The following is a 55984-nucleotide window of genomic DNA, read 5'->3' on the forward strand; positions in this document are numbered from 1 at the left end:
CCGTTGCCGGAGCCGCCATTGCCGCCCCCGTTGCCAGGATTGCCGGGGTTGCCAGAGTTACCGCCGTTGCCGCCGCCGTTGCCGGAACCGCCATTGCCAGGGTTGCCGGGGTTGCCAGGGTTACCGCCGTTGCCGCCGCCGTTGCCGGAGCCGCCATCGCCGCCCCCGTTGCCAGGATTGCCGGGGTTGCCAGCGTTACCGCCGTTGCCGGGGTTGCCCGAACTGCCGTTGCCAGCGCCGCCGTTGGCGACCCCGCCGCCCGGACTGCCCGGATTGCCGTTGCCTGTTCCAACCGACCCATTGGCGCCCGAACCGGTCGCTACAGGCGGGGCCGATCCGTTGCCGCCTTGGGCAGAGCTTGCTCCGCTACCGGTGGATGTCGCCGCAGAATTCCCAGAGGAGGTGCTTGCCGTCTGGGCCGATGTTGTCGCCGTAACGGCTATAGGACTGCTGGATGTCGCGGTCGTCCCGCTCGTGGCCGCTGGCGCCGTCGCAGGCGGGTTCTGGACCAGACCATCGGTCAAGGCCTCGTAGTCCAGGTTCGGCGCCGCAACGGGAGCCGCTTCCGTCGGAACCGCAGCGGCCGGCGTGGAAACCTCGACGCTGGTCGGTTGCTGGCGCGGAACCAGGGCTGTGGCGCCCGCCGCCACGTCGCTGACGGCGTTGCCGTTATTGGCGCGGACTTCGACCAGACCTTCTGCGACATGCACGCGGTCGCCCATGGGATCGACGGTGACCGTAAATGTCGTCCCCTTCACCACGGCGGCAAGCAGGGGCGTTTCCACGCGGAAGTGCGGTTGCCGCTGCCGATCGACCTGGAAAAGGGCCGAGCCGAGGTCCTGCAAAACCCGTGTCATGCCGCCGACTTCGGGCGCCAGTGTGGTGCGACTGTTCGGCCCTACCACGACCCTCTGCTGACCGTTCGTGATCATCGCGCGGCCGTTTCCGCCTGTCGTGACGCTGGTTCCCGTCGGTAATACCTGCCCAACCGAGCCGTTGGCAGCGGGCCGCGCCGGTATGGCCACGCGAACAACGCCCGCGACTTCCCTGATGCGCCATTCATCCGCCAGAGCCTGGGTCGGGTAGCGCACGAAGAAGAAGAGGACCGCGAAGAATATTGCGTATCGATTGGCCAACACAGGCTCCACACATTCTGTTTGATGTTCTGGATATCAGGACGTGCCTGCCAAGCCCTTAACTGGCGATATTAACACGATTTTTAACCCAAACGCCGTAAGTGGCCTCCTGTGTCTGGAGAACAGCGTGCGTCATATTTTTTCGACTTCATGGTTAAGAACAATCACTGTCCTTTGGGGGATGGCGGCGGTGCTGACCATGGCTGTCGCGGGACCGGTTCGCGCGGACGCTGAGCCGGCCTCGACGCCGGACGCCGGATGCGCCGGATGTCTGATCCTGACCAGCATGCTGATCCAGGGGGTGAGCGCCTATCCGCTCGCCGATCTCGCCGACACCTATGACCAGCAGTTGGCGCGGCGCGTCTCGGTGGATGATCTGGTGCAGTCGGCCAATGCGATCACAGCCCGTTATCGCAACGACGGATATTTTCTGACCCGCGCCGTCGTCGCCGAGACCGACCCCGCCATCGGCGCCGCCCGCATCGTCGTGTTCGAGGGCTATATCTCGGAACTGAAACTGACCGGCGATGGCGCACGCGCCGTCGAACCGATCCTGAAGCCTTTGGTGAACCAGCGCCCCCTGACCGTCGGCGAACTGGATCGCCGCCTCTCCCTGGCGTCCGACGTGCCCGGGGTCAAACTGACCAGCCGCATTGAGCCGATCATCGGCGACCCGGCGCAACACCGCCTGGTGGTCGAGACGGAAATGACCTCGGGCAGCGCCGGCGTGTATGCCGACAATCGCGGTTCCGAAACCCAGGGTCCGTGGCAAGTCTACCTGTCCGGCGCCCGCAACTCGACATTCATAGCCGGCGACCAGATCACATTGGGCGTGCTGACGGTGCCGGATCGTCCTGACGAACTCACCTATATCGATGCGTCCTACTCTGTCGTCGCGCCCGGAGGCGGCCGCATCCGCTTTGGCGTATCGGGCTATGAGACGGATGCGCCGCTTCAGAACGCATCGGGCTGGGTCGGGGGGAGCAGCCGCATGGCCTCGGTCACGCTCTCGCATCCTTTGGTCCGTTCGCGCGACAAGAACCTCTGGCTCAATGCGGGACTGGATGTCCGTCGCGTCGAGCAAAACTACGTCGCCACGGGTCGCGCCGACGAGACCCTGACCGTGGCACGGGTATCTATGGCGGGACAGCGGCGTTACAGTCCCGGCTGGATGGCCGGCTCGGTTCAGCTGTCAAAAGGGATCGACGCCTTTGGCGCCACGACCGAGCGTTCGCCGCTGAATACGCGCTACGACGCGACGGGCGAGTTCTTCAAGGTCAACGCCCAGGTCAGCGCCTATCGCGATCTCAGCAAGTATGTCGGCGTCTATGTCGAGGCCTCAGGCCAATGGTCGGACGACGCCTTGCTCAGCTCCGAAGAGTTCTTCGTCGGCGGCCCGACCTACGGCCGGGCGTATGACTATGGCGAAGCCAGCGGCGACAAGGCCGTCGCCGGGATGATTGAGGCGCGGGTCGGATATGATCCCAAGGGCGACCTTATCACCTTCGCTCAGGCTTTCGCCTTCTTCGACACCGCCAAGGTGTGGAACAAGACGCCTGGTCGCGACTGGTCCGAACAGCTGACGTCTGCCGGCGTCGGTTCACGCATCACCTTCGACCGCAAGGCCACCCTGCGCATCGAGTTCGCCAAACCCCTGTCCCGTGCGCCCTACAACCAACCTGACAAAGGCTGGCGCACCTTCGTGTCGTTGTCGAAACAGTTCTAGGCGCGCACAGAAGCCCTCGCGATGCGCTGCAGCGGATCGCGAGGCGGCCCGCCTAAAATTGGCGTCACGTTTGCAGTCGTATTGTTTGGAAGAAGTGGCGCACCCGGAGCGATTCGAACGCCCGACCCTCAGATTCGTAGTCTGATGCTCTATCCAGCTGAGCTACGGGTGCGGCTGCCTTGCGGCGAGGGCGGGTCTTTAGCCGGTGGATCGGGCGGACGCAAGCGGGGGAATGCAGTTTCTGCGTCTGAAGCGGTTGGCGTGGCGGCTGCGACGGCTTAGGCCTGTGGGACGCTCCCCTGCTTTCGGATATTCCATGCGTTTCTTCCGTCGCCAGATCGCCGCTGTGCTGGTTCCCGTCCTCCTGGCGGGATGCCAGACCGCGACAGACATCCACGGCGCGCCCTCGCCGATGACAGCGTCGCCGCCGGCCGTGTCGGCCCCATCACCTGCTGCATCGCCCGCTCGGGGGCCGTTCGTGGCGGCGGCGAATCCGCTGGCGGTCGAGGCGGGGATGACCGTGCTCCGGCGCGGCGGATCGGCCGTGGATGCGGCGGTGGCGATCCAGGCGGTTCTGGGTCTGGTGGAGCCGCAGTCGTCGGGCCTGGGGGGCGGAGCCTTTCTGATGAGCTATGACGCCGAGACCGGGACCGTCACGGCCTATGACGGGCGCGAGACGGCGCCGGCCTCAGCGACGCCCGAACTGTTCTATGAGGACGGCAAACCCCTGCCCTTCATCGACGCAGTGCTGTCGGGCCGCTCGACCGGGGCGCCGGGGGCGGTGGCCATGCTGGCGATGGCGCAGAAGGATCATGGAAAGTTGGCCTGGCGCGATCTGTTCGGGGACGCCGAACGGCTGGCGCGCGACGGGTTCACCGTCAGCCCGCGTCTGGCCGGCATGATCAATGGACGCTATCCCCAAGCGCGGACGCGTTGGGCCAGCGCCTATTTCACCAAGCCGGACGGCATGCGGTATCAGGCGGGCGATACGTTAAAGAACCCCGCCTACGCCGACACCGTCGCGCGACTGGCGCAGCAGGGGCCGGGCGTCGTCTATGGCGGGCCGATCGGGCGCGACATCGCGGCGGCGGTTCGCGAAGGACCGCGTCCCGGCGGTCTGACCGAGGCGGACATCGCCGGCTATCGACCACTTCGCCGCGACGCCCTTTGCCGGCCCTATCAGGCCTATGTGATCTGCGTGCCGCCGCCGCCGTCCAGCGGGGTGGCGTTGCTGCAGTTCCTGGCCATGGCCGAGGCGACGCCCGATCTGGACAAGGGGGCCAGGAGCCCTGAGGCCTGGGTCGCGTTCGGGCGGTTGCAGCGGCTGATGTATGGCGACCGGGACCGATACATCGGCGACAACGACTTCGTCGGCGTGCCGATCGCCGGGCTTCTGGATCGCGACTATGTCGCGTCGCGCGCGGCCCTGGCCCCGCAGGTGAACGGCCCGGTCGAGGCCGGCGCCCCGACGGGATCGCCGCCGCGCGGGGTCGATCAGACGGCCGAGCCGGGCGGCACCTCGCACATGGTCGTGGTGGACGCCTGGGGGAATGCGGTCAGCATGACCACGACGGTCGAGAGCATCTTCGGCAATGGCCGGATGGTCGACGGCTTCTTCCTGAACAACCAGCTGACGGATTTCTCCTTCACGCCGCAGGAGGACGGACATCCGGCCGCCAATGCCGTGGCGGCGGGCAAGCGGCCGCGCTCGTCGATGACGCCGGTGCTGATCCTGGATCGTCAGGGGCGACTGGTCGGCGCAATCGGCTCGCCAGGCGGATCCAGCATCCTGGCCTATGTCGCAAAGGCCCTGGTCGGCACGATGGACTGGGGCCTGTCGATGCAGCAGGCGATCGCCCTGCCCAATCTGGTGGTGCGGGGCGAGATGGTCGGGGCCGACACCGACATGATCGCGCCGGATATCCGCGACGCCCTGGCGGCGGCGGGCATGGCCCTGAGGCCCAACGCCACCGAGACCTCGGGCCTGCATGGCGCGATCTGGCGCGACGGGCGCTGGGACGGAGGCGCCGACCCGCGTCGCGAGGGCGTGGCGCTCTCGGAGATTCGTTAAAGGCTCAGCGGCCGGGACGGATCGACAGCTGGAAGGCCAGCAGGCCTTCGCTGACGTCGGTGTCCAGACCGTTCATGCCGCGCAGACCCTTGCCGGCGTCGATCTCGCGATAGACGACGCCAAACGACGTCTGCATGTCGCCCTTGCGATAGGCCACGCCGATCGAGGCGTCGCCCAGGAAGCTGCCCTTGTCCTGGGTATAGCCGGAGCGCGCGTAGTCGCCGTCGCGGGTGCGGGCGAAGTTGTAGCCGACGGCTCTGCCGGATCCGGCGGCATACAGATACCAGCGCGGCCGCTCGCCGAACCGCTCGCGGCCGTTGGGGGCCAGACGATCCAGACCCTCGCCGATCTTGAGCGTGACGCCAGCCTCGGCCGAACGGCCTTCGCTGCCGACGCCCAGGCCCGCGTGGGGCGTCAGGCTGACCTCCAGGCCCGAGGCGGTATGACCGCGTGCGCCTCGGAAACCGCGCACATAGCGCAGGTCATAGGCGTCGGGGTCCAGTTCGGCCCGATCGACGGGCGTGACTGGCAGGGGCGAGCCGTCGGCACGGCGCAGACGACCGGCGGTCTCGAGCGTCACCCGGTCGGTGAAGTCGGTGCGATCAATCCAGACGTCGTTGCGCGTGCTGGCGGACAGGCCGGATCGGTCGTCGGAACGGAAGGCGGTCGGGATTTCGATCTGGGCGCCGAACCGGGCGTCAGGTGCTACGCGGAAACTCGTCTGTTCAGTCAGGCGCGCCTCGACATCAGGCGAGGCGTCGAAGGCGTTGGGGGCCCAGGTCTGTGCGCAGGCGGCGCTCGCGCCGGCCATAGCCAACACGCCCCCAAAGCCGACAATGCAGGCCTTTAATCGCATCCGGTCTCCCCACCGATCCGCTGGACACACACTGCAACCCTCAGGCGCAAGAGTCCAACGGCTTTTGGTCATGGTTTCGTCGCTTTTGAACGAGGACGACCAGCAGCGGTTCCCAAACGAAAAAGGGCCCCGCTGTCGCGGAGCCCTTCGGGTCGTTTGGTGCAGATGGCCTTATTGGCAGGCCAGGCACTCGTCGTAGTCGGTCTTGGGTAGGGAGAAGAGATCCGGCTGATTGGGATCGATCACCTCTTCCGCCTTGTCCTCGGCGCCTGCGAAGGCGGCGCGCTGCACCGACTTAGAGCGTAGATAGTAGAGCGATTTCACGCCGCGTTCCCAGGCGGACCAGTGCAGCATGTGCAAGTCCCATTTGTTCACGTCGCCGGGGATGAACAGGTTCAGCGACTGGGCCTGGCAGATTTCCGGCGCGCGGTCGGCGGCCAGTTCGATCACCCAGCGCTGGTCCAGTTCGAAGGCGGTCTTGAACACGCCCTTCTCGTCCTCGTTCAGGGCGTCGAGGTGCTGAACCGAACCTTCGTTCTCCAGGATGGAGCTCCACACCGCCTCGGTGTTGATGCCCTTTTCGTCGAGCAGGCGCTCCAGATAGGGGTTCTTGACCGCGAACGAGCCCGACAGGGTCTTGTGGGTGTAGATGTTGGCCGGGATCGGCTCGATGCCGGCGGACGTGCCGCCGCAGATGATCGAGATCGAGGCGGTCGGGGCGATGGCCAGCTTGTGGCTGAACCGCTCCATCACGCCGCGTTCCTCAGCGTCCAGGCACGGGCCCTTCTCTTCGGCCAGCAGGCGGCTAGCCTTGTCGGCCTCGCGACGCAGATGCTTGAACAGACGCATGTTCCACGACTTGGCCATGGCGCTTTCGAAGGCCACGCCCTGCCCCTGCAGGAAGGAGTGGAAGCCCATCAGGCCCAGACCCACCGAACGCTCGCGCTTGGCCGAATAGACGGCGGCGGCCATGGCGGACGGGGCGCGGCGGATGAAGTCCTCCAGCACATTGTCCAGGAACCGCATCAAATCCTCGACGAAGCGCGGCTCCTCGCGCCATTCCAAGAAGGTCTCGGCGTTGACCGACGACAGGCAGCAGACGGCGGTCCGGTCCACGCCGAGGTGGTCGCGGCCGGTGTGCAGCATGATCTCGGCGCACAGGTTCGACTGTTTGACCTTCAGGCCCAGGTCGCGCTGGTGCGGCGCCATCTGGCGGTTCACCGTGTCCGAGAAGATCAGATAGGGCTCGCCGGTCTGCATGCGGATGTCGAGCAGCTTGGTCCACAGCGAACGGGCGTCGACGGTCTTCATGACCGCGCCGTCCTTGGGCGACTTCAGATCGAAGGTTCCGCCGACCTTGACGGCCTCCATGAATTCGTCGGTGACGTTGATGCCGTGGTGCAGGTTCAGGGACTTGCGATTGAAGTCGCCCGACGGTTTGCGGATCTCCAGGAACTCTTCAATTTCCGGGTGGTGGATGTCCAGATAGACGGCGGCCGAACCGCGGCGCAGCGAACCCTGGCTGATCGCCAGCGTCAGGCTGTCCATCACGCGGATGAAGGGGATGATGCCCGAGGTCTTGCCCGCGCCCTTCACCTTTTCGCCGATGGAGCGTACGCCGCCCCAATAGGTGCCGATGCCGCCGCCGTTCGAGGCCAGGGCCACGTTCTCGTTCCAGACGTTCTGGATGCCGTCCAGGCTGTCGCCCACCGCGTTCAGGAAGCAGGAGATGGGCAGGCCGCGATCCGCGCCGCCATTCGACAGGACCGGGGTCGCCGGCATGAACCACAGGCGGCTCATATAGTCATACAGGCGCTGGGCGTGTTCGGCGTCGTCCGAGAAGGCGGTCGAGACCCGCGCGAACATGTCCTGATAGCTTTCGCCCGGCAGCAGATAGCGATCTTCCAGCGTCTTCTTGCCGAAGTCGGTCAGCAGATCGTCGCGCGAGCGGTCAACCTGGACCGATTTGACCACGGTCAGGTGGGGGCGCTCCGGCGTCGGCGTCGCCGCAACGCCTTGGAATTCCGTCGTCTTCAATGCCTCGCCGCCAGCCATGGTCATCTGCGTCCTGAACAAAAAATCGTTTGAGCCGCCCGCGCCGCGACCACATCATCTTGTGGCCTCTGCGCTCCCCGAGCCCACATATAGGGCGCATATGCCTAATGACCCGTCAACGGGTTGACGCCGACCATTGTGGGCGAATCGGTTGGACAAGTCCCAGCCGTCTGGGGAAAAGCCCGCGTGCAAGCCAGCACGTCCGTTTTGCGCGCCTGCGACAGCGTGATCACGAACGCGTGATCGGAACGACTGCCCAGCTTGGCCGTTGGCTCGCCCATGACGCTTTCTGACTTACGCGCCTTTTTGATACGCGCCCTGACGGTCGCCCGCACGGAGATCGCCGCGCTTCTGGCCCTGCTGGTCGTCGCCGGCGGCGTTCTGACCTTCGCCGGGCTTGCCGATGAGATGACTGAGGGCGAGGGCCAGGCCTTCGATCTTCATGTCCTGGCGCTGATGCGGCCCTATGCCGACGATCCCCGCCGGCCGTGGGGGCCGTGGTGGCTAAAGGAGGCGGCGGCGGACATCACCTCGCTGGGCGGCATCTCTGTGCTAAGTCTGTTCGCCCTGATCGTGATCGTCTTCCTGCTGAGCCAGCGGAAATGGCTGTCGTCCCTGCTGCTGGTCATTGGCCTGGCCGGCGGCGTCGCGCTGTCGGAAGGCCTGAAGGCGGTGTTCGAACGCGCCCGCCCCCCTGCCGCCGCTCAGGCGGTGGAGACGATCAACGCCAGCTTCCCCTCCGGCCACGCCCTCTTGTCCACCGTCTTCTATCTCAGCGTCGCCGTCATGCTGACCCGCGCCTTCCCGCGCGAGCGGTTCAAGGTCTTCGTGCTGGGCGTCGGCATTCTGCTGGCCCTGCTGGTCGGGCTGACGCGCATCTATCTGGGCGCCCACTGGGCCACCGACGTCTTCGCCGGCTGGGCGGTCGGCGCGGCCTGGGCCATGGCCCTGTGGCTGGTCGCCTATGGGGTGGCGCGCTGGCAGAAGCGTCACCGCGCGGCGCTGCAGGACGAAGCCTCCCCGATCGAAGCCGCGCCCGACCCGACCAAAGTCTAGGCCCGCGATCAGCCTCGCGGCAGGCTAGTTTGGCGACATGACGGAGACGCACGCCATGGACCACGCCGCCCTCTACGCCGAACGCCTGAAGACCCCCGGCCAGGCCGCCGCCCTGATCGTCTCGGGCGCCAAGGTCGCCATGGGGCTCGGCGTGTCCCAGCCGCCCGCCCTGCTCAAAGCCTTGGCCGAACGGGCCGAGCGCGGCGAGGTCGAGGATGTGAACCTCTACTATCTGCTCTCGACCGCCATCGCGGGGGACACGGTGCTGCGCTATGAGCTGATGGACCGAATCCGCCCCTGGAGCCTGTTCCACAGCGCCATCGAACGCCGGCTGGAACAGCGCGCGCACGAGGAGGGCCGCCCCAACCCCGTGCAGTTCATCCCCACAGGCTTTCAGCAGTCGCCCCGCCTGTTGTGCGACGAGGTCAAGGTGGACACGCTGATCTGCACCGTCTCGCCGATGGATGCGGAGGGCTTCTTCTCGTTCGGGACCAACACCGACTACGCCAAGCCGGTGTCGCAGACGGCCCGGACGGTGATCGTCGAGGTCAATCCGCACATGCCGCGCGTGTTCGGCGACTGCACCATCCATGTGTCCCAGGTCGCCGGCATCCTCGAACATGCCGCGCCCCTGCTGGTCGTGCCGCGCGCCGAGCCTCAGCCGGCGGACCTGGCCATCGGCCGCATCATCGCCGGCCTGGTCGAGGACGGGGCGACGCTTCAGATGGGGATCGGCGCCCTGCCCAACGCCGTGTGCGACGCCCTGATGGACCACCGCGATCTGGGCGTTCACACCGAGATGCTGACGCCCGGCCTGGTCGAGCTGATGCAGGCCGGCGTGGCCAACCACGCCCGCAAGACCCTGCATCCGGGCGTGGGCGTCTTCGCCTTCTCGATGGGCGACCTCAACACCTATGAATTCCTGGACGGCAATCGCGGCATGGTGGCCCATCCGGTCTCCTATGTGAACGACCCGGCCGTGATCGCGCGCAATGCGAAGATGATCTCGGTCAACGCGACGCTTCAGATCGACCTGACCGGCGCCTGCTGCTCGGAGTTTCTGAACGGGCGCCAGTTCACGGCCGCCGGGGGCCAGCTTGACTTCGTGCGCGGCGCCTATGGATCGGAGGGCGGCAAGTCGATCATCGCCTGTCATTCCACGGCGGCGAAGGGGACTGCCTCTCGCATCGTCGCCCGTCTGGACGGGCCGGTCACCACGCCACGCAACGACACCCACATCGTCGCCACCGAACACGGTTGGACCAATCTGAAGGGCAAGTCATCCAGCGAACGCGCCCGCGCCCTGATCGCCCTGGCCGCGCCCGAGTTTCGCGACGGCCTGACGGCGGCGGCGCGCGAGCAGGGTCTGATCTGACACCGCTCTTGATCTCGGGCCGTCTGTCGGGGCTTCTGGCGTCATGAAGACCGTCCGCCTTCTGGCCCTGCTGTCCCTGCTCGTCGCCGCGCCTGTCAGCGCGAGGGCGGCGCAAGGCGCCTATGCCACCGATGGCGACTGCGGCGGCCGCCCGATGACCACCGTGCGCATGGCGCCCGGCTATTGCCTGGGACTGGTCTGGCAGGGCGCGGGGGCCGAGGGACCGCGAATGCCGCGCGGCCTGCTGGCGCTATCGAACGGCGACTGGTTGGTGACGGATCTCGGCAACTGGTATCCGGGCAATGGCGCGATCTGGCGGCTGTCGTTCGGCCCCGACGGTGCGCCGCGCTGGAGACGACTGGCCCAGGGGCTGAACATGCCGCACACGGCGGCGCGCGGGCCGGACGGGCGCATCTATGTGTCCGAGATGAACCGCATCCTGATGCTGGACCCCGACGCGGCCGATCCGGCGGCGACGGTGCGCACCGTGATCGGAGACTTGCCCGATAACCGGCTGCACGCCAATCGCCACCCGCTGTCCAGCTTCGTCTTCGACGCGAACGGCGACCTGCTGGTCAATGTCGGCGCGCCCAGCGACCGCTGTGTGGATGCGCGGGGCAGAGCGCGCGCCAATGCGGCGGGGGCCTGCATCGACAGCGCGACGACAGCCCAGGTGCGGCGCCACGCCTATCTGGGAAACGGCCGCTGGGCCGAGGACAGCACCGTCTTCGCCTCGGGCCTGCGCAACTCCATCGCCCTCGTGCGGCACCCGTCGGGCACGATCCTGCAAGGCGAGAACTCGGTCGACCTGACCACGCCCGACCATCCCTATGACGAGATCAATGTCCTGCGTCAGGGCGGCCATTACGGCTGGCCCTATTGCGTCGATCTGGCGACGCCGCTGCCGGGCTGGAGCGCGGCGCAGGCGCGATGCAGCCAGCGCGACCGCCCGGTCGCCCTGCTGCCGCCCCACGCCGCGCCGCTGGACCTGATCTATTACGATGGGGCGATGTTCCCCGGACTGCGCGGCCGGCTGCTGATGAGCTGGCACGGCTATCGTCGCGCGGGCGGCCGGATCGTGGCGGCGGAGACGGACGGCGAGGGCCGCCCCCTGACCGATATCGGCGGCCGCTACGCCATCTATCCGCGCGACGCCCTGTCCTATCCCGCCGGCGCGCCCAGCCTACGCGGCAAGGTGCTGACGCCGGGCTGGGACACGGTCGCAGGCCGTCAGCCGCGCGGCGCGCCGGTCGTGCTGGCCGTCGCCGCCGACGGATCGATCTGGGTCACGGACGACCGAAACCGGGCGATCCTCAGGATCGCCCGGTCGGACAAGACGCCCTAGCTCTTGCGCGCGTCGCGCTTAGCCAGGACGCGCAGGCGCAGGGCGTTCAGCTTGATGAAGCCGGCCGCGTCCTTATGGTCATAGGCCTGGACGCCTTCTTCGAAGGTCACCAGGTCCTGATCGTACAGGCTGTTGGGGCTTTCGCGGCCGATGACCGAGACATTGCCCTTGTACAGCTTGACCTTGACCGTGCCGGAGACGTTTTCCTGGCTCTTGTCGATGGCGGCCTGCAGCATCTCGCGCTCGGGCGAGAACCAGAAGCCGTTATAGATCAGCTCGGCGTATTTCGGCATCAGCTGGTCCTTCAGGTGCATGGAGCCGCCGTCCAGGGTGATGCTTTCGATGCCGCGGTGCGCCGCGATCAGGATGGTCCCGCCTGGGGTCTCATAGACGCCGCGCGACTTCATGCCGACGAAACGGTTCTCGACCAGGTCCAGGCGACCGATGCCGTTGTCGTGGCCATACTGGTTCAGGGCGGTCAGGATCGTGGCGGGCGACATGGCCTCGCCGTTGATCGAGACGGCGTCGCCCTTTTCGAAACCGATCTCGATGATGGTCGCCACGTCCGGCGCGTCCTCAGGCGCGATCGTGCGCTGGTGGACGAACTCGGGCGCCTCGACCGCCGGGTCTTCCAGAACCTTGCCCTCGGACGAGGAGTGCAGAAGGTTGGCGTCGACGCTGAAGGGCGCCTCGCCGCGCTTGTCCTTGGCGATGGGGATCTGGTTCTTTTCGGCGAAGTCCAGCAGGGCCTCGCGGCTGCGGAACTCCCACTCGCGCCACGGCGCGATGACGCGGATGTCGGGCTCAAGCGCATAGTAGCCCAGCTCGAACCGGACCTGATCGTTGCCCTTGCCGGTCGCGCCGTGACAAACGGCGTCGGCGCCGACCTGACGCGCGATCTCGATCTGGCGCTTGGAGATCAGGGGCCGGGCGATGGAGGTGCCCAGCAGGTAGTCGCCCTCATACTGGGCGTTGGCGCGGAACATGGGGAAGACGAAGTCGCGCACGAACTCTTCGCGCAGGTCGTCGATGAAGATGTTCTCGGGCTTGATGCCCAGCTTCAGCGCCTTCTCGCGCGCCGGGCCCAACTCTTCGCCCTGGCCCAGGTCGGCGGTGAAGGTCACCACCTCGGCGTTATATTCGGTCTGGAGCCACTTCAGGATGATCGAGGTGTCCAGCCCGCCCGAATAGGCGAGGACGACTTTCTTGACGGGCTTGTCGGCGAGGGCGGACATGGCGGCTCTTTCAGCAAGGGGCGGTCAGTCGGGGAGTTGACGCGCGCATAAGACCGGGGGTCCGGCGATGCAACCTTTTCCGGGTCGCGCGGGGGAGAACATGAACCTTTCGTCATGTTTCATTCCGTCGCGTTGCCAGACCGCAGACCGGCGTTATGGTCCCCTCCAACTGCAATCCCGAGGATATCGCATGCGCCGCACTGGCTCTCTCGTCGCCGCCGCCGCCCTTCTGGCGGTTTCAACGCCTGTCTGGGCCTCCGTGGCCGCCGCACCCGCTGCCCAGGCCGCCGGTCAGGCCGCCGCGCCCGCCGTCCAGGCCGCGCCGGTGTCGCAGCTGATCAACGAAGTCGACATCCCCTACACCAAGTTCACCCTCGACAACGGACTGACCGTCCTGGTCCACGAGGATCACAAGGCCCCCGTCGTCGCCGTCTCCGTCTGGTACAATGTCGGCTCCAAGGACGAGCCGGCCGGTTCGACCGGCTTCGCCCACCTGTTTGAACACCTGATGTTTGGCGGGTCGGAGAACGCGCCGGGCTCCTATCTGGGTCGGATGCGCAATCTGGGACCGTCGAACCTGAACGGCACGACCTGGTTCGACCGCACCAACTATTTCGAGACCGTCCCGACGCCGGCGCTGGAACAGGCGCTGTTCCTGGAAAGCGACCGGATGGGCTATCTGCTCGGCGCAGTCGATCAGAAGGTGCTCGATCTGCAGCGCGGCGTGGTCCAGAACGAGAAGCGCCAAGGCGACAACCAGCCCTACGGCCTGTTCCAGTACGCCCAGCTGGAAGGCCTGTTCCCGGAAGGTCACCCCTACCGCCACTCGACTATCGGCTCGATGGCCGATCTGGACGCCGCCAGCCTGGAGACGGTGCGCAACTGGTTCCGCGAGAACTACGGCCCGAACAACGCCATCGTCGTGCTGTCGGGCGACATCAACGAGGCCGAGGCCCGGCCGTTGATGGAGAAATATTTCGGCGCCATCCCGCGCGGTCCGGTCAACGCGCCGGCTCAGGCCGACGTCCCCACCCTGGCCGCTCCAGTCAAGGAAGTGATGCACGATCGCGTCGCCAACACCCGCCTGACGCGCAGCTGGGCGGTGCCCGGCCTGCTGAGCGACGACGCCGTGCCCCTGTCGGTCGGAGCCGCGGTGCTGGGCGGACTCGCATCGTCGCGCCTGGATAACATCCTGGTCCGTGATGAACAGACTGCGGTCAACGTGAGCGCCTCCAACTCCGACTTCCACCGCGTCGGAATGTTCACGATCACGGCGGATGTGAAGCCCGGCGAGAACGCCGATGCGGTCGGCCGCCGCCTGGACGAAATCGTCGCGGACTTCATCCGTACCGGCCCGACCGAGGAGGAGGTCGCCCGCGTCGCGACCCGTTACGTGTCGGGACGCATCCAGAGCCTGGAACAGGTCAACGGCAAGGCCAACGTGCTCGCCGAAGGCCAGCTTTATGCGGGCGATCCGGACCATTACAAGAAGGAGCTGTCCCAGTACGCCTCGGTCACCCCGGCCCAGGTCCGCGACGCCATGCAGCGCTGGCTGACGCGTCCCGTGCTGGACATCACCATCGCGCCCGGCGAGCGCGAGGCTTATGAGGAAGCCGCAGCTGCGCCGGCGGGGGCCGCCCAAGCCGCTCCGGCAGCCGAGATCCAGCGCGTGTCGCGTCCGCCCATGCCCGAGATCGGCCAGGTGCCGGATCTGGACTTCCCTGCCGTGCAGCGCGCCACCCTGTCGAACGGCATCCAGGTCGTCTACGCCAATGTTGATACTGTTCCGGTGACCCGCGTGGGCATCGACTTCGACGCCGGCTTCGCCGCTGACCGTCCCGATCGTCTGGGAACCCAGGCGATGATGATCGACTTGCTGGACGAAGGCACCACGACCCGGAACGCCAACCAGCTGGCCGAGGAGGAGGAGCGTCTGGGCGCGTCTGTCAACGTCTCGGCCTCGATGGACCGCACGTCCGCCGACCTTTCGACGGTGACCGCCAACCTGGCGCCGTCGTTGACGCTGCTGGCCGACGTGGTCCGCAACCCGGCCTTCGCCCCGTCCGAGGTCGAGCGCCTCCGCGCCGCGCGCCTGTCGGGCCTGGCCAGCGAGAAGACCAACCCCGGCGCCATCGCCGCCCGCGCCCTGCCGCCGCTGATCTACGGCGCGAACAGCCCCTATGGCCGCTCCTTCACCGGAACCGGCGACGAGGCGACGATCGGCGCCCTGACGCGCGAGGAGCTCGAGGCCGCCCACGACACCTGGATCCGGCCCGACAACGCCACGATCTTCGTCGTCTCCGACCTGCCGCTCAGCCAGGTGACGCCGCAGCTGGAAGCCGCCTTCGGCGACTGGCGCGCACCGTCGATGCCCAAGGGGACCAAGGACTTCTCGGCCCCGATCCCGGCGCCGACCAATCGCATCGTCCTGATCGACCGTCCGCAGTCGCCCCAGTCGCTGATCTACGGCGGCGCGGTCCTGCCGGCGTCGGGCACCGACGACCTCCTCGCGCTGAACGCGGCCAATGTGACCCTGGGTTCGGACTTCCTGTCGCGGATCAACTCGGACCTGCGCGAGACCAAGGGCTGGTCCTATGGGGTGCGCGGCAACGTCAACACCCTGCAGCACCGCGTCCCCTACATCGTCAACGCCCCGGTGCAGGCGAACCGGACCGGCGAATCGATCGCCGCCCTGATCGCCCAGTACGACCGCTTCCTGAAGAGCGAGGGCGTGCAGCCGAACGAGCTGGAACGGACGATCAACGGCAACACCCGTTCGCTGGCCGGCGGGTTCGAAACCTCGGGCCAGATCCTGGGCGCCCTTCGTTCGAACGCCCTCTACAACCGGCCGGACGACTATCAGGCGACCCTGGCCAGCCGCACCCGAGCCCTGACGGCGGAACAGATGGACCAGGCCGCCCGCCAAGTCATCAAGCCCGACCAGTTCGTCTGGGTCGTGGTCGGTGACGCCTCGGTGGTCAAGCCGCAACTGGACGCCCTAGGCATCCCCGTGGAGGTCCGCGCGGCGGCCCCCGCCGCCCAATAGGGCGAGGACAGACCAGAACGACGGAGGCCCGGAGAGCGATCTCCGGGCCTTTTTCGTTTGCGACATTTTTCCTTCGTCATCCTCCGGCGACCCCCGCGAAAGCGGGGCGAGACCGGGGGACCCAGCGGCGCCGAAAGCGATGTATCGTCAGCGCGGTTCTTGAAATTGCATTCGCGACAGGTTCGCGCTCACGCGCGCCGCTGGGTCCCCCGGTCTGCGCCGCGATGCGGCTTGCCGGAGGATGACGAAAGGAATGTCAGTCCAGCGTCGCGCCCGTCGTGCGCATGATCTCGGCGCGCAGTTCGGGCAGACCGAGACCCTTTTCCGACGAGGTCAGGGCCACCACCGGGAAGGCGGCGGGGCGTTTGGAGATCGCCTTCAGGGTCGCGGCCTGCACGGCCTCGCCCTCGCCCTTCTTCAGCTTGTCGGCCTTGGTCAGGACGATCTGATAGCTGACGGCGGCCAGGTCCAGCGCATCCAGCGCCTCCGTATCCACCGACTTCAGCCCGTGGCGGCTGTCGATCAGCAGATAGACCCGCTTCAGCGTCACCCGGCCGCGCAGATAGTCGCGGCCCAGATCCTGGAACTTCTTGACCGTGGTCTTGGACGCCTTGGCCCAGCCGTAGCCGGGCAGATCGACCAGACGCATCCGGCCGTCCAGATCGAAGAAGTTGACCTCGCGCGTGCGGCCCGGCTCGTTCGAGGCGCGGGCCAGCTTGTGCATGCCCACCAGCCCGTTGATCAGGCTGGACTTGCCCACGTTCGAACGCCCGGCGAAGGCGATCTCGGGCAGGTCGGGGTCGGGCAACTGCTCGATCTTGGCCGCGCCCATGATGAAGGTCGCAGGCCGCGCGAACAGGACGCGCGCCGCCTCGATGTCCTCGGGCGTGAACTCGGTCTCGTCGATCACGCCGGTGACTTCTTGAACCGGGCGAAGAAGGTATCGATCGGGTTCTCGGCCTTGTAGCGGTGCATGATCACATACTGCTGCAGGATGGTCAGGATGTTGGACCAGGCCCAGTAGATCAGCAGGCCCGCCGCGAACGGCGCCATGATGAAGGTGAACAGCAGCGGCATGAACTGGAAGATCTGGCGCTGGACCGGATCGGCCGCCGGCGGGTTCATCGCCGTCTGCAGCCACATCGTCAGACCATAAGCGATCGCCAGCAGACCCAGGTGCAGCGGGCCGGCCAACAGGCCGCCGATCAGCGGCGCCATCGCCGGATCCCACGGGATCAGGCCGAACAGGTTCCAGATCGACGACGGATCGCGCGCCGACAGGTCATGGATGAAGCCCAGGAACGGCTGGTGACGCATTTCGATGGTCACGGTCAGCACCTTGTACAGGGCGTAGAAGACCGGAATCTGAAGCACCAGCGGAAGGCATCCGGCGACCGGATTGATCTTCTCGCGCTGATATAGGGCCATCGTCTCCTGCTGCTGCTTCTGCGGGTCGTCTTTGAACTTCTTCTTGATCTCCTCCATCTTGGGCTGGAGGTTCCGCATCTTGGACATCGAGGCGTAGGCGTTGTTGGCCAGCGGGAACATGACCAGCTTGACGATGACGGTCAGGGCCAGAATGGCGACGCCGAAGCTGCCGACCAGGCCATAGACGTTCTCCAGGATCCAGAAGATCGGACGCGTCAGGAACCAGAACATGCCCCAGTCGATCGCATAGACGAAGCGCGGCAGGTTCAGGCTCTGCTCATAGGATTTCAGCACCTCGGCGCGCTTGACCCCGGCGAACAGGCGTTGGGTCTCGGTCGCGGTCGCGCCGGGCTGGATGGTGCGGGTGGTGCCCAGGACATTGGCTTCCAGCTGCTGGGCGCCGTTCAGGTCGCGGACGCGGAATTCGGTTTCGACCGCCTCGTTCTGCTGAGGCAGCAGGGCCGCTAGCCAGTATTTGTCGGTGATGCCCAGCCAGCCGCCGGTCGAGGCGTTCTCGATCCGCGGCTCCTTCAGCCAGTCCTTGTATTTCTTCTGTTCGGTCCGGTAGTCGCCCGGCTTGCCGAAAGTGCCGATCGCGCCCTCGTGGACGATGTGCGACGAGCCGGCTGCGGGCGGCACGCCCTGGCGCTGGACGCTGCCGTAGGGGGCGATGGTGATCGCCTGAGTGCCCAGGTTCTGGACCGTGTCCTGCACCGAGAAGACGTATTTGTCGTCGACCGAGATCACGCGGGTGAAGCGCAGGCCTTGGCCGTTGTCCCACGTCAGGGTGACCGGCGTCGTCGGCGTCAGGGTCGACCCATTGGTCAGGCGCCAGACGGTATTGGGTCCGGGCACGCCGCCGGCGACATTGGGGCCGGTCCAGCCGAACTGGGCGAAATAGGCGTTCTGCATTCCCTGCGGGCGGAACAGCTCCACCGGCTGGGGTTTGTCCTGAACCTCGCGGTAGTCGGTCAGGAACAGGTCGTCGATCCGGCCGCCCTGAAGTGACAGCGACCCCTTCAGCGTGCCGGACTGAATCGGCACCCGCGCGGCGGTGCTCAGCGCCTGGCTGCGGTCGGTGACGAAGGTCGGGCCCTGCGGGCTCAGCGCCGTGCGCGCGGCGTTGTCAGCGGTCTGCGACTGCTCGGCCTGGGCCTGCTGTTGCACGGCGCGACGCTCGGCCTGCGGACGCAGCACGGCGAAATAGTAGATCCCCATGATCAGGACCGAGCACACGATGAAGATGATCGTGTTGCGCGTGTTTTCGTTTTTCATGGATTCTGGCGGTCCTGGCCGGAGGGGGCGCGGGCGGGCGAGGGCTTGTGGGCCCCCCGATCATGTCGCGGTGTCGCCAGCCTTGTAAGCGTCGATTTCACGTCGTCAAGCAGACGGTCCCACGCACGCTCGGTCGTGCCCATGCGGGCGATGAAGACATAGTCGCTTCCGGGCACGCCATGCTGAGCCAGCATGGCCCGTGCAGCCTCGCGCAGACGGCGTTTGGCGCGGTTGCGCTGAACCGCCCCGCCGATCTTCTTGGTGGCCGTGAAGCCCAGGCCGATGTGCGGCGAACCGTCGCCGCGCTCCAGCCGCTGGATCACTACGGCGCCGCGCGCCTCGGAAACGCCTTTGGCGGCCGCCAGGAACTGGGGCCGCCGCAACAGACGCTTGATCTGTAAAAGGTCGCTCATGCGTCCAAAAGATCCGGACGCGTAAGCCGCTTACGCCGTCAGGCGCTTGCGACCCTTGGCGCGACGGCGCGCAACAATCTTCTGGCCGTTCTTGGTGGCCATCCGGCTGCGGAAGCCGTGACGGCGCTTGCGCACGAGTCGCGACGGCTGATAGGTCCGCTTCACGGTCGGCTCCTGACGTTAAAAGGTTGGGCGACGGGGCAAGAGGCGTCCGCCGCAGGAAGGGCGGGCGTATAAGTCGCATGTCCGCGTGAGTCAACGCTCGGACGGCATTTCGGGACGATGAAACGGATGGCGAAACGAACGGCGAAGGAATGGGCCCTGCGGCTGGCGCCCTTGGCGGCCATCGCCGGCCTGGTGATCGCCTTCTTCGCCCTGGGCTGGAACCGCTATCTGTCGATGGATCTGATCCGCGAGCACGGGCTGAACCTTCAGGCCTATGCGCAACAGAACTGGTGGATCGCGCTGGTCGCCTTCATCGCCGTCTACGCCGTGGCGACCGCCTCGACCATTCCAGGGCCCGTTTTCCTGACCCTGCTGGGCGGGATGATGTTCGGCCCCTATGTCGGGGCCCTGGCGCAGTCGACGGGGGCCACCATCGGTTCGGTCGTCATCTATTATGTCTATCGCACCTCGATCGGTTCGTGGCTGCGCGCCAAGTTCGAGGCCGACGCCGGCTTTATGGATCGGCTGGCCAAGGGCATCGACCGCAACGCCTTCACCACCCTGTTCACCCTGCGCGTGATCCCCAGCGTGCCCTTCGTCCTGGTCAATGCGACGGCGGGGATGATGGCGGTGCCGCTGAGACCCTACATCATCGCCACCTTCATCGGACTGCTGCCGTCCACCTTCATCTACACCTGGATCGGATCGCAGCTCGGCGACCTGCTGCGCGCGGGCGTGCGGCCGGACCTGCCGATGCTGCTGCAACAGTTCTTCTGGCCGTTGATGGGCGTGGTTTTCCTGTCGCTGCTGCTGCCCATCGGCATCAAGCTGTTCCAGATGATCCGTGCACGGCGGATCGGAGCGACAGCGGCATGAGCGCCCTGTTCGACCGGATCGCGGCGCGGCTGAACCTGACGCCGGACCAGGCCAATCTCTGGCGCGAGCGCCTGACCCCGCGCGCGCCCGACGGCCTGTCGGCGCGGCTGCTGCTGCTGACCGTCGCCTTCACCCTGGCGGTCGAGGCTCTGATCCTGGGCCCGAACCTGGCGGCCTTCCATGAGCGCTGGCTGCGCGACCGGCTCCAGGCCGCCGAACTGGCCTCGGTCGGGGTCGAAGCCCTGCCCTATAGCGCGGTCGAGGACGACACGGCCGCCGAGTTGATGCGGATCGGCGGGGTTCAGGCGGTCGCCCTGACAGAGCAAGGCGTGCGCCGCCTGCTGCTTCAGGCCCCCAACCTGCCCCGCGCGCCCGAACTGATCGACCTCAGGCGTCAGGACAGCTGGTCGCGCCTGACGGACCCGTGGCGCACCCTGTTCGGACATCCGGACCGCTCGCTGAGGGTTCAGGCCAAGCCGCGCTATCGCTCGGGCGACTTCATCGAGATCGTCACCCCTGCTCAACCGCTGAAGCTGGAACTGCGTGCCTTCCTGCTGAACAGCCTGCTGGTGTCCCTGCTGGTGTCGGTGACGGCGGGCGCGCTGCTGTATGGCGGTCTGGCCCTGCTGGTGCTGCGGCCGCTTCGTCGCGTCACCCGCTCGATGGAGCGTTTCGCCGCCGATCCCGAGAGCGAGGCCGAGGCGCCGTCCGATCGCCACGACGAGATCGGCCGCGTCGAGCGCGAACTCAGCCGGATGCAGGAGGAGGTGCGCCATTCCCTGCGCTCTCGCGCGCGTCTAGTCGCGCTGGGCGAGGCGGTGGCCAAGATCAACCACGACCTGCGCAACATGCTGACCTCGGCCCAGATGGCGTCCGAGCGGCTGGCGACCTCCGCCGACCCGCAGGTGGCCAAGGCTCTGCCCCGGCTGGAGCGCGCGCTCAGCCGCGCCGCCGGCCTGTCCCGCAATGTGTTGGAGTACGGAAAGAGCGAGGAGCCTGCCCCCCAGAAGACCCGCGTCGTACTGACCAAGGCTCTGACCCTGGCGGCCGAGGACGCCGGACTGGACCCCGACGGCGTGCGCCTGGTCAAACAGCTGCCGCCCCGGTTCGCCGTCGAGGCCGACCCGGATCAGCTGTATCGCATCCTGGTCAATCTGATGCGCAACGCCCGCCAGGCTATCGAGGCCGATCCCACGCGTCCGCCCGAGCGGCGCGGCAAGGGCGCCATCACCGTCAGCGCCTTTGGTCAGGACGGCTTCTGCGTCGTGCGCATCGCCGACGACGGCCCCGGCATTCCGCCGCGTCTTGCCGAACGCCTGTTCGAACCCTTCGTCAGCTCAAAGAGCTCGGACGGCTCGGGCCTGGGCCTGACCATCTCGCGCGAACTGGCCGCCCTTCACGGCGGTGACCTGCGTCTGGTCGAAACCGACGGAACAGGCGCAGCCTTCGAACTGCGCCTGCCCGGATAGGCGATCAGGCCGCCTTCAGGGTCGCCATGTCGATGACGTAGCGGTAGCGCGCCTCGCCGTTCTCGATCTTCACATAGGCGTCGTTGATCTCGGCGATGTCGATCATTTCGACCTCGGGGGCCACGCCGTTGGCGGCGCAGAAGTCCAGCACGTCCTGGGTTTCCTGAAGATTGCCGATCAAGGAGCCGCCGACCGTCTGGCGTTTGAAAGCCAGTTTGGAGTTATCGACCCCGTCCACGACATCGAGATTGCCCACGACGATGAAGGCCGCATCGCGCTTCATCAGGTCCAGCAGGGCGCCGATCTCGTGCTTCTCGGGCACGGTGGACAGGATGAAGTCGAACGTCCCCGCTAGGGGCGCCAGGGCCGTCTTGTCCGTCTCGATATGGGCCGCGTCGGCCCCCAACCGCTTGGCGTCCTCGATCTTTTCGGGCGTCGAAGTCAGGACGGTCACTTCCGCCCCCAGAGCCTTGGCCAGCTTGGCCGCCATATGGCCCAGACCGCCAAAGCCCAGGACGGCGACCTTGTCCCCCGCCTTGACGCCCCAGTGTTTCAGCGGCGACCAGGTGGTCACGCCGGCGCACAGGATGGGCGCGGCCGCCTTGGGGTCCAGGCCTTCGGGGATGCGCAACACGAAATCCTCGGGCACGACCACCACGTCGGAGTAGCCGCCGTAGGTATTGTCCCGGCCGTACATGTTGGCGCCGTCTTCGGTCTCGGTCGCAGGCGTCATGGGACCGTTATAGGTCGCCAACCAGCTGTTTGGACCCTCGCAGTAGTTTTGATCGCCGGCGCTGCAGGCCTCGCATTGGCGGCAGCTGTCGATCATGCAGCCGACGCCGACCAGATCGCCTTCCTTGAAGCGCGAGGTCTCGGCGCCCGCCTGTTTGACCCGCCCGACGATCTCGTGGCCCGGCACGCACGGATAGACCGTGTTGGCCCATTCGTTTTTGACCTGGTGGATGTCGGAGTGGCAGACGCCGGCGTAAAGAACCTCGATCACCAGCTCGTTGGGCTTGGGATCGTCGCGCTCGAACGTCATGGGCTCGAGCTTCGACCGGGCGGTCTTTGCGCCGTAACCGATTGATTGGAACATGAAAGTCTCCGGGGGCAAGGGGATGTTGCCGCAATCCCCCGCGCTCGAAGACGTTCCAGCGTCGCCCTATTCCAGACCGTCGTCGGACACGACGAAGGGCCGGTTCTCCGCCTTGGCCTCGGCCGCCAGCTCCTCCTGGACCAGATGCCAGCGCCGCAGCCGCTCATAGTCGATGGCGTGCTCGGGCGAGGCGTCCAGCCAGTGACGGAAGTCCTCGACCTGAAGCCTGGCGTCTGCGGCGGTCGTATCGGGCAGGGCCGGCACGTTCGGCAACTGGCGTGCGACCTCCGCGGGAATAGGGAAGTCGCCGGACGCGGTGCTCAGGATCATCGGTCTTCTCGGATAGGCTGCGGTCGGGAGAGGACGACAATGACGCGAAGCCAAGCCTTTCGCCACCTTTTCATCGCTGCGGCGTTGTGCAGCAGGATCACAATGGCCAAGCTGCGGGTAACGCCACGGCCTCGGGAGAGACAGTCATGATCGTTCGCACCGCCGCCGCCGCTACCCTGCTGGTCGCCGCCCTGACCGCACCCGTCACCGCCCAGACGACGACGGCGCCGGCGACCGCCGACCCCTATCGCGATCAGCGCGCCCTGCCCGACCCGGCCGATCTCGCCAGCCGCGACGCCCTGCTGAAGGCGCGGGGCGAGGCCTATCATCGCGCAAGCGACGCCCAGCAGACCGAAGAGGAACTGCGCACCACCCGCGCTCTGAACGACGAGATCGCCGCCCAGAACGCCCTGGCCGACAAGACCGACGCCGCTAACCGGCTGGACTACGACGCCGCCCTGGCCCGTCACCAGATCGAGGTCAGTCAGGCCGAGGAACAGGCGCGCGCCGCCGCCGAGACCGCCCGCTTGGCCCAGGAGAAATACGACCGCGACTACGCCGCCTGGCAGGAACAGGTGCGACTGTGCCGCACGGGCTTCCGCCCCGCCTGCACCGCCCGACCGGCGTGGGTCGCGCCGGCGCAATAAGGCGCCATCAGTCCGCCCTGGTTTTCGCCTCGGCGATCAGCGCGTCGTCGATTTCGCGGGCGCGCACAGCGGCCGGGCGTGTCGTGATCCGTTCGGCATAAGCCGTGAAGGCCGGCCGTTCAGGCAGGCTCTTGAACATCAGCCCCCAGGCGATCTGACTGCCGACATAGACATCGGCGGCGCTGAACCGCTTGCCAAGGATCCACGGACTGCGATCCAGCGCATGTTCCAGCCCGTCGATCACCTGATCGAACGAGCCGTAGCCGACCATGGCCGACTTCTCGGGCGGCGGCAGTTGACCCAGCGACTTGGCGGTCACCGCCGCCTCGACCGGTCCGGCGGCGAAGAACATCCAGCGATAATAAAGGCCGCGCAGCGGATCGTCCGTCGCCGGCGCCAAGCCGGCGTCAGGAAAGGCGTCGGCCAAATAGGCGCAGATGGCGGCGCATTCGGTGACCACGATCCCGCGATGGGCGACGGCCGGCACCTTTCCCATCGGATTGATCGCCAGATAGTCCGGCGACTTCATCGCCGCATAGTCGACCACGACGGTGCGATAGGGCTGGCCCACCTCCTCCAGCATCCAGCGGACGATGCGTCCGCGCGACATGGGGTTGGTGTAGAAGACGATCTCTTCGCTCATGGGGTGCTCTCCCTTTCGAGAGAGCCTACGCCCGAAATGGGAGATGTGTCAGCCCGCGGCCAGGCTCATGTCGCGCCGCGCCACCATGCGATCGAACGCGCCCCAGACGCCCTCGACACCGCGCCAGCCCGGAGCAATATGATCGCGACTACGCCCCTTGGCAGGAACAGGCGCGGCTATGCCGGTCGGGCCTCCGTAAGGCCTCATCGCGCGACCGGCCTGGATCCGGCCAGCGCAATAAACCGTGCCGGCTGAAACCATAGAGGGATCGGGCGGTTGTCTCTATCGAACCCCAAGCGAAAGAGACCCTCCATGGCCGATGCCACCGCCAATATCGCCGCAACCAAACGCTTCGGCGAGATCGTCAACACGGGCGCTCTGGACGCCTTTCCCGAGGTCGTGGCGGAGGCTTGCGTCGACAACGATCCCGCACCGGGTCAGGGACCGGGGCCCGAAGGCTTCAAGGCCTTCTTCACCGAGATGCGGACCGCCTTCCCCGACCTGAAGGTCAAACCTCAGACCATGCTCAGCGAAGGCGATCAGGTGGCCTTCGCCTACACCCTGACCGGCACGCACAAGGGCGACTTCCAGGGCGTAGCCGCTACGGGCAAGTCCATCGAGGTTCGCGGGATGCAGATCGGCCGGTTCGAGGAGGGCAAGATGGTCGAACGTTGGGGCAGCTCCGACGAGCTGGGCATCCTCAAACAGATCGGCGCGGCCCCCGTCTGAGGCCGCGCCCCTGGTCGCGGGTTCAGCCCGCGACCAAGCTCATGTCGCGGCGCGCCATCATGCGGTCGAACTCGGTCCAGACGCCGTCGGCGCCGTGCCAGTTTCCTTGCGTCGCCGCCTTGGAATATTCGGTGGCGCGGGCCTCGAAGAAGTTGGCGTGTTCGACGCCGCTGAGCAGCGACTGCAGCCAGGGCAGCGGGTTTTCCGTCACCCCATAGACTTCCGGCAGCTTCAACTGACGCAGGCGCCAGTCGGCGATGAAGCGGATGTATTGTTTGATGTCGTCCGGTGTCATGCCCTGGACCGAGCCCATCTCGAAGGCCAGGTCGATGAACTTGTCCTCCATGTTCACCACCGTCTTGCAGCAGTCGACGATGTCGTCCGCGACCGACTTGGTGACGGCGCCCGTCTCCTTGTTGAAGGCGTGGTACAGCTTGATGATGCCTTCGCAGTGCAGGCTCTCGTCGCGCACCGACCAGGACACGATCTGGCCCATGCCCTTCATCTTGTTCTGGCGCGGGAAGTTCATCAGCATGGCGAAGGACGCGAACAGCTGAACGCCTTCCGAGAAGCCGCCGAACATGGCCAGGGTCCGGCAGATGTCGGCGTCGGAATCCACGCCGAACTGGCCCATGTAGTCGTGCTTGTCCCGCATGGCCTCGTATTCCATGAAGGCGCCGAACTCGCTCTCGGGCATGCCGATGGTCTCGAGCAGCAGGGCGTAGGCCGCGATATGGATCGTCTCCATATTGCCGAAGGCGGCCAGCATCATCTTCACCTCGGTCGGTTTGAACACCCGACCGTAGCGTTCCATGTAGTTGTCCTGAACCTCGATGTCCGCCTGGGTGAAGAAGCGGAAGATCTGGGTCAGCAGGTTGCGTTCGCCGTCGTTCAGGGTCGAGGCCCAGTCCTTCACGTCCTCGCCCAGCGGCACCTCCTCGGGCATCCAGTGGACCTGCTGCTGCTTCTTCCACATGTCGAACGCCCACGGATAGCGGAACGGCTTGTAGGCGGCCGACGGGGTCAGAAGACCGGCGCGCTCGGGGAGGATGATCGGAGTGATGGCGTTCATCGAACTGGACCTGAGGGCGATTCTGAAGACGCGTTCACCATGCGATTTGAAGACGTCGGCGCCAAGTCAAAATAGGTCTATGTTGCGATCACAATTTATCGCGACCGCTAGATGTTGTGTCCGTGCCGCACATTCCTGGGGACGGGCCTGGGGATGAAGCCGCGCCCGACGGCTCAGGCGGCTTGGGCGTGCAGTCGCGACGCAGCGGCGCTCAGCGTCTCGTCGATGGCGGCATAAAGCTTGGCCTGGGTCACCGGTTTGGCCAGATGACCGTCCATGCCGGCGGACAGGCACCGTGCGGCGTCTTCGGGCATGGCCTCGGCGGTAACCGCCAGGATCGGCGTCCGGCTGGCGGGATCGGCCAGGGCGCGGATCGCGCGAGTGGCGGCTAAGCCATCCATCACCGGCATGCGCACATCCATCAGGATCAGGTCGAAAGCTTCGGCCGAGGCGGCGTTCACCGCCTCGCGCCCGTCGCAGGCCTCGGCGGTGTCGCAGTCGGCGGCCTGCAGCATGATGCGCAGCAGATCGCGATTGGCAGGGTGGTCGTCGACGATCAGAACCTTCATGCGACGGCTGTCCAGCGGCGCGCCGCTCTCCGTCTCCACCGGAATCACGACCGGCGCCTCGATCTCCACGGTGAAGGTCGAGCCCTGCCACTGCACACTTTCAACGGCGATCGTTCCGTTCAGCCGCTCGGCGTGGCTCTTGGCCAGGGCCAGGCCAACGCCCGCCCCCTCATGCGCGCGGCTGGTGGAGGCGTCCGCCTGTTCGAACAGGCGGAACACGCCCGCCAGGGTCTCGGCGTCCATGCCGCAGCCGGTGTCCGACACGGCGATCCGCAGCCGGTCATCGGTCCGATCGACCATGACGCCCACGCCCCCGTGCGAGGTGAATTTCGAGGCGTTCAGAGTCAGATGATGCAGAATCTGGCGAAGCCGCCGCATGTCGGTCAGCACCCAGCCGTCGGCCTCCGGCGCAATGTGCAGATCGAACGTCAGGTCGCGGATCTCAGCCCACTCGCGCGCCGGCGCCACGGCTTCCTGGATCAAGGCGCGCAGATCGGCGGGCTTCAGCACGACCTCGTCGCCTCCGCGCGAAATCTCCAGCAAGTCCTCGACCAGACGCAGCATGGATTCGCCGCACTGGCGCACCGCATTGACCTGGCGATGGCCCTCGGCGTCCAGACTGGTGGAGCGCGACAACAGGTCGGCATAGCCGGTCACCCCCGTCAGGGGCGTGCGCATCTCATGGCTCATCAAGGCCAGGAAGCGCGACTTCGCCTCGTCGGCGCGCTTGGCCCGCGCCAGGGCGTCCAGCGCCGCCGCCGTCCGCGCCCGCAGACGCGCCGTCAGCCGTCGACGCTCGGTCGACAGGGTGGTGATGGGCAAGACAGACCCGACGACGCACAGCAGGAACAGATGAAACACGTTCATCTGGCGCATCACCTCAGGCAAGGCGGCGAGAACCGGATCGGGCGGCAGGCGGGTCAGCACGACCGGCCCATGGCCGCCCAGCGTGGCGGCGCCGCCGATGGCCGCGACTAGCACCACCGCGCAGGCGGTGCTCGGCGGACCGAGCCGGAAGGCCAGAAGAATCAGCGGCGGAAGCACCGCGAACATCACCGGCGCCGACGACTGGGCAAACACCCACAGCGTGACGCCGCCGACCAGAACCAGCAGGGCGGCCGCCTCCGTCATCGTGGCCTGGGCGTCGTCCCTGAAACGATGGTTGCGCGCCAGCAGCAACAGGGACGGCGTGACGATCATCATCGCCAGCAGCTCCATGTCGAACAGGTGGTGCATCCGGAACACCAGCGTGCCCGGCACCTTCCAACTCATCAGCACCGCGACCGCGCCCGCCAGCAGGGTGCTGATCAAGACCGCCGGCACGGCGGCGAAGACGGCGAAACGGAACAGACGCCAGGGCCGGCGCATATCCAGCGCGGCCCCGCAAAAACGGCGCGCCAGCACGGCGGCGACGCAAACCTGGGTCAGGTTCAGGGCGACATTGGTGAACATCATCACGCCGGGGTCACCGCGCACGATGTTGCTGGCGAGGTTGATCGCGGCGCAGGCGAGCATGACGCCGATGGCCTGGCGACGATGAAGCTGAAGGACGGCGGCCAGAAGCACCGCATTGGCCGGCCACAGAACCGTGGCGCCGAAGGCATGCATGCTCCACTGGGCGACCGACAGGCACAGGGCGAACAAGGCCACATAGGCGTAGGGCGACGGCCCAGCCGCGCGGCCGGCCTCGTGACGGAAAAACCGCCAGCGCCCGCCTTCTGCGTTCACCCACTTCAGTCCCATGACGTAACGATGACACGCAGGGGTTAAGGATCCCGTAGCGGCCCACCTAAGTAGGATTGCGGAACCGCCGTTCAGCGTCGCCGTTTACTCGCCCTTGCCAGCGAAGGGCCCCAGCCAATGTCAGACGTGATCGCCGAACCGACCTTCGAGCCGCCGGCGGACGCCCTGGCCTTCTATGAAGAGAGCCTGCGCCTGCTCAAGGAAAGCGGCATTCCCTTCCTGTTGTCGGGCACCTATGCGGTCACGGCCTATACCGGCATCCGGCGTCCGACCAAGGATCTGGACGTCTTCTGCAAGCCCGGCGACTACCCCCGCATCCTGGCCTTCTTCCAGAAGCACGGCTACCGCACCGACGTCGAGGACGAGCGCTGGATCGCCAAGGTCTGGAAGGACGAGAAACACTTCTTCGACGTCATCTTCGCCATGTCCAACGGCACCATCGCCGTGTCCGACAGCTGGTTCAGCGAGGACCGGATCACCGTCTATGGCCATCAGGTCCAGATCACCCCGCCCACGGCGCTGATCCTGTCCAAGGTCTTCATTCAGGACCGCTACCGCTATGACGGGGCCGATGTGAACCACGTCATCCTGAAGCAGTCGGACGCCATCGACTGGAAGAGCCTGCTGGACCAGATGGACCTGTATTGGGAGGTGCTGGCGGCGCATCTGCTGAACTTCCGCTTCGCCTATCCGACCGAGCGCGACCGGATTCCGCGCTGGCTGATGGAAGAACTGGTCCAGCGACTGACGGCCCAGATCGATCTGCCGGCGCCGCGCGTGAAGGTCTGTCGCGGCCGGCTGTTCAGCCCGCGCGACTATCTCGCCGACGTCGCCGAATGGGGCTTTGGCGATGTCGTCGGCAAGGGGCTGGAGGAACGCCACGACCCCGTCAACTTGGGCCACTGAAAGGTAAGCCGCCATGACCGACGCCGTCCCCGATCCCCAGACGACCCACCCCGGCCTGGAGCCCGCCCCCGCCAAGGCGCTGCGCGTCGCCGCCGTCGGCGACCTTCATGTCGGCGAGACCACCGAGCATCGCTATCGCGACCTGTTCGAGCGGGTGTCGGACGACGCCGATGTCCTTTGCCTGTGCGGCGACCTGACCAATTACGGCAAGACGCCCGAGGTCGAGCGGCTGCTTGAGGATCTCAAGCTCTGCAAGATTCCGATGGTCGGCGTGCTGGGCAATCACGAGCACGAGTGCGGCCAGCCCGAGGTCGTCACCAAGATGCTGACCGACGCCGGGGTCAAGATGCTGACCGGCGAGGCCTATGAGATCGAGGGCGTCGGCTTTGCGGGCGGCAAGGGGTTCGTCGGCGGCTTCGGCCGCTATATGCTTTCCTCGTTCGGCGAGGCCTCGATCAAGCGTTTCGTGCAGGAGGCGGTCGAGGACGCCAATCTCATCGAGAACTCGATCCGCATGCTGCGCACCGAACGCTCCGTCGTGCTGCTGCACTATGCGCCCGTGGTCGAGACGGTGATGGGCGAGCCGCCCGAAATCCACGCCTTCCTGGGTTCGTCGCGTCTGGCCGAGACCATCGACCGCTATGACAATGTTCGCCTGGTCGTGCACGGTCACGCCCATCGCGGCGGGCCGGAGGGACGCACCACCAGGGGCACGCCTGTCTATAATGTCGCCCTGCCGGTGCTGAAGACCCTGGGCGACAAGCCTTATCGGGTCTTTGAAATCTGATCGGACTGTAGGAGGGTGCGGCCGGGGCTGGGATGCAGCCTCGTTCGGGGCCGCAAGGCGGCCCGTCGTGGAGTTTCCGATGCGCCTTTTGTCTTCCGTCGCGGCCGTCGCCGTCCTGGCCCTGACCACCCCCGCCTTCGCCGCCGGTCAGGCCGCCGCCCCTGCGCCTGCGCCGCAGGCCGCTCCGGCGCCTGAACCGGCCGAAGAGGCGGACAGTCCCGAGGAAGCCGCCTTCGAGGCCAAGGCGGAAGCCTTCGGCCAGGTGATGGAAACGATGGCCAGTGAGATGCAGGCCGCCGCAGCCCAGGCCGACAAGACCAAGGCCAAGGCGGACCTGGACGCCATCCAAGCCAAATATCAGCCCCAGGTCGACGCCTTCGCCGAAGATGTCCAGACGTTCGCCGTCAGCAGCGGCCAGGCGACGCCCGAACAACTCGCGCCTGCGATCCAGCAGATCAAGGGCATCCCTGCCGATGTCCGAGGCAAGATCGACGCCGCCGCTGCGCCCGCCGCCGCAGCCTCGGCCGAACCGCAGTAAGCCGAGCCTTACCGCGATTTCACTTGAGACGGGGCGGCGGAGGGCGGAGTTTGCGCGGGTCATTCAACGGGAGCCGTCCCATGATCCGCCTGCTCAGCCTGACCGCCGCCCTGGCGCTCGCGCCCCTCTCCTCAGCCCTGGCGCAGACCCCCGCGCCTGCGCCCACGCCGGCTCCGGCTTCCGCTGAAGCCGCCGAAGCCCGCATGGAAGCCGCCGCCGAGGCCTTCGAAGCGCGCATGGAGACCTTTGGCGAACGCGCCGAGGCGATTTCCGAAGACGAGAGCCTGAGCGAGGCCGAACGCGGTCGTCGCATCGCCGCCCTGTGGTCGGACTATGCGCCCGATGTCGCCGCCTTCACCGCCGAGACCACGAAACACGCCACCGAAATGGCGGCCCAGGCGCTCAAGGATATCGATGTCGACGCCATCGTCGCCGACGCCCTGAACGACCCCGAGGTCAAACAGGCGATGGAAGAGGGGATGCAGAAGGGCGTCGTCACCGCAGAAGGCATCGCCCGCAACAGCGCCTGGACCAATCCGACGCCCGAGCAGATGGAGACCTACAGCCTGGTCGCCCAATACGCCCTGGACCAGGCCGCCGACGCCGTCGTCGAGGACGAAGCGGCCGCCGAGGTTCCCGAGGCGCCCGAGGCCCCGGAAGCCCCCGAACCGCCGGCGCCGCCCGCGCGCCCGGCCACCTAACATCCGCGTCTCCTCCCCATGAAATGGGGAGGGGGACCGCGCTGCGGTGGAGGGGCTCTTTGATCCCTACGGACGCCGATGAATGGATGAAGAACCCCTCTGTCACGGCGCAAGATGCGCCGCGCCACCTCCCCGCGACGCGGGCAGGAGACAGAGCGCCTTGACCGCGCCCGACTAAGCAGCGACATCGCGCCGCATGCCCGCCCTGCCCGTCGATCCGCACCTCTATTCGACCTTCCTCGGCGTCATGGCGGTGATGGCGATCACGCCCGGCCCCGCCAATCTGTTCGCCGTCGCCACCGGCGTTGAAAAGGGCCGCGCCTCGGCCCTGATCGGCGTCTTGGGCATGAACGCCGCGACCCTGGTGTGGTTCGGCGCGGCGGCCCTGGGTCTGGGCGCCCTGGTCAAGGCCTTCCCCGCCGCCTTCAAGGTCATCGCCGTGCTGGGCGCCCTCTACGTCTCCTGGCTGGGGATCAAGGCGCTGCGCGGCGCCTTCGCCACCGCCGCCGATCCCGACGAGGTCGTCGTCAAGAAAGGCCGCAGCGCCCTGATCGACGGGTTCGCCGTCCAGATCGCAAACCCCAAGGCTATCCTCTTCTTCACCGCCGTCCTGCCGCCCTTCATCGACGTGAACCGGCCGGTCGCGCCGCAGATGGCGATGTTCGCCGTGGCGGCCATCGGCATGGATATGGTGTCGATGAGCACCTATGCCCTGTCCGGCGCCGCCTTGTCGCAACGCATGCAGCAACCACGCTTTCGAAAGGGCTTCGGCGTCTTCGTCGGCCTGCTGCTGATGGTCGCCGCCGTACTGATCGTAATGAGGCTCTAGACGCCGCGACGCTTCGTCATACAGTGGTCGGGAACGCCTTCGTTCATGCTCCGTTCAGCCGTCAGAGCGCCCGAATGGGCGATCAAGGAGTTTGATGTCATGAAAACCCTCCCCCTGAAGACCCTGGCGGTGACCGTCGCCGCCGGTCTGGCTCTGGCGGCCTGCGCCACCGCCACCCCGTATCAACCCGCAGGCTTCAACGGCCAGCGTGGCGGCTATGCCGAGCAGCGCCTGGAGAACAATCGTTTCCGGGTCAGCTTCTCGGGCAATTCGCTGACGTCGCGCGAACAGGTCGAACAGTCGCTGCTGCTGCGTTCGGCCGAACTGACGGTCGAGAGCGGCTACGACTGGTTCTCCACCGTCAACCGCGCCACCGACCGCGACACCCGCTTCGTCGGCACGCCCGATCCGTTCTATTCGGGCTATAACCGCTTCTACAGCCCCTACTGGGGTCCGTCGTGGCGCTACTATCGCAGCGGCTTCTGGAGCCCGTGGGACCGTTACGGCCCGTGGGGCGTCAACGACTTCGACGTCCGCCAGGTCGACCGCTTCGAGGCCAATGCCGAAATCGTCCTGGGTCGTGGCCCCAAACCCGCCAACGACCCCAACGCCTTCGACGCCCGCGAGGTGATTCAGAACCTGGGTCCGCAGGTCACCCGCCCGGCGGCCTGATGCTGAAAGCCCCTCTCCACGGCGTGGAGAGGGGCTTTTTCTTTCATCCCACCCGCGGCGACTTCAGCCGGCGCTTGTTGGAGTGGGTCGCCGGCGCCGTGCCGAGATCTTCCGGCACCTCGCCCTTGAAATAGTAGCGCTGCCAAGCCTCCTTGGCCGCATCCGGATCGCCGCCGGCCAGACGCTGGTTGAAGTCGGTGCGGGCGCGGTTCCAGGCCTCGAACTGACCCTTCATCACCGGGTTGGATTCCAGCGTGCGGATGATCGGCTGGAACTGTTCGACCTTCTTGTGCTCGATCAGATTGATGAAGCAGAAGGGTTCGCCCTTCTCAAACGTGATCCGTCCCGGCCGGGTGAATATCCAGTTCATCGTGAAGGGGAAGGGCAGCCAGTCCGTCTCGATCAGCCCGACCAACGGTTGGATGCCGTCCTTCACATGGTTGGGCGACCCAGAGCACATCATCCCCCAGCCGGGCGGCGTGCGGAACAGATATTGCGGATGCATGGTCAGCACCCCGCGCGAGAAGTGCGAGGTGACGAAATGGGCCAGATCGTGCTGGGGCCGATCCGGCGTGATGACGATGTCTTCCTGGCGCGGCCCGCCGTTCCACTCGGCCGAGAAGCCGAACGGGCACAGGATCTCCCATCCCGTCGTGTTGGCCATGTTCAGCGGCAGGCAGCGATAGGGGTGGCGGCTGATGAAGGCGTCCATCCAGTTGCGCGACTGGCGGCCGGGCACCAGGTCCGGCGGCCGGGCCGTCATCGGATAGCATTCCAGTTCCAGCGGGCGCGTGTTGACGGTATCGACCATGACCATTTCCTAACGCCCGAAACCCGACGGCTCAACCATGACTGACGCACCCGCTTTCGACCGCGAGACCCTGACCGTCTGGCTGAAGGCGAACGGCGTGGATCACGCGACCCACGACCACCCGGCCGTCTTTCGGGTCGAGGAAGGGCTGGACCTCAAGGCCGACCTGCCCGGCGCCCACACCAAGAACCTGTTCCTCAAGGACCACAAAGGCCGGCTGTGGCTGATCTCGGCGCGTCAGGACACGGTGATCGACCTGAAGCGCGCCGCCGCCGTCATGGGGTCGGGCCGCTTGTCGTTCGGCAACGAGACGCTGATGTGGGAAACGCTGGGCGTCCGCCCCGGCTCGGTCACGGCGCTGGGCCTGATCAACGACATCGACCGCCGCGTGACCTTCGTGCTGGACCAGCGCCTGTGGGGGGCCGACATCGTCAACTTCCACCCCCTGACCAATACGGCGACCACCGCGCTGGATCAGACGGCGTTCCGGCGAGTGCTGGCGCTGCTGGGGCGGGAGCCGGTCGTGGTGGATTTCGAAGCGATGGTCTGACTAAGAGACCGCTTTTCAATCTGAATTTGGACTTCCTAATTCAGTCTCGTCGCAGAACTTATGGCTTGGGGTTCGATCCTTTTCCGCCTTCGATCGACAGGCGTCATGTCCATAAAATCGAAGCGAGCGGTTCGTCCCGATTTCGTGGAAAGCACTGCCTTAAGTGTCATCGGGTCTACTGTGATAAAAACCCCTTCGTGCGTCATCTGTCGCAGCACATCCAAACGCGCCGGATCACGCAGATCACATTGCGCTTGCGGCGACTTGCCAAAAGGATCTAGCGCGTCGCTGATCAAAACACTGCGGCTCTGATCGAGGCGTCCCCAGTCTTCACAACCGATGGACAGTCTATACGTCGAGGCTTTCATGGTATCCGAGTTCAAATCCGGCAGCCTCATCTCTACACGAGACCCGATTGCTGGCGCGCCATCGACCTCAACAGCATACCAGTAACCGATCAAAGAAGGACGACGGTCATCGGATTGGCACCCCGTGAGCCAGAGCACTCCGAGCAGACCTAAGCCTAGTCTGCTCGCCGCAATCCGACTGATTTTGGCCACGACGCCCTCAAGGTTTTGCCTGCGGAAAACAATAGCATCCCGATATCCACTTTCTATCCTCACAGACACTACCAACGCTCGCTTGACGATCTGCGCCGCCGCCCCATCTCGAGGATCACGGTCGAAATGACGACGCACAGCGGAGAATTCAGACGAATTAGACGAATTAGACGGTGTTTTTCATGACCACTGTCTGAAATCCCGGCGCGACCTTTTCCCGGCTTGATGCCGACGCATCCCGACGCCATCTGAACCGTTGAACCTGACCGATCTCTGCGCGGACCTCGCCCATGACCCTGCTCGACCCGACCCTGACCCCCGACGCCGCCGGCGACCTGATCAAGGAAGGCACGGACGCCTCCTTCATGACCGACGTGATCGAGGCGTCAAAACATCAGCCGGTCATCGTCGACTTCTGGGCCACCTGGTGCGGGCCGTGCCGGACCCTAGGTCCGGCGCTGGAGAAGGCCGTGCGCGCCGCCAAGGGGGCGGTGAAGATGGTCAAGATCGATGTGGACGCCAACCCGGCCTATGCGGGCCAGCTGCGGGTGCAGTCGATCCCGACCGTCTACGCCTTCGTCAACGGCCAGCCGGTCGATGGCTTCCAAGGCGCCATTCCCGACAGTCAGATCAAGGCCTTCATCGACAAGCTGACCGGCGGTCAGGGCGGCTCGACCGAGACGGCGCAGCTGCTGGAGCTGGGCGAGGAATCGCTGGGCCTGAACGACTTCGGCGGCGCGGCCCAGGCCTTCGCCCACGTCCTGTCGATCGAGCCTGAGAACGAGAAGGCCATCGCCGGCATGGCGCGGGTCTATCTGGCGGGCGGCGACCCGGAACAGGCGGCCCAGACCATCGCCATGGCGCCGCAGGATTCCAAGGAGCCGACGGTCCAGAGCGTGCGCGCCCAACTGGCCCTGGCGTCCAAGGCGCCCACCGGCGATTTGGCCGGCGCCTCGGCCGGACTTGAGGCCAAGGTCGCCGCCGATCCGAACGATCATCAGGCGCGCTTTGATTTGGCCGAGGCCCAGAGCGCGGCCGGCGACTTCAAGGGCGCGGTCGACAATCTGCTGGCCATCATCCAGGCCGACCGTGAGTGGAACGATCAGGCGGCCCGCAAACAGCTGCTGGTCATCTTCGAGGCGGCGGGCCTGACCTCGGACGTGTCCAAGGATGGCCGTCGCCGCCTGTCGTCCATTCTGTTTTCGTAAGCGCGAAACCACCGGCCTCAAGTCGCCCGAAAGGCGATAGGCCAAGGAGAAGTGATGCCTCAAGGCTATGTCCGCGCCCTCGACCTGCCCCAGGTGATCCCGGTGTTCCCGCTGGGCGGCACCATCCTGCTGCCGCGCGGACAGCTGCCGCTGAATATCTTCGAGCCGCGCTATCTGAACATGGTGGACGACGCCATGGCCGGGGACCGGATCATCGGCTTGGTCCAGCCCAAGGGCGGCACGCCGGCCCTGCCCGGCCTGTCGCCGGTCGGCTGCGCAGGTCGGATCACCAGTTTCGCCGAGACTTCCGACGGGCGCTATCTGATCACCCTGACCGGCGTGTCGCGTTTCCGCATCGCCGCCGAGATGCCGTCCAAGACCCCCTACCGCCAGGTTCGCGCGGCGTTCGAGGCCTATGAGGACGATCTCGTCTCCCCGCCTGAGGAGCCGGACTTCGACAGGGACGCCTTCCTCGACGCCCTGCGCGCCTATATGGCTCACCGGCTGCTGGACATCGATTGGGAGACGGCCGAGACCGCGCCGATGGAGGCCCTGGTCAACAGCCTGTCGATGGCCCTGCCGTTCGAACCCGCCGAGAAGCAGGCTCTGCTGGAGGCCATGGGCCTGATGCCCCGCGCCGAGGCTCTGACAGCCCTGATGCGCATCGACGCCGCCGACGGCGGTGACGATGCTGCGCCGTCCATGCAATAAGCGGCTACGCTTTCAGGAACCCGCCATGAGTGACGCCTTCAATACGCCCGTGTCCGTCGATCCCCGCCTGTTGGAGGTGCTGGTCTGCCCCGTCACGCGGGGCAAACTGACCTACGACCGCGACGCCAACGAGTTGATCTCGGCGGGCGCCAAGCTGGCCTATCCGATCCGCGAGGGCGTTCCGATCATGCTGGCCGAAGAAGCGCGTCAGATCGACTGAGCCGCCGCACCGACACCGAACATCCACTGGCCCGGAGCGCCGCGCGCTCAACGGCCTCAAGTAGCGCGACGCGCGATAGGCCCAAGAACAATGACCCTCAGAGTCGCCATCCAGATGGACCCGATCGAGGCCGTCGACATCGCCGGGGACACCACCTTCCTGATGGCCGAAACGGCTCAGGCGCGCGGTCACAAACAGTGGGTCTATGACTTCCGCACCCTGGCGCTGGAAGAGGGCCGCCTCTTCTGCCGCGCCCGCCCGATCACCGTGCGGCGCGAGGTCGGCAACCATGTCGACTTCGGCGACTGGGAAAAGCTGGATCTGGCCAAGGACGTGGACGTGATCCTGATGCGCCAGGATCCGCCGTTCGATATGGCCTATGTGACCGCCACCTATCTGCTGGAGACGGTGCATCCCCGGACCCTGGTGGTCAACGACCCGGCCCAGGTGCGTTCGGCCCCCGAAAAGCTGATGGTCACCGCCTTCCCCGGCCTGCAGCCGCCGACCCTGATCTCGGCCGACCCTGTCGCCCTGGACGCCTTCCACAAGAAGCATGGCGATGTGGTGCTGAAGCCCCTGCACGGCAATGGCGGCTCCGGCGTCATCAAGCTGCGCGCCGATGATCCGAACCTGGACGCCCTGATCGAGATCCATGCCGCGGGCAGCCGCGATCCTCTGGTGATCCAGAAGTTCATTCCCGCCGTCTCCAAAGGCGACAAGCGCATCCTGCTGATCGATGGAAAACCCGTCGGCGCCATCAACCGTGTCCCGGCGGCGGGCGCGGTGCGCTCGAACCTGCATGTCGGCGGCACGGCCATGCCGGTCGAGCTGACGCCGCGCGACCTGGAAATCTGCGCCGCCATCGGCCCGACGCTGAGGGAACGCGGCCTGATCTTCGTCGGCATCGACGTGATCGGCGACTATCTGACCGAGATCAACGTCACCTCCCCCACCGGCGCCCAGCAGTTGAAGGCCTTCACCGGCATCGACGCCACGGCTCTGATGTGGGACGCCATCGAGGCCAAACGCGCCGCACAGGTTGCGTAATCGCTACTTGAATTAGATTTCAGTTCATGGTTCGTTCTCGCGCTCAGGTGGGAGGACAACATGGTCGCGCGGGTTGTCACGGTCGCCTTTGACGGGGTCGAGGCCCGGCGCGTGGACGTCGAGGTCCAGTTGATCGGCAATGACGGGCCGACCATCTTCAACATCGTGGGCCTGCCGGACAAGGCGGTGGCCGAAAGCAAGGAGCGGGTGCGCGGGGCCTTCGCCGGCATCGGTCTGGCCCTGCCCGCCAAGCGGATCATCGCCAACCTGGCGCCGGCCGACCTGCCCAAGGAAGGCAGCCATTTCGACCTGCCCATCGCCCTGGCCCTGATGGCGGCCATGGGGGTGATCGCGCCCGATGCGCTCGACGGCTGGGCCGCCATCGGCGAGCTGGGGCTGGACGGCCAGATCGCGCGGGTCGGCGGCGCCCTGCCCGCCGCCGTCGCCGCAGACGCCATGGGCCTGGGTCTGATCTGCCCCGAAGCGACGGGATCGGAGGCGGCCTGGGCCGGCGGCGCCCGCATCCTCGCGCCGCGCTCGCTGATCAGCCTGGTCAACCATTTCAAGGGAACCCAGGTTCTGCGCGCGCCCGAGCCCGGACCGCTGGCGGAGGGCAAGGCCGTGCCCGACCTGCGCGAGGTCAAGGGTCAGGAAAGTGCCAAGCGCGCGCTGGAGATCGCGGCGGCCGGCGGCCACAACCTGCTCTTCATCGGCCCGCCAGGGTCGGGAAAGTCGATGATGGCGCAGCGCCTGCCGGGCCTTTTGCCGCCTCTTACCTCGCAAGAGTTGCTGGAGACCTCGATGGTCTGGTCGGTCGCCGGCCTGATCGAACGCGGCGCCCTGACCCGCGATCGCCCGTTCCGCAGCCCGCACCATTCCGCCTCAATGGCGGCCCTGACCGGCGGGGGTCTTCGCGCCAAGCCCGGCGAGGCCTCGCTGGCGCACAACGGCGTGCTGTTTCTGGACGAACTGCCGGAATACAGCGCCCAGGCCTTGGACTCGCTGCGGACGCCGCTGGAGACGGGCGAGATCGTCGTCGCCCGCGCCAACGCCCACATTCGCTATCCCGCGCGGTTCCAGTTGGTGGCGGCGATGAACCCGTGCCGCTGCGGCATGGGCGGGGCCGGACGCGGGGCGTGCGGCAAGGCGCCGCGCTGCCAGCGCGACTATCAGAACCGCGTCTCGGGTCCGATGTTCGACCGCATCGACCTGACGGTCGAGACGCCGCCCGTCACCGCCGCCGACATGGCCCTGCCCCCGCCCGCCGAGGGCACGGCCGAGGCGCGGGCGCGCGTGGCGACCGCTCGCGCCATGCAGGAGGACCGGGTGCGCGAGGCCGGGCTGGACGCCGCCCAAGGCCTGAACGCCCGCGCCTCCGGCGGCACGCTGGATCGGTTCGCCACGCCGGACGAGGCGGGCCGGATGCTGCTGATGCGGGCGGGCGAGGCCGGCGGCCTGACCGCGCGCGGCTGGACCCGCACCCTACGCCTGGCGCGCACCATCGCCGACCTGGATGGCAGCACCGGCGTTCTGCGTCGCCACATCGCCGAGGCCCTGATCTACCGCCGCACCACCATCGGCGCCGAAGCCGACTTCGACCGCCGCGTGGCGCAGCGCCATGACGGCTTCGGCCTGCGCGAGGGCGATGACGAGCAGACGCCCTTCCTTCACGCGTGAGGTGCCCGTGTCATGGTGGAGACATCCTTAACCGTCGACCTTTAGGCTCTGTCCTGTTGGGGAGACGGCCATGACGCGACGGACGGCGACGAAGCGGATCGAGGAGCGGACGAGCGCGCCTATCGACCCCGCTCAGCAGTTCCTGCGGCTGATGAGTCACGAGATGCGCACACCGCTGAACGGCGTCATCGGCATGATCAACCTGTTGCAGCGGACCCGGCTGGACGGCGCCCAGCGCGCCTATGCCGAGAACGCGCGCCAGTCGGCCGAACATCTGCTGGGTCTGGTCAACGACCTGCTGGACTACGCCCGGCTGGAAGCCGGGGCGCTGGAGTTCGATCTGGCGCCCGTCGACCTGGAAGGTCTGGTGCGCGGCGTCGCCGAGTTGCTGAGCCCGCGCGCCCACGACAAGGGGTTGGAGATCGTCTGGTCGGTCGCCGCCGACGCGCCCGACGTGCTGGCGGACGAAGGCCGGCTGCGTCAGGTGCTTTTCAACCTGGCGGGCAACGCCGTGAAGTTCACCGAAACCGGCGGCGTGCGCATTTCGGTCGAGCGCGTCGGCGGCAGCGCGGCGCGCCCGCGCCTTGCCTTCCTGGTCGACGACACCGGCCCCGGCGTCGCGCCCGAGGCGCGTACACGGATCTTCGAGGAATTCGGCCACGCCGACAGTTCCGACGCGGTCCGCCAGGATGGCGCGGGTCTGGGTCTGGCCGTCGTGCGTAAGCTGGCCGCCGCCATGGACGGCTCGGTGAAGGTCGAAAGCCGGCCCGACGGCGCCGCAACCGGCGGGGGCGCCCGCTTCCGCTTCGAGGCCGCCTTCGCCGCCGTCGCGGTGGCGCGCGACAAGCCGTTGCGAGGCCAAACGGTCGCGGTGCGCGCCGTCGATCCCTTCGTCCTGTCAGCGGCTCGCGCCCAGATCGAGGCCTCGGGCGGCGTCGTGGCGGATACGGCCCCGGTGACCCTGGTCGATCACGCCGACGCCCCGGCGGGCGCGCTGGCGGCCCTGCCTTCGAGCGGTCGCGGCATCGTCCTGTTGAAACCTGCCGAGCGCGATCTGATCGCTCGCTATCGGGCCGTTGGCTTCCACGGCTATCTGATCAAGCCCTTGCGTCGCGCTTCCCTGGCCGAGCGCGTCCTGGCCGCCATAGGCGCCGAGGCGCCGGACAAGGCCAGCGCCCACTGCGCCGCCCCGATCGAAGACGACCGCGTCGCCCCGGTTCAGTTCGCCGGAATCCGCGTCCTGCTGGCCGAGGACAATCCCGTCGGCGCGCTTTTGGCCCGAACCCTGTTGCGCCGCGAGGGGTGCACCGTCGAGACGGCCGCCACCGGCGACGAAGCCGTCGCGGCGCTGAAACGCGCGCGATACGACGTAGTCTTCATGGACATGCGGATGCCCGGCATGGACGGCCCCGCCGCCGCCCGCGCCATCCGCGCGGCGGGCGACACGACGCCGATCCTGGCCCTGACCGCCAACGCCTTCGCCGAGGACCGCCGGGCCTGTCTGGAAGCCGGCATGGACGACCATATCGTCAAGCCGCTGGACGCCGAGGCCCTGCGCGCCGCGCTCGCCCGCTGGACGAAGCGCGACATCCGCGCCAAGGTCGGCTGAGTTACAGGCGCCCGCGTTTCCGGCCGCCGCGCCGGAGCCGTGCATGACCGACCAAGCCCACCCCCCCGCCAACGGCAAGCCCGCCGGCCGTTTCGGCGGCCTCGCCGTCTATGGCGAGCGGCGCGTCTTCATCATGCTGTTGCTGGGCTTTTCGGCGGGCCTGCCGAACCTGCTGATCTTCGACACCTTGTCCGCCTGGCTGCGCGAGAGCGGCCAGACGCTCGAAGTGATCGGCTTCTTCGCCCTGGCCACCCTGTCCTATTCGCTGAAGTTCGTTTGGGCGCCGCTGATCGACCGGACGTCCGTGCCCGGACTGACGCGGCTGTTGGGTCATCGCCGCGCCTGGATGCTGGTGACGCAGGCCGTAATCGTGTTCGGCCTGTGGTCGATCTCGACGCTGAACCCGGCCAACGCCCTGATCGCGGTGGCTGGATTCGCCGCCCTGGTCGGCTTCTTCGGGGCGACGCAGGACATCGTCATCGACGCCTGGAGGATCGAGGCCGCCGACGACAGCCGGCACGGCGCCATGGCCGCCGCTTATCAGATGGGCTACCGGGTCGCCATGATCGTCGCCGGCGCCGTGCCGCTGGTCCTGGCTGATCTCTATAACTGGAACCTGTCCTACGCCGTGATGGCCGCTCTGATGGGCTTCGGCATCGCCGGCGTTCTGTTCGCCCCGCGGGAAAAGGCTCATTCCATCCGCGCCATCCCGGTCGGTGACGTGCCGTCTCGCCCTGGCTTCGAGGTGATCGAATGGATCGTGCGCCTGGCCGTTATCGGTGTGGCGGCGATGGTGCTGGGGTCGGGCCTGACCGGCCAGTCGGGCCCGCTGAATGCGCTGTTTGGATTGTTCGGCCTCGGCGTGGACGGCAAGGCGGCTGTGGCCGCAGCCCTCTCGGCCAAGCCCGAGGGCGTCTATCTGCAGGTCGGTCTGGTCTTCCTTGGCCTGGCGGTGATGGTGCTGGCGTGTTGGCCCGTGCCCGGGGTCAAAACTCGGCCCGGAGCCTATCTGGCAGGGTCGTTCGGCGAACCCGTAGTGGATTTTTACAAGCGGTTCGCGGGGGTCGCCACGCTGATCCTGGCGCTGATCTGCGTCTATCGCCTGGCGGATTTCGTGCTGAACATCATGAACCCCTTCTATCTGGATCTTGGGTTCTCGAAGACCGAACTGGCCGAGGTGCGAAAGGTGTTTGGCGTGGTCATGACCACCCTGGGCGTCTTCGTCGGCGGCTGGTCGGTGGCCAAGCTGGGCCTGATCCGCACCATGGTGATCGGCGCCTTCATGAGCCCGGTGTCGAACCTGGTCTTCGCTTGGCTGGCGACCCAGGGCCCCAGCGTGCCGGCTCTGACCGTCGCCATCGGGGTGGACAATGTCGCCACAGGCTACGCCGGCACAGCCCTGATCGCCTATATGTCCAGCCTGACGTCGATTGGTTTCACCGCGACGCAATACGCCCTGTTCAGTTCGCTCTATGCGCTCCCGGGCAAGCTTATCGCATCGCAGTCTGGCCGGATCGTCGAGGCGTCGGCGCGGGCTGCGGAGGGGACAGGACCGTTCGCCGGTCTGCGGCCGCTGTTCGCGCGATTGCCCGAAGGGTCCTTGGCGGCGGGAGCGGCGACGAGCGGCGTGACGCCGGCGGCGCTGGGCGCGGGGTACGTCGTCTTCTTCCTCTATTCGACGATCATCGGCATTTTCGCCATCGTTCTGGCCTTCATCGTGGCCAGCAAGCAGACCGCCTTGCAGGCGCGCCAGAAGGCCGCGATGGAAGAGGAAGCTGCGATCGCGGCGACCGAAGGCCAGCCGTCCTGAGGCTTCAGCGCTTCAGGAAACCGCCGATCATGTCGCCCAGGCCACCCGGCAGTTTGCCAAGCAGGTCGTCGGCGCCGTCGATCTGACCGCCGGGGGTCAAGCGGTCGATGGCTTCGGGCAGAAGACCGGCCAGGGTCTCGCCAGCCTGTTCGGGGGTCACGCCCATCTTGGCGGCGATGTCGGCGATGGGGCCGTGGCCCAGGACGGCCGTGATCTGCTCAGGCGAGATATTGGCGTTCGGCCCCGTGCCGACCCAGGAGCCGATCACATCGCCCAAACCCGCCTGACCGAACTTTTCCGCCAGGCCGCCGACGCCGCCCTGCCCCTTGAGCAGGTCGCTCAGACCGCCTGCGGCGTCGTCGCCGAGACCCTTCACCACATTGTCCAGAAAGCCCATCGCCGTCTCCCGAATGATGGCGCACCGTAACACCGTCATGCGACGGATACGAGAAAGGCCCGCCGGGATCCGGCGGGCCTTTCCAACATCGGCTTTCGAAAAGCCTTAGTTCTTGGCGTCGTTGGCGCCTTGCGTGACAGCCGAACCGGCGGCCGAGACGTCGCGGCCGGCGCCGGCGATCGTGTTGCAGGCCGACACGGCCAGAGCGGCGGCGACGATGGACAGGGTGATGATCTTGCGCATGGTGTGAACCCTTGTTGGTATGGTCAAGTTTCGTCGAAACGCCGACCCTGAACTTGGGTTGCATCAAGCGACGCCGTATCGAAAATTTTGCTTTCGATGTGTCGGATCGCCGCAACGGCGGTGGCATTGATCGCTTGCGCCGCGCGCACGCGGCCCCGAAGGTGCGCCCCTGTTTCACGAGGGGTTGTTCATGCGTCGTCTTCTGATCTCGTCCGCCGCCATGATGGCGGTACTGTCCGCCGCGCCCGCGCTGGCGCAAACCTCCGTCCCCGCACAGACAGCCGCGGCCGAAAGCGAGGACGCGCGGCTGAACGCCTTCTTTGAGCAGGCCTTCCAGGCGCGGATCGCGCTGAGCCCGCAGCAGATGACGTCGCTGGGCATCAAGACCGACTACGACAAGCTGGACGACGTGTCGGACGCCGCCGCCGACCGGGCCCTGGCGCTTCAGGAGGCGCAGCTGGCGCAGATGAAGGCCCAGTTCGATCCGCAGAAGCTGGGGCCGCAGGCGGCGCTGTCGTGGCGGATGTTCGAATATGGCGTCCAGCAGGCTCGGCTATCGAACCAGTGGCGCGACTGGGGCTTTCAGTTCGCCGCCAACGGCAATCCGACGACCAGCCTGCCGGTCTTTCTGATCAACAATCACCGGGTCTCCAGCGTGGCAGACGCTGAGGCCTATGTCGCGCGGATCAAGGCCGCCGAGGCACAGATGGATCAGGTGGCCGACGAACTGCGTCAGCGCGCGGCGGCGGGCGTCGTCTCGCCACGCTTCGTCTTCGCCCCGTCCATCGCCAACACCCGCAACGTCATCACTGGCGCGCCGTTCGACGATGGCGCGGACAATCCTGTCTGGGCCGACCTCAACAAAAAGGTTGCGGCGCTGGAGACGGATCAGGCGACGAAGGACCGGCTGTTGTCGGAAGGCCGCGCGGCGCTGACCGGACCCTACAAGGCCGGGTTCGAGACCGTGCTGACGGCCCTGGCCGAGGTGCAGCCCAAAGCCGATAGCGATGCGGGCGTGTGGCGCCTGCCGCAGGGCGAGGCCTATTACAACGCCCGGCTCCAGCTCTCGACCACCACCGACCTGACCGCCGACCAGATCCATCAGATCGGTCTGGCCGAGGTCGCCCGCATCCAGGCCGAGATGGAGACCATCAAGACCCAGGTCGGCTTCACCGGCTCGCTGCAGGCGTTCTTCACCTTCCTGAAGACGGATCCTCGGTTCCAGTATCCGAACACGCCCGAGGGCAAGGAGCAGTATCTGACCGACGCGCGCGGCTTCATCGCCCAGGTGATGGCGGCGGCGCCGCAGTGGTTCTCGACCCTGCCCAAGGCGGCGCTGGAGGTGCGGGCGGTGGAGCCGTTCCGCGAGGCGACGGCCTCGATCGCCTTCTACAACTCGCCCGCGCCGGACGGCTCGCGGCCGGGCATCTACTACGTCAATCTGTCGGACATGACCCAGGTGCTGAAGCCCCAGATCGAGGGCATCAGCTATCACGAGGGCGCGCCGGGCCACCATTTCCAGATCGCCTATGCGCAGGAGATCGAGGGCCTGCCGCGCTTCCGCCGGTTCGGCGGCTACGGCGCCTATGCGGAAGGGTGGGGGCTGTACGCCGAGCAGTTGGGCAAGGAGATGGGCTTCTATCAGGACCCCTATTCCGATTTCGGCCGGCTCTCGACCGAGCTGTGGCGCGCGGTGCGTCTGGTGACCGACACCGGCCTGCACGCCAAGCGCTGGAGCCGCGAACAGGCGATGGACTATTTCCGCCAGAACTCCCTGCTGTCAGAGCGCGACATCGAAAAGGAGGTCGAGCGCTACATCACCAACCCCGGCCAAGCGACCAGCTACAAGATCGGCGAGCTGAAGATCGAGGAACTGCGCGACCGGGCCAGGACGGCGTTGGGCGACCGGTTCGACATCAACGACTTCCACGCGGTCGTACTGGGCTCTGGCTCGGTGCCGTTGGACGTGCTGGAGGATCAGGTGGACAGCTGGATCGCGGCAGGCGGCGGGGCGCCGCTGGTGTAAGCACGCCCTTCTCCCTCCCCGCGCCGGGGAGGGATGTCGCGAAACGACAGGGTGGGGGGGCGGCCCGGCAGAGACGCACTTGCTGATTTCGGAAGGTATTGCCGAAAGCATCGCCTCGCCGCCCCCACCCGGCTTCGCTGCGCTCAGCCACCCTCCCCGGAGCGGGGAGGGAGAGGTCTGGAGTCGGATTTTTCCGACTTTGTGTGTAAGAGCCGCCGCCATGCCCTTTACCGCAACCGTCCTGACCATGTTTCCCGAGGCTTTTCCGGGCCCGCTTGGGGTGTCGCTGATCGGCACGGCCTGGCGCGAGAAGGGCTTGTGGAGCCTGGAAACGGTTGACATTCGCGCCTTTTCCACAGATACGCGCGGCTTCCTGGACGACACCCCTGCGGGTGGCGGCCCGGGAGCTGTGCTGAAGGCGGACGTGGTGGCCCGGGCGGTGGATAGCCTGCCGGGACCGAAACGGCCGCTTTTGTACATGAGCGCCAGGGGTCGACCCCTGACCCAGGCGCGCGTCAAGGAATGGTCGAAAGCCGACGGGATCGTCGTGCTGTGCGGTCGTTTCGAGGGGGTGGATCAGCGGGTGCTGGACGCACGCGGGTTCGAGGAGGTCTCGGTCGGAGACGCGGTTCTCGCCGGCGGCGAGGCGGCGGCGATGGTCGCGATCGAGGCGTGCGTAAGACTGATCCCCGGCGTGCTCGGCTCAGGCGACAGCCTGTCGTCCGAAAGCTTCGAGGATGGGCTCTTGGAACACCCGCAGTACACGCGACCGCGGACGTTCGAGGGGCTTGAGATACCCGAGGTGCTGCTGTCGGGCGATCACAAGAAGATCGCGGGATGGCGCGAGGCGCAGCGGGCGACGACTACGCGGGAGCGGCGGCCGGACCTCTGGCAGGCACATCTCGCCAACTCACAGCTAAAGGGCGCAAAGCCCGAGGAGAAATGACATGAACATCGTTCAACAGCTGGACGCCGAAGAAAAAGCCCGCGTCCTGGGCGAACGCAAAATCCCGGAATTCCAGCCCGGCGACACCCTGCGCGTCAACGTGAAGATCAAGGAAGGCGAGCGCGAGCGCGTTCAGGCCTTCGAAGGCGTCTGCATCGCCCGTGACGGCGGCGGCATCAGCGAAACCTTCACGGTCCGCAAGATCTCGTTCGGCGAAGGCGTCGAGCGCCGCTTCCCCATCCTGTCGCCGAACATCGAGTCGATCGAAGTGAAGCGCCGCGGCGTCGTGCGTCGCGCCAAGCTCTATTATCTGCGCGATCGTCGCGGCAAGTCGGCCCGTATCGCTGAGCGCCAGACGGTCCGCCCCGCCAAGGGCGTCGTCGTTCCGGAAACCGGTTCGGCCGCCAAGACCGAAGAAGCCTAGTTTCAGGCTAGACGATCAAATGACGAAGGCCCCGGTGGAAACACCGGGGCCTTTTTCTATTCCGTCAGTCCGGGATTACTGCGGGAACAAGGGGTTGGCCGCGTCGCGCTGGCCTTCCAGGCTGTGTTTCAGGGCTTCCATCTGCTCATGCTCGGTCTTCACCGCAGCGTAGGCGCGCCGGATCGTCTCGCGTGTGGTGGCGGAAATGCCCGTGTCTTCCAGCGCCTTTTCATATTTGTTGGCGATGAACCCCTCGCCCGAGTTGATCGAGCCGACGACGGAATCGTCGTTACGCAGCAGGGCGTGTTTCACATCCAGAAACGCGCGGTGCGCCTTGGCCAGAATCGATCCATCGGACTCCGGATCGCCGCCCAGACCGCGCACGGCGGCCGACAGGTCGTCGACGACCTGCTGGCGTTCGCTGCTGCGGCGCTCGAACAGGGTGCGGTAGTGCGGGTCTTGCGTCTGTTCGGCGGCTTCACGATAGCCGTCGGCGCTGTCCAGCGTCGTTTCGATCAGGCCGTTCAGAACCTTGATGTCGTGGGCGTTGGGGTTGCTCATCTCGTCCATTCCTTCCGCTGTTGCGGTCAAACGGCGAAATGGTCCGGCGCGGCGAAGGTTGCCGCCTGCGACATCAAAGTTTGGTGCGGAGCGACCAAAGCTCGGGGAAGCAGCGCTTGGTCAGCGTCGAGGCCAGATAGGCCGCGCCTTCGGTTCCGCCCGTGCCGCGACGCCGACCGATGATGCGTTCGACCGTGACGACATGCTTGTGCCGCCAGGTCAGCAGGGCGTCGTCCAGATCGACCAGCTTCTCGGCCAGCTGATATAGGACCCACCACCGTTCCGTGTCGCGATAGACCTCCAGCCAGGCCGCCTCGACGGCTTCGGACGGCGCATAGGGCTTGGTCACGTCGCGGTTCAGCACCTCGGCGGGCACCGGCAGACCGGCCTTTGCCAGTTGGGCCAGGGCGTCATCGTAGAGGCTGGGCGCAGCGATGGCGGCCTGAAGCGCGGCCAGAGCGTCGGGGCGGTCTTCGTGGAACTTCAGGAAGCTGACGTCCTTCAGGCCCAGCATGGCCTCGAAACGTCTGAACTGGTCGCTCTGGAAGCCGGACGATGAGCCCAACGCCCCTCGGAACCGCAGATAGTCCGACGGCGTCATCGTCGACAGAATGTCCCAGCTATGGGTCATCACCGCCTGGATACGGCTGACGCGCGCAAGGCTCTTGTAGGCCGGGACCAGGTCGCCGGCGCGCACCATCGATTGGGCCAGGGCCGTCTCATGCAGGATTTGCTTGAGCCACAGTTCCTTGGTCTGATGGATGACGACGAACAGCATTTCGTCGTGCTGGTCCGAGAGCGGATGCTGGGTCGAAAGCAGGTCGTCCAACGCCAGATAGCCGGCGTAGGTGATGTCGCTGGATTGGGTCATGCCCGCCTATCGCCCGCGATGGCGAGCGGTGCAAGCTTAGTGCTGGCCTTGCGCCGAGACGTTGGCGGCGATCTGACGGCCGGCGTCGAAGGCGTCGCGGGCGCCTTTGTAGATGAAGCCGTAGGTCGGATAGACCGTCGTGCCCAGATCGTTGATCGGATTGTACCAGACCTTGACCTGCGACCAGTCGTTGGAGGGCGAGACGTCGACGACGGTGACGTTCTCTTCGACCTTACCACGGCTGCCGCCCCAGTTGGCGTGGGTCACGCGCACGACGCGGTCGGTCAGGATGTCGGAGACGACGGCGACGTGGCCCCGGCTCATGCGGCCCTCGGGGCGGAAGACCAGAACCGAGCCGGTTTCCGGGGCCTTGCCGGTGCGGAAGTTGGCGGCGGCCTGACGCCACCAAGTCCAGGCGTCGCCGAAGATGTTGATGCCGGAGAACATGCGCGCGAAGGTCACGCACTGCCAGTAGGGCTCGTCAGCCTTTGCGGTGGAGGGAACGGCGCCCAGCGCAAAAAAACCGAGGGTCGCCGCAACCGCGGCGGCTTTGAGCCGTTTTGACATGCTTGGGGTATCCCGACCCGCCTTTGGAAGCGCCCTTTAGGCCACGGGATCACGCCCTGTCGCAAGTTGTTTCGGCATATCGCCGTGCTTCATATTTCCTTCTGAAACCTTGTTGTGACGCTTGGCGCGCTTGTCGGCCATGTCTCTCAGAGCCTTACGCGCCGGGCGTTCGACGAGATGATAGGAGACGGCCGCGACAACCGGCAGAAGGGCTAGGATCGCCAACCACACGAAAATTTGAAGCTGCTTGTCCGGCGCGTCGAAGAGTTTGGCGGCCAGACCGACCGCCAGAAGCTTCCACGGCACGCAGACCATATAGACCGAATAGCTGATCTCGCCGAGGTAAACGGCGGGCTCGGAGGCCAGCCATCCGGCGCGCGCGTTGGGCAGCGAGGCCAGCGACAGGATCAGGGCGCCGGCCAGCAGAACCGTGGCGCCGTCCCAGAGCCCGAGCGCGGCGCTGAGCACCATCAGGCCGAACGAGACGGCGGCGCACAGCCACGGCGCCTTCAACGGCGCGCGGCGATAAACGAGATAGAGGGCGCAGCCCAAGGCGAAGCACGGCACGATCCTCAGCGCGCCCCAGCGGATCGTCGCCTCGGTCAAGGCGAACCCGGCCAGTTGCTCGAACGCGAAATAGAGGATGACGAGGAAGGCCGCAGCCCCGACCACCGCCGCGATCGGTCGATGACGCAGGCGCCAGAACACGAAGGCGAATAACGGGAAGCACAGATAGGCGAACCACTCCGCAGAGATGGACCACGACGGATGGTTCCAGCCCGCGACCGGCGCCAGCCCCCAGGCGTGAACCATGAAGAGGTAGGCGGGCAGCGACGCCCAGCTCAGCACATTGGCGTCCACGCTCATGCCGGCGAAAAGGGCGGCCGCCGCCAGCAGCCCCACGCCGATCAGCGTGGCGATATGCAGCGGATAGACACGCGCGATCCGCGCCCACAGGAAGCCGCGATACGAGAACCGCTTCTCGCCAGCCGCCGCCAGATAGACGTGGCTGAGGATGAAGCCGGACAGGACGAAGAACAGCTCGACCCCCAGGTAGCCCTTGGCGACCAGGCCCGACTGACCGGCGCCCGCCAGGTTTTCCCAGAAGCTGTAGACGGCGACCCACATGGCCGCGCCGAAGCGCAGGGCGGTGATGGGGCGAAGGTCGGCGGGCGTCTGGACGGGGGTCATGGTCTCACCTTGGCACGTCAGCCTTTTCGAACCGTGAAGGCCCGCAAAGGTTGTGCCCGGGCGGCCCTATCCTGCCCACACGCCGTGGAAGCCGGCCGGCATGGCCACGTCCGCCTGCCAGGTCGCGACCGGGCCGTCCTCGATCCGCGCCACGTCGAAGACGTGCAGTTCCGTCCGCCCGTCCTTCAGATTGACAGACGGTCCGACCAGCCAGGCGTCCCGTTCCGCCGTCGCGCCGGGCTTGGGCACGAAGACCGCCTCCTCGACCACCTGATGCACGCCGAACTCGAAGGCGTGCGAGCGACCGCTGTCCCAGTCGTGGACCGCCAGTCCCGTCGGTAAGGGCCGGCCGCGAGTCTCGCCGGAGGTATGGGCGGTCAGGCTGCGCTTCAGCCCCGCACGACGCGGGTCCGCTTTCGGGAATTCACCCACGACAGCGCTGTAAGTCATATCGGCGCGCCCATCTGGCCGCAGGGTGATCAGCGCCAGTTTCGCCGGATCACCCGGAACGACCCCATGTCCATCCACCAGAACCCGCGCGCCATCGACCGCGAAGCGCGGATCGCCGCTGGCCGCGACATCGAAGCGGATCGTGCCGTCGCGCTCGGCCCAGGCGTCGCCCAGGTGGAAGTGGAAGAAGCCCGGCAACTCATAAAGGCGGCGCTTCGACAGGTCGTCCTTGTCCAGCACAAGGACCTGCGTCCCCATCTCGGGTCGCCAGGTCAGGCCTGCGGTCACCGGCATGGCGTGGGTCGCGAACACCCAGGGCTGGAGCACCAGGATCACGTGCCGGGCGGTGGCGGTGAAGTCGTGCATATAGCTGGCGCGCGGCAGGGGCACGACCTGCGCGTCGCTCAGGCTACGGTCAGCGCGCAGATGCCAGATGACGGCCTGATCGCCCGCCGAACCCACGTTCCAGATCGAGCCGTCGGGGGCGTAGCGCGGGTGGGCCTGGAACGGCATGCCTTTCAGGTCATCGCGCAGGGTGACGAAATCGCGCGTCGACAGGTCCGACGCCGACAGGGCCAGCGGCGATCCCCCTTCCCACAGCGCCCAGACCTGATCGCCGGCGACCATGACGGCGGTGTTGGCGGCATTGGCGTCGTCGTTCGAGCCGATGCGGGCGCGGCCGTCGCCCTTGGTGCCGAAGCCGGGCGTGACCACCGCGCCCAGTTCCGTTTCGGTGCGGCGCTTGGGCGTGTCGGCGAACCGCGCTTCCAGCGTCGCCTGGCCGTCCTGAATGCGGAAGGCGCGCATCATGCCGTCACCGTCGAACCAGTGGGTCGCCGACCGGCCTGGCCGCCGGAATTTGGCCGGTCCGTTGCGGTAAAGCGCGCCCTGCAACTCCGCCGGCGCCCGGCCGTGGACCAGGCGCATCGTTTGGCGCGCGATGTCGCCTTCGACGTCCTGGATCGCCAGCGCCCAGTCGGCCTTCGTCGCGGCGACGGCGTCTAGGGCCGCGGCGGCGCGCACCATCTCGGGCGTAGCGACTGCGGCCGAGAGGGCGGCGGCGCCCATCAGGAAAGAACGGCGTGAGGGGGTCATGATCGAGCTCCGGCTTTCGTCGCTTACTTCAGGTCGATCGACTGGGTCGTCACGCCGGAGGCGGCGAACTTGGCCCGTTCCCACGAGGCCGGTCCCATATTGCCGACGGCGTTGTTGGAAAAGGCGAACGGCTCCACCGGCATGCCGAAGGGATTGGTGTTCATCTTGCCGTCGCCGTTCAGGTCGTGGAAGGCGCGCACCGCATAGTCTCCGTCCGGCAAGCCGTCGAAGGTGATGCTGGTCTGACCGTCTGCGGCGTCCAGCATGGCCACCTGGGCCGGCTGACCCTCGCCGCCATAGTTGGCCTCGCTGTTGAAGACGGCGACCATGATCTGGCCTTGGGGCGCCGCGCTTGGGAAGGCGACGGTCAAGTCGGCGGCGAAGGCGGGCGCGGCTGTCAGGGCGGCGGCGAGAGCGAGAACGGGAGCGATGGCGGCGACGATCTTCATGACGGCGTGTCCTGTGTCAGTGGAAGGACCGACGACCGGCCCTCGATGACCAGACCGTGCCGTCGTGCCCCGCCCTTCACCACCGCGCTTGCGGCGATGAACGGCCGCCGTTCGCGAATGCACAGCCAGCGGCGTTGACGAAGCGCGAACGAACACTTCGAACGCATCGCCCCCGGGCCGCAAAAGAAAAGGCCCGGAACTCAGGTTCCGGGCCTTGGTCTATTCGTGCTCGCGACGAGGAGCTAGTCCAGCGTGCGCTTGATCTCTTCGACCGTGAAGCACTCGATGTAGTCGCCTTCCTTGATGTCCTGGAAGCCCTGGAACTGCATGCCGCATTCCTGGCCGGCCGTGACCTCGTTGACCTCGTCCTTGAAGCGCTTGAGCGTGTTGAGCGTGCCCAGCTCCAGCACCACGACGTCGTCGCGGATGATGCGGACGCGCGCGCCCTTGCGGACAACGCCTTCCGACACCCGGCAACCGGCGATCTTGCCGATCTTGGAGATGTCGAACACCTGAAGGACAGCAGCGTTGCCCAGGAAGGTTTCGCGTTGCAGCGGCGCCAGCATGCCGGACAGCACGCCTTTGATGTCGTCCAGCAGGTCGTAGATGATCGAATAGTAGCGGATCTCGACGCCCTCGCGGTCGGCCAGATCGCGCGCCTGTTTCGAGGCGCGGACGTTGAAGCCGAGGATCGGCGCGCCGGCCGACTTGGCCAGGTTGACGTCGCTCTCGGTGATGCCGCCGGCGCCGGAATAGACCGTGCGGGCGCGCACCTCGTCGGTGCTCATCTTGTCCAGCGAACCCATGATGGCTTCGGCCGAGCCCTGCACGTCCGCCTTGATGACGACCGGCAGTTCCGAGGCCTTCTTGGAGCCCAGCTTGGCCATCATGTCGACCAGCGAGACCGAGCCGCCCGAAACCTGGGCCTTCTCGCGCTTCACCCGCTGACGGTATTCGGTCAGCTCGCGGGCGCGAGCTTCGGATTCCACCACGGCGAAGACGTCGCCCGGCGAGGGAGCCTCGTCCAGGCCGAGGATTTCGACCGGGACCGACGGACCGGCTTCGGTCAGCTGCTCGTTGCGCTCGTTCAGCAGGGCGCGAACCTTGCCCCACGATCCGCCGGCGACGACGATGTCGCCGCGCTTCAGCGTGCCGCGCTTGACCAGCACGGTGCCGACCGGACCGCGGCCCTTGTCCAGCTTGGCCTCGATGACCACGCCCTCAGCCGAGCGATCGGCGTTGGCGCGCAGGTCCATGACCTCGGCCTGGATCAGGATGGCTTCCAGCAGGCCGTCGAGGTTCATCCGCTCCTTGGCCGAGACCTCGATGATCTGGGTCTCGCCGCCCAGGCTCTCGGCGATGACTTCGTACTGCAGCAGCTCGTTGACGACCTTCTGCGACGTCGCGCCGGGCTTATCCATCTTGTTGACCGCCACGATCAGGGGCGCGTTAGCGGCCTTGGCGTGTTGGATGGCTTCGATGGTCTGCGGCATGACGCCGTCGTCGGCGGCGACGACCAGAACCACGATGTCGGTCACATTGGCGCCGCGCGCCCGCATGGCCGAGAAGGCGGCGTGGCCCGGGGTGTCCAGGAAGGTGACCTTCTGGTCGTCCGGCAGGCGAACCTGATAGGCACCGATGTGCTGGGTGATGCCGCCGGCTTCGCCGCCTGCGACGTCGGTCGTGCGCAGGGCGTCAAGCAGCGAGGTCTTGCCGTGGTCGACGTGGCCCATGATGGCCACGACCGGCGCGCGGGTGTCGGAAGCGTCCGCATCGTCGGCCTCGCCCAGGAAGCCGGTTTCGATGTCGGATTCCGAGACGCGCTTGACGGCCATGCCGAGCTCTTCGGCCACCAGTTCGGCGGTGTCGGAATCGATCACGTCGTTGATCTTCATCATCAGGCCCTGCTTCATCAGGAACTTGATGATGTCGACGCCGCGCACGGCCATCCGGTTGGACAGCTCCTGCACGGTGATGACGTCGGGAATGACGACTTCGCGCGGACGGTTGGGCGCATCGGTCGAGCCGCCCTTGCGCTTTTCCTTCTCGCGTTCACGAGCACGACGGACCGAGGCCAGTGAGCGCATCCGCTCGGCGGCGTCGCCGTCGCCGACCACGGACTGGATGGTCATGCGGCCTTCGCGGCGCTTGGGCTCGCCACGCGTACGGCTGACGGCCTTGCCGGCGTCGGAGAAACGCTTCTCGCGATCGTCGTCACGGCCGGCCGGACGACCGAAGCCGGCGCCGGGCGCTCGGGCGGGACGCAGAACATTGGCCTCGGCCGGCGGGGCGTTCGGAGTCGGACGACCGCCAGGGCCGGTACGCGCGCCGCCGGGACGGGCGGCGCCCGGCGCCGGACGCGGATTCAGGGCCGAATAGCGGACGGGCTCGGCCGGCTTGGCGCCTTGCGGGCGTTGACCGCCGGGGCCCGAACGGGCGCCCTGCGGACGGTCGCCTTGGGGGCGATCGCTCTGGGGGCGGTCCGAATAGGCGCGATCGCCGCCGCCCATCGCCTGCTCGCGGGCCGAACGGCCGCCGAAGGCCGGACGCTCGGGCGCGGCGCGTTGGGGATTGCCGGGCTTGGGCACACGTTGGCCGAAGTTGACCACCGGGCGGGCCGGAGCGGCCGGACGGGCGGGCGCAGCCGGGGCCGGGGCCGCAGGCGCCGGGGTCGGCGCGACAGGCGCAGGCGCGGCGGCGACGGGCGCGGCCGGCTTGGGTGCGGGCTTGGCCGGCGCGACAGGCGCAGCCGCCGTCAACTTGGCGGCTTCGGCGCGTGCAGCTTCTGCGGCGGCCTTGGCGGCGGCGGCCTCGTCGCGAGCGGCCTGGGCGGCGCGTTCGGTGGCGGCGGCCTGTTCGCGGGCTGCGGCGTCTGCGGCGGCCTTGGCGGCGGCGGCGGCGTCAGCCTTGGCGGCGTTCGCTTGCGTGGCCAGGGCGATGGCGCGACGGCGAGCTTCCTGCTCCTCGGCCGACAGGGCGCCGCCGGCGGGTTGCGACGGACGCGGACCTTGCGGACGCGGCGCCTGAGCGGCCTGTTGAGGACGCGCGACATCGAAGCCCTGCGGACGTTGCGGTCCGCCGGCGCCGGCGCGGCGCTTGGTCTCGACCACCACCGTCTTGGATCGGCCATGGCTGAAGCTCTGCTTCACGGTGCCGGTCGGCACCGATCCCACAACGCGCGGCTTCAGGCTCAGCGGAGCGCGCGGCCCCGTCTGGGACGGCGTGCCGCCCGTGTTGCCCTGGCCTTGGTTGGTCTTGTCGTTTTCGTCGCTCATCCGGTCGCTTTACTCGGGGCGGAAAGGCCCGCCGTCCTCATCTAATACCCATGAACGACCGTGAGCCCGTCTCCGCCCTTGGAGACAGGCCCTCGGCCGCTAAAATCCTCAGCTCGCCCCTGTAGGGGGTGCTCCCGCCGATCCGTCCTCGACCCTGGAAACGTCCCAGTGAAGGGGGCGAAGCGGCCGAAATCCAGCCAGTCGTTCGACCTCGATGGTCCACCGATCGGCGCGTCCGCCCGCAAGCAGGACGGCGTGTATCGCATTTTCCAGCCCAAGGGCCAAACTCAAATCGTCCGCCGTGAACGCGCCGCAGATCTTGGCGGTCTGATGACGGGCCAGGGCGAGGATCTTTCCGCGCCCGTCGGCCGAGCCATCGGCGGCTTCCAGCACCCAGGCGGCCTTGCCCGCACGCAGGCTCGCCGCGGTTTTCTCGAAGCCGGATATAAGAACGCCTTCGCGCCGGGCAAGACCCAGCTGGTCGAGACAGCGCCTTG

Annotated in this window: 52 protein-coding genes and 1 tRNA gene (1 of these 53 cut by a window edge); 27 read left to right on the top strand and 26 right to left on the bottom strand. The window is 67.0% G+C overall.

Going from position 1 to position 55984, the window contains the following annotated elements:
* The coding region (locus tag QRN13_RS11960; protein ID WP_284878076.1) for a FecR domain-containing protein at nt 1-1136 on the bottom strand (1136 nt) is incomplete at its 3' end.
* 199 nt (nt 1137-1335) lie between these two features.
* Between QRN13_RS11960 and QRN13_RS11965 the strand changes: the two genes are divergently transcribed.
* The gene (locus tag QRN13_RS11965) at nt 1336-2862 is read left to right on the top strand and encodes a ShlB/FhaC/HecB family hemolysin secretion/activation protein (protein ID WP_284878077.1); all 1527 of its coding nucleotides are present in this window, start codon (nt 1336-1338) and stop codon (nt 2860-2862) included.
* 95 nt (nt 2863-2957) lie between these two features.
* On the opposite strand, the gene QRN13_RS11970 is transcribed toward QRN13_RS11965, so the two are convergent.
* Nucleotides 2958-3034 (bottom strand) — tRNA-Arg (locus QRN13_RS11970).
* Between the two features lie 144 nt (nt 3035-3178).
* Between QRN13_RS11970 and QRN13_RS11975 the strand changes: the two genes are divergently transcribed.
* Complete coding sequence (locus QRN13_RS11975) at nt 3179-4933, top strand: gamma-glutamyltransferase family protein (RefSeq protein ID WP_284878078.1); 1755 nt, start codon at nt 3179-3181, stop codon at nt 4931-4933.
* A gap of 4 nt (nt 4934-4937) precedes the next feature.
* Here QRN13_RS11975 and QRN13_RS11980 read toward each other — a convergent pair whose 3' ends face one another.
* Together QRN13_RS11980 and QRN13_RS11985 are read right to left on the bottom strand one after the other, a co-directional pair.
* On the bottom strand, nt 4938-5744 hold the full coding sequence (locus tag QRN13_RS11980; protein WP_197458399.1) for a lipid A-modifier LpxR family protein: 807 nt from the start codon (nt 5742-5744) through the stop codon (nt 4938-4940).
* Nucleotides 5745-5960: 216 nt separating this feature from the next.
* Nucleotides 5961-7850, bottom strand: coding sequence for a ribonucleoside-diphosphate reductase subunit alpha (locus QRN13_RS11985; RefSeq protein WP_066553809.1), 1890 nt, complete (start codon nt 7848-7850; stop codon nt 5961-5963).
* A 273-nt stretch (nt 7851-8123) separates the two neighbouring features.
* Between QRN13_RS11985 and QRN13_RS11990 the strand changes: the two genes are divergently transcribed.
* The 3 genes from QRN13_RS11990 to QRN13_RS12000 are packed head-to-tail and all read left to right on the top strand — an operon-like array spanning nt 8124 to nt 11620.
* Nucleotides 8124-8900 (top strand): phosphatase PAP2 family protein, encoded by a 777-nt coding sequence (locus tag QRN13_RS11990; protein WP_284878079.1) that lies wholly within the window; start codon nt 8124-8126, stop codon nt 8898-8900.
* Nucleotides 8901-8937: 37 nt separating this feature from the next.
* Nucleotides 8938-10275, top strand: coding sequence for an acetyl-CoA hydrolase/transferase family protein (locus QRN13_RS11995; RefSeq protein ID WP_284878080.1), 1338 nt, complete (start codon nt 8938-8940; stop codon nt 10273-10275).
* 43 nt (nt 10276-10318) lie between these two features.
* Entirely contained in the window at nt 10319-11620 is a 1302-nt protein-coding gene (locus QRN13_RS12000) for a PQQ-dependent sugar dehydrogenase (RefSeq protein ID WP_284878081.1), read from the top strand.
* Here QRN13_RS12000 and QRN13_RS12005 read toward each other — a convergent pair.
* On the bottom strand, nt 11617-12855 hold the full coding sequence (locus tag QRN13_RS12005; RefSeq protein ID WP_284878082.1) for an argininosuccinate synthase: 1239 nt from the start codon (nt 12853-12855) through the stop codon (nt 11617-11619). The genes QRN13_RS12000 and QRN13_RS12005 overlap by 4 nt on opposite strands.
* A gap of 190 nt (nt 12856-13045) precedes the next feature.
* On the opposite strand from QRN13_RS12005, the gene QRN13_RS12010 reads away from it, so the two are divergent.
* Nucleotides 13046-15901, top strand: coding sequence for a M16 family metallopeptidase (locus QRN13_RS12010; RefSeq protein WP_284878083.1), 2856 nt, complete (start codon nt 13046-13048; stop codon nt 15899-15901).
* Between the two features lie 256 nt (nt 15902-16157).
* Here QRN13_RS12010 and yihA read toward each other — a convergent pair whose 3' ends face one another.
* From yihA to rpmH, 4 genes are read right to left on the bottom strand one after another with little or no spacing between them, the layout of a single operon-like run.
* Nucleotides 16158-16811, bottom strand: a complete 654-nt coding sequence (gene yihA / locus QRN13_RS12015) for a ribosome biogenesis GTP-binding protein YihA/YsxC (RefSeq protein ID WP_284878084.1) — start codon at nt 16809-16811, stop codon at nt 16158-16160.
* Nucleotides 16808-18604: a membrane protein insertase YidC gene (gene yidC, locus QRN13_RS12020; RefSeq protein WP_055754639.1), complete on the bottom strand. Its 1797-nt coding sequence runs from the start codon at nt 18602-18604 to the stop codon at nt 16808-16810. Before yidC ends, yihA begins: the two co-directional genes overlap by 4 nt.
* Nucleotides 18601-19017 carry a ribonuclease P protein component gene (rnpA, locus tag QRN13_RS12025; RefSeq protein WP_091752382.1) on the bottom strand — a complete coding sequence of 139 codons (417 nt, stop codon included), beginning with the start codon at nt 19015-19017 and terminating at the stop codon, nt 18601-18603. The genes yidC and rnpA overlap by 4 nt, the downstream gene beginning before the upstream one ends.
* Before the next feature lie 30 nt (nt 19018-19047).
* Entirely contained in the window at nt 19048-19182 is a 135-nt protein-coding gene (gene rpmH, locus QRN13_RS12030; protein ID WP_003164000.1) for a 50S ribosomal protein L34, read from the bottom strand.
* 126 nt (nt 19183-19308) lie between these two features.
* Here rpmH and QRN13_RS12035 point away from each other — a divergent pair, with 126 nt between their 5' ends.
* Together QRN13_RS12035 and QRN13_RS12040 are read left to right on the top strand one after the other, a co-directional pair.
* The gene (locus QRN13_RS12035; protein ID WP_284878085.1) at nt 19309-20058 is read left to right on the top strand and encodes a TVP38/TMEM64 family protein; all 750 of its coding nucleotides are present in this window, start codon (nt 19309-19311) and stop codon (nt 20056-20058) included.
* Nucleotides 20055-21527: a sensor histidine kinase gene (locus QRN13_RS12040; protein WP_066625151.1), complete on the top strand. Its 1473-nt coding sequence runs from the start codon at nt 20055-20057 to the stop codon at nt 21525-21527. The genes QRN13_RS12035 and QRN13_RS12040 overlap by 4 nt, the downstream gene beginning before the upstream one ends.
* 4 nt (nt 21528-21531) lie before the next feature.
* Here the strand turns inward: QRN13_RS12040 and QRN13_RS12045 are convergent, their stop codons facing one another.
* Both QRN13_RS12045 and QRN13_RS12050 read right to left on the bottom strand, forming a co-directional pair.
* Complete coding sequence (locus QRN13_RS12045) at nt 21532-22623, bottom strand: NAD(P)-dependent alcohol dehydrogenase (protein ID WP_066553790.1); 1092 nt, start codon at nt 22621-22623, stop codon at nt 21532-21534.
* A 66-nt stretch (nt 22624-22689) separates the two neighbouring features.
* Nucleotides 22690-22953: a hypothetical protein gene (locus tag QRN13_RS12050; protein WP_284878086.1), complete on the bottom strand. Its 264-nt coding sequence runs from the start codon at nt 22951-22953 to the stop codon at nt 22690-22692.
* Between the two features lie 146 nt (nt 22954-23099).
* Between QRN13_RS12050 and QRN13_RS12055 the strand changes: the two genes are divergently transcribed.
* Nucleotides 23100-23600, top strand: a complete 501-nt coding sequence (locus QRN13_RS12055; RefSeq protein WP_284878087.1) for a hypothetical protein — start codon at nt 23100-23102, stop codon at nt 23598-23600.
* 7 nt (nt 23601-23607) lie between these two features.
* Here the strand turns inward: QRN13_RS12055 and QRN13_RS12060 are convergent, their stop codons facing one another.
* Entirely contained in the window at nt 23608-24243 is a 636-nt protein-coding gene (locus tag QRN13_RS12060; protein ID WP_284878089.1) for a glutathione S-transferase family protein, read from the bottom strand.
* 312 nt (nt 24244-24555) lie between these two features.
* Between QRN13_RS12060 and QRN13_RS12065 the strand changes: the two genes are divergently transcribed.
* Entirely contained in the window at nt 24556-24972 is a 417-nt protein-coding gene (locus tag QRN13_RS12065) for an ester cyclase (protein WP_284878090.1), read from the top strand.
* 22 nt (nt 24973-24994) lie between these two features.
* On the opposite strand, the gene QRN13_RS12070 is transcribed toward QRN13_RS12065, so the two are convergent.
* Together QRN13_RS12070 and QRN13_RS12075 are read right to left on the bottom strand one after the other, a co-directional pair.
* On the bottom strand, nt 24995-26044 hold the full coding sequence (locus tag QRN13_RS12070) for a ribonucleotide-diphosphate reductase subunit beta (protein ID WP_066625135.1): 1050 nt from the start codon (nt 26042-26044) through the stop codon (nt 24995-24997).
* Between the two features lie 173 nt (nt 26045-26217).
* A complete protein-coding gene (locus QRN13_RS12075; protein ID WP_284878091.1) occupies nt 26218-28356 on the bottom strand; it encodes a response regulator in 2139 nt (712 codons plus the stop codon).
* Nucleotides 28357-28473: 117 nt separating this feature from the next.
* Between QRN13_RS12075 and QRN13_RS12080 the strand changes: the two genes are divergently transcribed.
* The 6 genes from QRN13_RS12080 (at nt 28474) to QRN13_RS12105 (ending at nt 32789) form a co-directional block, all read left to right on the top strand.
* Complete coding sequence (locus QRN13_RS12080; RefSeq protein ID WP_284878092.1) at nt 28474-29262, top strand: nucleotidyltransferase family protein; 789 nt, start codon at nt 28474-28476, stop codon at nt 29260-29262.
* Nucleotides 29263-29275: 13 nt separating this feature from the next.
* A complete protein-coding gene (locus QRN13_RS12085; RefSeq protein ID WP_284878093.1) occupies nt 29276-30049 on the top strand; it encodes a metallophosphoesterase family protein in 774 nt (257 codons plus the stop codon).
* Nucleotides 30050-30128: 79 nt separating this feature from the next.
* A complete protein-coding gene (locus QRN13_RS12090; RefSeq protein ID WP_284878094.1) occupies nt 30129-30587 on the top strand; it encodes a hypothetical protein in 459 nt (152 codons plus the stop codon).
* A gap of 80 nt (nt 30588-30667) precedes the next feature.
* Complete coding sequence (locus QRN13_RS12095) at nt 30668-31288, top strand: hypothetical protein (protein WP_284878095.1); 621 nt, start codon at nt 30668-30670, stop codon at nt 31286-31288.
* Between the two features lie 196 nt (nt 31289-31484).
* The gene (locus QRN13_RS12100; protein ID WP_284878096.1) at nt 31485-32117 is read left to right on the top strand and encodes a LysE family translocator; all 633 of its coding nucleotides are present in this window, start codon (nt 31485-31487) and stop codon (nt 32115-32117) included.
* Between the two features lie 99 nt (nt 32118-32216).
* Complete coding sequence (locus QRN13_RS12105) at nt 32217-32789, top strand: CC0125/CC1285 family lipoprotein (RefSeq protein ID WP_026108394.1); 573 nt, start codon at nt 32217-32219, stop codon at nt 32787-32789.
* Between the two features lie 43 nt (nt 32790-32832).
* Here the strand turns inward: QRN13_RS12105 and QRN13_RS12110 are convergent, their stop codons facing one another.
* Entirely contained in the window at nt 32833-33600 is a 768-nt protein-coding gene (locus tag QRN13_RS12110; protein WP_156146787.1) for a DUF6065 family protein, read from the bottom strand.
* A gap of 37 nt (nt 33601-33637) precedes the next feature.
* Here QRN13_RS12110 and QRN13_RS12115 point away from each other — a divergent pair, with 37 nt between their 5' ends.
* Entirely contained in the window at nt 33638-34150 is a 513-nt protein-coding gene (locus QRN13_RS12115; protein ID WP_165114541.1) for a prolyl-tRNA synthetase associated domain-containing protein, read from the top strand.
* Nucleotides 34151-34185: 35 nt separating this feature from the next.
* Here the strand turns inward: QRN13_RS12115 and QRN13_RS12120 are convergent, their stop codons facing one another.
* On the bottom strand, nt 34186-34848 hold the full coding sequence (locus QRN13_RS12120) for a hypothetical protein (protein ID WP_284878097.1): 663 nt from the start codon (nt 34846-34848) through the stop codon (nt 34186-34188).
* 152 nt (nt 34849-35000) lie between these two features.
* Between QRN13_RS12120 and trxA the strand changes: the two genes are divergently transcribed.
* From trxA to QRN13_RS12155, 7 genes are all read left to right on the top strand, one after another.
* Nucleotides 35001-35918 carry a thioredoxin gene (gene trxA / locus QRN13_RS12125; protein WP_271042114.1) on the top strand — a complete coding sequence of 306 codons (918 nt, stop codon included), beginning with the start codon at nt 35001-35003 and terminating at the stop codon, nt 35916-35918.
* Between the two features lie 54 nt (nt 35919-35972).
* Nucleotides 35973-36629, top strand: a complete 657-nt coding sequence (locus QRN13_RS12130) for an LON peptidase substrate-binding domain-containing protein (RefSeq protein ID WP_026108391.1) — start codon at nt 35973-35975, stop codon at nt 36627-36629.
* Nucleotides 36630-36654: 25 nt separating this feature from the next.
* A complete protein-coding gene (locus QRN13_RS12135; protein ID WP_017505027.1) occupies nt 36655-36849 on the top strand; it encodes a Trm112 family protein in 195 nt (64 codons plus the stop codon).
* Between the two features lie 90 nt (nt 36850-36939).
* Nucleotides 36940-37896, top strand: coding sequence for a glutathione synthase (gshB, locus tag QRN13_RS12140; protein ID WP_284878098.1), 957 nt, complete (start codon nt 36940-36942; stop codon nt 37894-37896).
* A 60-nt stretch (nt 37897-37956) separates the two neighbouring features.
* On the top strand, nt 37957-39573 hold the full coding sequence (locus QRN13_RS12145) for a YifB family Mg chelatase-like AAA ATPase (RefSeq protein WP_284878099.1): 1617 nt from the start codon (nt 37957-37959) through the stop codon (nt 39571-39573).
* Nucleotides 39574-39643: 70 nt separating this feature from the next.
* A complete protein-coding gene (locus tag QRN13_RS12150; protein WP_284878100.1) occupies nt 39644-41182 on the top strand; it encodes a response regulator in 1539 nt (512 codons plus the stop codon).
* A 43-nt stretch (nt 41183-41225) separates the two neighbouring features.
* Nucleotides 41226-42992, top strand: coding sequence for an AmpG family muropeptide MFS transporter (locus QRN13_RS12155; RefSeq protein WP_284878101.1), 1767 nt, complete (start codon nt 41226-41228; stop codon nt 42990-42992).
* A gap of 4 nt (nt 42993-42996) precedes the next feature.
* Here the strand turns inward: QRN13_RS12155 and QRN13_RS12160 are convergent, their stop codons facing one another.
* Nucleotides 42997-43389 (bottom strand): YidB family protein, encoded by a 393-nt coding sequence (locus tag QRN13_RS12160; RefSeq protein ID WP_039247128.1) that lies wholly within the window; start codon nt 43387-43389, stop codon nt 42997-42999.
* Between the two features lie 105 nt (nt 43390-43494).
* On the bottom strand, nt 43495-43632 hold the full coding sequence (locus tag QRN13_RS12165) for an entericidin A/B family lipoprotein (RefSeq protein ID WP_039247129.1): 138 nt from the start codon (nt 43630-43632) through the stop codon (nt 43495-43497).
* Between the two features lie 190 nt (nt 43633-43822).
* On the opposite strand from QRN13_RS12165, the gene QRN13_RS12170 reads away from it, so the two are divergent.
* From QRN13_RS12170 to rplS, 3 genes are all read left to right on the top strand, one after another.
* On the top strand, nt 43823-45658 hold the full coding sequence (locus tag QRN13_RS12170; protein ID WP_284878102.1) for a DUF885 domain-containing protein: 1836 nt from the start codon (nt 43823-43825) through the stop codon (nt 45656-45658).
* A 220-nt stretch (nt 45659-45878) separates the two neighbouring features.
* On the top strand, nt 45879-46604 hold the full coding sequence (gene trmD, locus QRN13_RS12175) for a tRNA (guanosine(37)-N1)-methyltransferase TrmD (RefSeq protein ID WP_284878103.1): 726 nt from the start codon (nt 45879-45881) through the stop codon (nt 46602-46604).
* Between the two features lies 1 nt (nt 46605).
* Nucleotides 46606-47028, top strand: coding sequence for a 50S ribosomal protein L19 (rplS, locus tag QRN13_RS12180; RefSeq protein ID WP_017505017.1), 423 nt, complete (start codon nt 46606-46608; stop codon nt 47026-47028).
* 75 nt (nt 47029-47103) lie between these two features.
* Here rplS and QRN13_RS12185 read toward each other — a convergent pair whose 3' ends face one another.
* The 8 genes from QRN13_RS12185 to QRN13_RS12220 form a co-directional block, all read right to left on the bottom strand.
* Complete coding sequence (locus tag QRN13_RS12185) at nt 47104-47589, bottom strand: PA2169 family four-helix-bundle protein (protein ID WP_039247171.1); 486 nt, start codon at nt 47587-47589, stop codon at nt 47104-47106.
* Nucleotides 47590-47662: 73 nt separating this feature from the next.
* The gene (locus tag QRN13_RS12190; protein WP_284878104.1) at nt 47663-48460 is read right to left on the bottom strand and encodes a tryptophan 2,3-dioxygenase; all 798 of its coding nucleotides are present in this window, start codon (nt 48458-48460) and stop codon (nt 47663-47665) included.
* A 36-nt stretch (nt 48461-48496) separates the two neighbouring features.
* Entirely contained in the window at nt 48497-49027 is a 531-nt protein-coding gene (locus QRN13_RS12195) for a CHAP domain-containing protein (RefSeq protein WP_055809437.1), read from the bottom strand.
* Between the two features lie 36 nt (nt 49028-49063).
* A complete protein-coding gene (locus QRN13_RS12200) occupies nt 49064-50218 on the bottom strand; it encodes an acyltransferase family protein (RefSeq protein ID WP_284878105.1) in 1155 nt (384 codons plus the stop codon).
* Between the two features lie 66 nt (nt 50219-50284).
* Entirely contained in the window at nt 50285-51763 is a 1479-nt protein-coding gene (locus QRN13_RS12205; protein WP_284878106.1) for a carotenoid oxygenase family protein, read from the bottom strand.
* A 23-nt stretch (nt 51764-51786) separates the two neighbouring features.
* The gene (locus tag QRN13_RS12210; RefSeq protein WP_284878107.1) at nt 51787-52212 is read right to left on the bottom strand and encodes a DUF2141 domain-containing protein; all 426 of its coding nucleotides are present in this window, start codon (nt 52210-52212) and stop codon (nt 51787-51789) included.
* Nucleotides 52213-52454: 242 nt separating this feature from the next.
* The gene (gene infB / locus QRN13_RS12215) at nt 52455-55487 is read right to left on the bottom strand and encodes a translation initiation factor IF-2 (RefSeq protein WP_284878108.1); all 3033 of its coding nucleotides are present in this window, start codon (nt 55485-55487) and stop codon (nt 52455-52457) included.
* Between the two features lie 108 nt (nt 55488-55595).
* Nucleotides 55596-55984, bottom strand: partial view of an RNA-binding protein gene (locus tag QRN13_RS12220; RefSeq protein ID WP_165114580.1) — the 3' portion only. 271 nt of this gene lie beyond the right edge of the window; the window shows 389 of its 660 coding nt (coding positions 272-660); the start codon falls outside the window, past its right edge; it ends in the stop codon at nt 55596-55598.

This window comes from Brevundimonas sp. MEB006b (genome assembly GCF_030209705.1).
In the GTDB taxonomy this organism is placed as follows: Bacteria; Pseudomonadota; Alphaproteobacteria; order Caulobacterales; family Caulobacteraceae; genus Brevundimonas.

Excerpts from the sequence above, each read along its gene's own strand:
- QRN13_RS11965 (WP_284878077.1), top strand. The coding sequence starts at position 1,336 with ATGGCTGTCGCGGGACCGGTTCGCGCGGACGCTGAGCCGGCCTCGACG.
- QRN13_RS11975 (WP_284878078.1), top strand. The coding sequence starts at position 3,179 with ATGCGTTTCTTCCGTCGCCAGATCGCCGCTGTGCTGGTTCCCGTCCTC.
- QRN13_RS11980 (WP_197458399.1), bottom strand. The coding sequence starts at position 5,744 with ATGGCCGGCGCGAGCGCCGCCTGCGCACAGACCTGGGCCCCCAACGCC.
- QRN13_RS11985 (WP_066553809.1), bottom strand. The coding sequence starts at position 7,850 with ATGACCATGGCTGGCGGCGAGGCATTGAAGACGACGGAATTCCAAGGC.
- QRN13_RS11990 (WP_284878079.1), top strand. The coding sequence starts at position 8,124 with ATGACGCTTTCTGACTTACGCGCCTTTTTGATACGCGCCCTGACGGTC.
- QRN13_RS11995 (WP_284878080.1), top strand. The coding sequence starts at position 8,938 with ATGACGGAGACGCACGCCATGGACCACGCCGCCCTCTACGCCGAACGC.
- QRN13_RS12000 (WP_284878081.1), top strand. The coding sequence starts at position 10,319 with ATGAAGACCGTCCGCCTTCTGGCCCTGCTGTCCCTGCTCGTCGCCGCG.
- QRN13_RS12005 (WP_284878082.1), bottom strand. The coding sequence starts at position 12,855 with ATGTCCGCCCTCGCCGACAAGCCCGTCAAGAAAGTCGTCCTCGCCTAT.
- QRN13_RS12010 (WP_284878083.1), top strand. The coding sequence starts at position 13,046 with ATGCGCCGCACTGGCTCTCTCGTCGCCGCCGCCGCCCTTCTGGCGGTT.
- yidC (WP_055754639.1), bottom strand. The coding sequence starts at position 18,604 with ATGAAAAACGAAAACACGCGCAACACGATCATCTTCATCGTGTGCTCG.
- rnpA (WP_091752382.1), bottom strand. The coding sequence starts at position 19,017 with ATGAGCGACCTTTTACAGATCAAGCGTCTGTTGCGGCGGCCCCAGTTC.
- QRN13_RS12035 (WP_284878085.1), top strand. The coding sequence starts at position 19,309 with ATGGCGAAACGAACGGCGAAGGAATGGGCCCTGCGGCTGGCGCCCTTG.
- QRN13_RS12040 (WP_066625151.1), top strand. The coding sequence starts at position 20,055 with ATGAGCGCCCTGTTCGACCGGATCGCGGCGCGGCTGAACCTGACGCCG.
- QRN13_RS12045 (WP_066553790.1), bottom strand. The coding sequence starts at position 22,623 with ATGTTCCAATCAATCGGTTACGGCGCAAAGACCGCCCGGTCGAAGCTC.
- QRN13_RS12050 (WP_284878086.1), bottom strand. The coding sequence starts at position 22,953 with ATGATCCTGAGCACCGCGTCCGGCGACTTCCCTATTCCCGCGGAGGTC.
- QRN13_RS12055 (WP_284878087.1), top strand. The coding sequence starts at position 23,100 with ATGATCGTTCGCACCGCCGCCGCCGCTACCCTGCTGGTCGCCGCCCTG.
- QRN13_RS12060 (WP_284878089.1), bottom strand. The coding sequence starts at position 24,243 with ATGAGCGAAGAGATCGTCTTCTACACCAACCCCATGTCGCGCGGACGC.
- QRN13_RS12065 (WP_284878090.1), top strand. The coding sequence starts at position 24,556 with ATGGCCGATGCCACCGCCAATATCGCCGCAACCAAACGCTTCGGCGAG.
- QRN13_RS12070 (WP_066625135.1), bottom strand. The coding sequence starts at position 26,044 with ATGAACGCCATCACTCCGATCATCCTCCCCGAGCGCGCCGGTCTTCTG.
- QRN13_RS12075 (WP_284878091.1), bottom strand. The coding sequence starts at position 28,356 with ATGGGACTGAAGTGGGTGAACGCAGAAGGCGGGCGCTGGCGGTTTTTC.
- QRN13_RS12080 (WP_284878092.1), top strand. The coding sequence starts at position 28,474 with ATGTCAGACGTGATCGCCGAACCGACCTTCGAGCCGCCGGCGGACGCC.
- QRN13_RS12085 (WP_284878093.1), top strand. The coding sequence starts at position 29,276 with ATGACCGACGCCGTCCCCGATCCCCAGACGACCCACCCCGGCCTGGAG.
- QRN13_RS12090 (WP_284878094.1), top strand. The coding sequence starts at position 30,129 with ATGCGCCTTTTGTCTTCCGTCGCGGCCGTCGCCGTCCTGGCCCTGACC.
- QRN13_RS12095 (WP_284878095.1), top strand. The coding sequence starts at position 30,668 with ATGATCCGCCTGCTCAGCCTGACCGCCGCCCTGGCGCTCGCGCCCCTC.
- QRN13_RS12100 (WP_284878096.1), top strand. The coding sequence starts at position 31,485 with ATGCCCGCCCTGCCCGTCGATCCGCACCTCTATTCGACCTTCCTCGGC.
- QRN13_RS12105 (WP_026108394.1), top strand. The coding sequence starts at position 32,217 with ATGAAAACCCTCCCCCTGAAGACCCTGGCGGTGACCGTCGCCGCCGGT.
- QRN13_RS12110 (WP_156146787.1), bottom strand. The coding sequence starts at position 33,600 with ATGGTCGATACCGTCAACACGCGCCCGCTGGAACTGGAATGCTATCCG.
- QRN13_RS12115 (WP_165114541.1), top strand. The coding sequence starts at position 33,638 with ATGACTGACGCACCCGCTTTCGACCGCGAGACCCTGACCGTCTGGCTG.
- trxA (WP_271042114.1), top strand. The coding sequence starts at position 35,001 with ATGACCCTGCTCGACCCGACCCTGACCCCCGACGCCGCCGGCGACCTG.
- QRN13_RS12130 (WP_026108391.1), top strand. The coding sequence starts at position 35,973 with ATGCCTCAAGGCTATGTCCGCGCCCTCGACCTGCCCCAGGTGATCCCG.
- QRN13_RS12135 (WP_017505027.1), top strand. The coding sequence starts at position 36,655 with ATGAGTGACGCCTTCAATACGCCCGTGTCCGTCGATCCCCGCCTGTTG.
- gshB (WP_284878098.1), top strand. The coding sequence starts at position 36,940 with ATGACCCTCAGAGTCGCCATCCAGATGGACCCGATCGAGGCCGTCGAC.
- QRN13_RS12145 (WP_284878099.1), top strand. The coding sequence starts at position 37,957 with ATGGTCGCGCGGGTTGTCACGGTCGCCTTTGACGGGGTCGAGGCCCGG.
- QRN13_RS12150 (WP_284878100.1), top strand. The coding sequence starts at position 39,644 with ATGACGCGACGGACGGCGACGAAGCGGATCGAGGAGCGGACGAGCGCG.
- QRN13_RS12155 (WP_284878101.1), top strand. The coding sequence starts at position 41,226 with ATGACCGACCAAGCCCACCCCCCCGCCAACGGCAAGCCCGCCGGCCGT.
- QRN13_RS12160 (WP_039247128.1), bottom strand. The coding sequence starts at position 43,389 with ATGGGCTTTCTGGACAATGTGGTGAAGGGTCTCGGCGACGACGCCGCA.
- QRN13_RS12165 (WP_039247129.1), bottom strand. The coding sequence starts at position 43,632 with ATGCGCAAGATCATCACCCTGTCCATCGTCGCCGCCGCTCTGGCCGTG.
- QRN13_RS12170 (WP_284878102.1), top strand. The coding sequence starts at position 43,823 with ATGCGTCGTCTTCTGATCTCGTCCGCCGCCATGATGGCGGTACTGTCC.
- trmD (WP_284878103.1), top strand. The coding sequence starts at position 45,879 with ATGCCCTTTACCGCAACCGTCCTGACCATGTTTCCCGAGGCTTTTCCG.
- rplS (WP_017505017.1), top strand. The coding sequence starts at position 46,606 with ATGAACATCGTTCAACAGCTGGACGCCGAAGAAAAAGCCCGCGTCCTG.
- QRN13_RS12185 (WP_039247171.1), bottom strand. The coding sequence starts at position 47,589 with ATGAGCAACCCCAACGCCCACGACATCAAGGTTCTGAACGGCCTGATC.
- QRN13_RS12190 (WP_284878104.1), bottom strand. The coding sequence starts at position 48,460 with ATGACCCAATCCAGCGACATCACCTACGCCGGCTATCTGGCGTTGGAC.
- QRN13_RS12195 (WP_055809437.1), bottom strand. The coding sequence starts at position 49,027 with ATGTCAAAACGGCTCAAAGCCGCCGCGGTTGCGGCGACCCTCGGTTTT.
- QRN13_RS12200 (WP_284878105.1), bottom strand. The coding sequence starts at position 50,218 with ATGACCCCCGTCCAGACGCCCGCCGACCTTCGCCCCATCACCGCCCTG.
- QRN13_RS12205 (WP_284878106.1), bottom strand. The coding sequence starts at position 51,763 with ATGACCCCCTCACGCCGTTCTTTCCTGATGGGCGCCGCCGCCCTCTCG.
- QRN13_RS12210 (WP_284878107.1), bottom strand. The coding sequence starts at position 52,212 with ATGAAGATCGTCGCCGCCATCGCTCCCGTTCTCGCTCTCGCCGCCGCC.
- infB (WP_284878108.1), bottom strand. The coding sequence starts at position 55,487 with ATGAGCGACGAAAACGACAAGACCAACCAAGGCCAGGGCAACACGGGC.